The following is a 55,337-nucleotide window of genomic DNA, read 5'->3' as shown; positions in this document are numbered from 1 at the left end:
GCGGCCGCCTCCACATCAATCCCGAAAAAATCACGCTCTGCCGCCCGGACGCCCCGCCGAAGAGCGGCCTCGACATCGTCGGCACGGTTGTTCTCGCCATGGCCGAGGGGGACAAAATCCGGGTGGTGGTCAATATCGGGGTGTTGCTGGCGGCCCTCATGGATCGGGCCAGTTACCAGCAGTGCGCTCCGCAGATCGGGGCCACGGTGCGGGTGCGCTTTGCAGCCGACGCGATCACCCTACTCGACGCCGCTTGAGCGAGTCAAACCAACAAGCGAAAGCAAAGCCTGCACAACCAACGCCCTGCATTTCCTGCAGATGAACGGGCAAACGGCAACTACACGGCGCGCCCTGCCCGCTTCCCCGCCGCCCAGGCACAGCCGCCGCCCTTCAATCCAACAGCATCTCGCCTTCGCTGAAATAGCGGGCAACAACTGCTTGCAGTTCTTCGCGCAGCCGTCGGTCGTCTTGCCCTGAATAGGCGCGGTGCAACCCCTCTGCCAGGGCGACAAAGGCGTCCACAATCTCCGGATCAAAATGGGAACCGCTGCCCGCCTGAATAATCGCCATCGAGGCCTCGTAGGACAGCGGCGTTTTGTAAGGCCGCCTGGAGGTGAGCGCGTCAAAGACGTCGGCAACGGCAAAGATCCGGGCCGGCAACGGAATCGCCTTGCCGGCCAACCCCTCGGGGTAGCCGCTGCCGTCAAATTTTTCATGATGTGCCCCGACCACCAGGGCGGCGTCATTGAGCCACACCGACCCTTGGATGATGTCCAGTCCGTGCTGCACATGTTCCTGCATCAGGGAAAATTCTTCTGCGTCCAGCCCGCCGGCTTTGAGGAGAATATCGTCGCGAATCCCTATCTTGCCGACGTCATGGAGAAAGGCGCCTTTAATCAGGGTCTGCATCGCGCTGTCCGGCAGACGGAGCGCTTCAGCCAGCCGCGCCGCATACAGGGTGACGCGAAAATTGTGCAGGTCGGTGTCGCTGTCGCGCTTGGCAATGGCGCTGGCCAACAGGGAAAGGGTATCGAGATTGGCCGCCAGCAGATTGCGCGACAGGATGGTCAATTTGCCCACCAAGCGGAGAATAACCGGGTAGAGCAGGCCGCTGGTGGCAACCACAATCAAAAGCGCCAGCACCACGCCCCGCCGCAGTTTGTCCTGAAAGGCCAGCCGGGCCGCTTCGGAGGGCGCGAACACGGCCTGGGCGTAGCCTATGGTTCGCTCTAAGGGATCGGTTAACGGCGTGACCACAAACACATGCAGCCGGTCGCCCAGCATGACGACCTTGGCCGTTTCTCCGTTCTCTGGAGCCACCCGGGGTTGCGCGCGGGCAAACTGCACAACCGGATCGATCAGCGCATAGGCGTCGGCGACGCGTTCTTCGCTCTCCTGCGCGGCGGTCTCGTAAAAGCAGACGTAGACAAACTCGCCATCGCGCGGCTTCACCTGCACCGACAACCGTTCCTCCAGGGCGCGGTGAAAGGCCGCCCGATGTTCGCCACCCTGATCCTTGATGATCTGCAGGGTGCGCGCGATCAGCAGCTGAATCTCGGCGCGGGTCTCTTCGACCACCATGGACCTGAGGTTCTGCCGCTCGACGATATACACCGCCACACAGGTCAGCAGACCGATCACGACGGCCATCAAGGCCAGACGAAGCGTTAAGGTCCGATAGACAAAGGTCTGCAGGGAAACAGGGCGGGGTTGGGCCATGGTCGACTCCAAGGGGGTGTATCGTTTACTCTGGGTTGCCTGCAATGGCGCGGGAAGGCATAGGTTGACGCGGTTGCGGCTTGGGCGTTCCCGCGCGTTGCGTAAAATGGCGGAACAGGTTTTGGTTAGCCGACAAGCATCAGCACGCCCAAGGCCGCCAACAACCCATAGACAATCTGCAGATAGAGGCGGCGGTTGATCCGCCCGGTAATCCGCGACCCAAGCGCCGTGCCCGCCAACACAAACGGCAGGGTGACCGCAAAATAGCCCAGCGCGTCTTTGCCGATCATGCCGTTGCCGGCGTGCACGCTGGCGGTGAAATAGCCGTTGAGCATGAAAAATCCGGTGAGCGTGGCCTTGATCTCCTCTTTTTTCCAGTCGTGCAGGGTGGTGTAGATGATGGCCGGCGGCCCTCCGGCGGCCACGGTCGCGTTGATGGCCCCGGAAAGAAATCCGGCCGCGTAGCCCCAGCCAACCTTGGGATTGACCGGTCTGGGCTTGAACGCCAGATTAAAACCGCTGACGCCGATCAGGAGCAGGCCCAGCAGGGTTTTGATCAGCAGCGGATCAACCCCCTTGAGCAGCAGCGTGCCGACAACGCTCCCCGGCAGCGAGCCGAGCAGCAACGGCAGGATTTTACGATAATCGAGATAATGGCGCAGGTCATAGGCCATGGTGGTGGAGATGGCCAGGGTGCTGACAATGCACACGCTCACCGCCAGCTTGACGTCCATAATCAGGCAGAGCAGCGGAATCGCCAGCAGGCCGGCGCCAAAACCGGTCAAGCCCTGGACAACGCCGGCAACCAGAAAAATCAGGCCGGCAAGAAAAAAAGTGGTCATCGGCGGTTTCCGGCTCCAAGCGGGAAAGGTTGGGATCAAGGACGGCGGGAACGAGCAAGACGCTTGACATCGCATTGACATCGCTTATGCCCTAAAACCGCAAGAAAATCGCTGGAAAAATCCAGGCCGCGGCAAAAAACAGCCGACCGGCGAGGAGGGCTTCAGGTTTTGAATCGATTGAAGCGGCTCGAGGTAGCTCGAGGCGGCTAAACGCGCTCCGCTCCCTGCAGCCTGACTGGCCGAACCAATTGGCCGAACATCATAGCCGTCTTCATGAATTCTTCATCTTGATCTGCTACACTGTGGACGTATTACCGCAGCCAGTCGGGCTTGGTCCGCTTGCACCATCAACCCGCTTTCACCATCAACTTCAACGCACGCAGGGACGTTCCCTATGACCATTCAATCCATCCCCACCCGTGGCCGCACCCTGGATTACGCCGCTCCGGTCTATGATCTCCTCGAGCCGCTTTGCCTGTTGAACAAACAGGCCGAGTACGATCAAACCCTCATTCAAACCCTGACCCCCCAACCGGCCGACGCCATCCTCGACCTGGGCTGCGGCACCGGTCTGCTGTGCGAGAAAATCAGCCGCCTGCTGGACCCGGCCCTGGGCGGCTGCGTCACCGGCATCGACGCGGCCGGCAAGATGATTGAAGCCGCACGGGAAAAACGGGGCGCTCCCCATTGCCGGTTCGAGGCCATGGCCGCAGAACGCCTCGATTTTGCCGACGCCTCCTTTGACGCCGTGATCTCCAGCCTCTTCTACCATCACGTGCCTCTGGATCTGAAGCAGCAGAGCCTGCGGGAAGCCTTCCGGGTGCTCAAACCCGGCGGCAGGCTGGTGATTGCCGACATGCACAAACCGACCACCCTGCTGGGCGCGCTGGTTTCCCACGCCTCGCGCTGGCTCCTGATGCAGCCGCAGATCGGGGAAAACATCCGCGGCGTGCTGCCGGAATTGATGGTTGAGGCCGGGTTTCTGCCGCCGCAAAGCGTGGCCCACTATTTTGGCTACATTGCCTTGTTCTCTACCAGCAAGCCCCTGTGAACCATCCATTTGCCGTCATCGGCCACGCTGCGCGCGACATCGCCGCCCTGGAATCCGAACTTCGAACCGGGCTTGAACATTTCTGGCAGGCAGCCGCGGCCATCCTCGACGGCGGCCCGATTCAGCTGACGCCCCCGGATCAGGCGACCTTTTCCCTGTCGCGCAATTTTTTCTCGACCCTGTTCCTCTATTCCTACTACCGAATCGGCGTTCCGCCCGAGCGGCGCACGCTCTACGCCGCCGTCAATCAATGCCTGCGGGGCATGGTCACCGGTTGCGACAACCTGCTCGACGACGAATACAAGATCACCCTGGAAACCGATCTGCCGCCGAAGGCGCATCGTTTTCGCTCCGTGCTTGACATTATGGTGGCGGATCGAGTTTTGTTCGCGCTGGTGACCACCCATTGCCGCAACCACGACCTGCCGGTTGCCCTGGCGCTGCAGGCCAGCGCCGCGTCTCTGCAAGCCCTGACCCAAAGCGGGGCGCAGGAAGCTGCGGAAGAAGGCGGCATTGAAGGGCGGCTGGAGCCGGACGTGGTGTTGCAAAAAATCCATCACTTCAAAACCGGGGTGCTGTTTCAATCCACCTGGGCGATTCCAGCCCTGTTCGAGGACACGACCACGCCGGAGGCCCTCGCGGCGCAGGAGGCCTTGTACCAGATCGGCATCGGCTGCCAGATCCTGGACGACCTTGTCGATCTGTTCGTCGACGTCCGGGAGCGACGGCACAACTATGTGGCCTCGGTGCTTGTTCACCGGGAGCCGCCGGCGCTGTGGCGCCAGGTGCAAGCCGAACTGGCAACGGCGCAAACCCCCGACCGCTTCTACGCGGCTTGGCCGGAATTTGCCTCCCGGATGCAAGCCGAGGCCATGGCGTCCCTGGAGAACGGCCTGCGCATGCTGTTTTTCGACAAACACCAGGGGCTGGTCCGCCCGGCAGCCCTTTTTATTGCCGACCGAATCGGCGTTGCCCTCAAGTAAAACAAGGCCTCAAGTAAAACCAAGAACTTCGGCAAAACCAAGGACATTGCGGCGCCATGCGGCTCACCTTTCTGTGCAACATTGCCGGGCTTATGCTCTGGCGCTCCTGGCGGACCACGGCGGTGCTCTCGTTCATGGTCGTTTCAGCGGTGGCGGCCCTGGTCTTTCTCTCGGCCCTGGCGGTTGGCACCAACGACGCCATGATTCGCAATTCCACCGGGTTGTTCTCCGGCCATATCGCCGGCAGCGGCATTCGCGAAGCCGACGCGCCGCTGCCTCAGTTGCCCGGAGTCAAGCAGGTGCTGGTCCGGCGGCAGCAGCAGGCGCTGCTCAGCGCAAATGGGCGCCTTGAGCCGGTTCTGCTGATGGGCGTTGACCCGGCGCAGGAACAAGCGACAACCGCCTACTGGAAAAAAACCGTGGCCGGCGCCTTTCCTACCGCCCATGAGGAGGCGCTTTTTCTCAGCCAGGAAACGGCCAAACGGTTGCAGCTGAGCGTAGGCAGCCGGGTCACTCTCGTCAATCCCCAGGGCGCAGCCGTCAAACCGCTGACCGTGGCAGGCGTCTATAAAACCGGAATCACCCAACTGGATCAGGGCTTGGCCTTTTGCCCGGTGGGGGTTTTGCCCACGGGCCCGACCGAGCTCTCGATCGCCGTCTTTTTACAGGCCGATGCGCCGCTTGAGGCCATCGCCGCCCAATACCGGCGCCTGCTGCCCTCGGCCGTCTTCACTCCCTGGACCGAGTTCATGCCCGACCTGAAGCAGTTGATCGATCTGGACTCCATCTGCATGGCGATTGTCGTCACCCTGGTGTTTGCCATTGTTTCCGTGGGCATCTCCTGCGCCTTTCTCATTTTCACCCTGAAAAATCTCCGCGAACACGGGATCATGAAGGCCATGGGCCTCCTCTCCGGCGACACCGCCCTGCTCCTGGTCGCCCAGATCGGCATGCTGACGGTTGCCGCCGCCGTTGTCGGGACCCTGGTTGGCGCGGCGACAGTCGCCGTCTTTGCCCAGATCGGCATCGACATCAGCGCCTTCACCTCCCACAACCAGTATTTTTCGGTGTCCGGCGTGCTCTATCCACGCCTCACTGCACTGGCGCTGTTCACCCCGCCGCTTGCCGCCGTGGTCTTTGGCCTGGCGGCCGCGATCTGGCCGATTGCCGCGATAGTCCGCAAAAATCCGGCGGACATCCTCAGGAGCGTCTGAGCCATGCTCGAAATTCAGGCGCTCTCCAAGCACTTCGTTTCCGGACGCGGCCACATCTCGGCCTTGACCGACATCTCTTTTTCAGTGGAACAGGGAAAGGGCGTCATTCTGGCGGGGCGTTCGGGTTCTGGAAAAACAACCCTGCTCAACTGCATTGGCGCCCTGGAAGTCCCGGACAGCGGGGCCGTGGTCTACAACGGCGTCAACATCTGCACCCTCAGCCCCCGGCAACGGACCCTGTTTCGGCGTTGTGAGGTCGGCTTTGTCTTCCAGGCCGGCAACCTCCTGCCCTGGCTGACGGTTGCTGAAAATCTGCAGTTTCCGCTCGAACTCAACGATATTCGCGGCACAGCGCAACAACGACGCATTGAAGAATTGCTGGCGACTTTCAGCCTCGCCGGTTATGAGCAGGCCTTGCCGGCGGAACTGTCCGGCGGCGAATCGCAACGGATCGCCTTTGCCCGGGCCATTGCCCACCAACCGGCCCTGTTGCTGGCCGACGAACCCACCGCCAGCCTAGATTCGAGCAACGGCAGACAGCTGATGGAGCTGATGTTTTCCCTCTGCCGCACCCAGGGAACGATCCTGGTCATTGCCACCCATGATCAGGAATTGATGGCCATGACCGACACGGTGATGGCGTTAAAAGACGGAAGAATGGAGAAAAAACCATGATGAAAAAACGAGTGCTGACCCTGCTGCTGCTGGCGGTTGTCGCAACCTCCGCCGGCTGCGCCTATCGCCGCTATCTGGGCATGCACGGCCCCTCAACCAAAAACTATCCGGATATTCACTTCGATTCGATCAAGGAAGACAGCGAGTGCCTTGATTGCCATTCGCCGAAAAACACCTCCGGCGAGGCCCCCACAACCTCGCACCCCACCTTCAAGGGCTGCCTCAAATGCCATAACGACCCGGTAACATAAGACATTGCGCCGGCGGCAAGCCGATGCAGCGGAACCCGGGGGCGCACGCATGAAATAATCCCGCAGCGGTTCTTTGCTTGACTTTTTGCACCCCGCAGGTTCTATCTTCGCCCGTTCAGGTGTTCGCAAGAACTTTATAGGGAACCCCGTGCAAATCGGGGACGGGCCCGCCGCTGTGACCGGGGACGACCGCTGCACCATGTCACTGACCAAAAGGTCGGGAAGACGCAGCCAGTAGGGAGAACCGGGAGTCAGAAGACCTGCCTGGACGTTGAGGCAACGACTGCGAGGACGGCGGCGTACCCAGTAGAGTGTTTCTGTGGATAAATTAGGGCTATCCCGGATCGATTTATTTCGATCCGGGATTTTTTTTGTCCATGGATTCCCCCTCGTCTCCTTCTTTTTGGCGTCATCCCCAGCCGGCCAGGCCCTCCCAATGGCCTCGGCGCCTCTTCTGGAATGTTGATCGCAGAGAACAGCAACGGCCGCGCGGCAGCTTGCCAACCGCCGTTTTGTTGTCGATCAATTCGCACAATCCATCAACCCAGGAGAAGACAATGAAGACAGGCAAAAACAATCGTTACCGGGGAGAAACAGCACGACGGGTCGGGCTTTGGGCAACGGCAGGGATGCTTGTGCTGGCGCCTCGGGCCGGCATGGCCGATCAATCCGAGGAGGCGCCCCACGTGTTGGAGGAGATGGTCGTCACATCCACCAGCAAGAGCAAACTGGTGGATACGCCGGCCAGCATCTCGGTGATCACCGCCGAGGACCTGGAACAGATGGGGGCAAAGAACATCACCGAGGCACTGGAGCGCATCCCCGGCGTCTACAACACCTCGGCCAACGGTTCGTCGTTGTCGATTCGCGGCACGCGCAGCTCCATGGCCGGCGGCCCGGTGATCCTGATCGACGGCGTGGCCCAGAATTACGGCAACTACCGCCGCGAGGAACTGGACATCATTCCGGTCTCGCAGATTGAACGCGTCGAGGTGCTGCGCTCAGCCGGAATTGCCTATGGGCCGGGCGCGGCGCGCGGCGTCATCAACGTGATCACCAAAAAGGGGCAGGACGACAAGCCGGCCAATGGACACCTCTCGACCAGTTACGGTTCCTGGGGAACCTCCAACCTCTCCGGCGGCGTCGACGGCAGGCTCAATCAGTGGGATTATCTTGCCGACCTCAATTTTTTTCACACCGACGGCTACGAAGAAGAGGCAACCGAGCGCGCCGCTGGATTATTGAAATTGGGGTACAATCTGTCGGAACAAACCCGCATCGGGGTGCGCGGCAACTGGGTGAGTCTGGACAGCGACACGGCCTACGATTTAGCCAAATATCAGTGGCAATTGGACAATTACCGCAGAGACGGTCATTTCCCCAAATCGGAAACCGACCCCAGACTGGTCTGGCACAACACCAAGGAGCAGGATTCCGGGGTGTACGCGCTTGATTTTGCGCACAACGGGCCGCAACTGTTCATGGACGGCACGCTGGCCTACACCCACTACAACGAGGTCTACTTCGACAACCAGGATCTCTACACCTCCACCTCCAAGGCCCGTGGCGACTGGGACGACCGCGTCCAAAACACCTACACCGCATCGCTTGCGGGCGGCTATCGGCTCGATTTCGGCGCGCTGGATTACACGCCCTCCGTGGGCGTGAACGTGGAGGAGGTGGATTTTACCCAGCGAAAATTCTATCCCTACGATCCGCGGCTCACTGCGGCGAGCAACAGAAGCGCCAAGGCCAAAGCCGACGTTGACCTGGCGGAAACCACCACCGGGCTGTATTGGGACAACGACTTGCTGCTCAATGATCATTGGGGCCTGAAGATCGGCAACCGGGTGGATCAGGTGGACATGACCTTTGAAACCAAGGAACCAATTCGGCTGGACATCGAAGACACCATGTGGAGTTGGACCGTGGCCCCTTCCTATCATTTGACGGCCGACGCCAATCTCTATTTTTCGGTGGGCCGCAACTACTGGTTTCCCTCGCCCCAATACTATTACTGGGCGGCCAGTTACGGCAGCCCCAACAACCTTCCGGAAGATTTGCAACCGGAAGAATCCCTGACCTATGAGGTGGGGTACAAGCATCATCTGGGACGGTCGCTCAACATCGCCCTGACCACCTATTTTGCCGAAACGGCGGACAAATTCGGCGGCTATTATGAAGACGGCGAATACATGGGACAGAAAAACACCGGCGACGCCGAAACCTACGGGGTGGAGGCGGAGCTTGACGGCCGGCCCCTGGATTGGTTGGGCTATCGCCTCTCCGGCGCCTATATCCAGGCCGAGTGGACCTCGGGCACGGCCCGGATTAAGGAGCACCCGTCCAACGCCACGGTCAGCGCCGATCTCGACGGCTATCAGGTCAACGGCATCCCCGAGTGGACCGGCCGCATCGGGCTCGATTTCTATCCCTGGGCCGGGTGGAAGGCCAGCCTGGACACGGTTGTCTGCGGCGAATACTACCTCGATTACACCAACCGCCTGACCTATCCGTCGAAAACCACCTTCGACGCCTCGGTTTCCTACTCCTGGGACAAATACAAGGTCTGGATTCTCGGCAAAAACATCCTGGACGAGGACGTGGAGCGGGCCATCAACAGCGACGGCGAATTGACCGGGGTCAACGGTTCCCCCAAAACCGCCTACTATGTGTTGGACGGGGTGTATGTTGAAGCCGGCCTCAGCGTGAAATTTTAAACCGGATCAATGGCGCATTCCGGTTGCAATGGCTGGCCTGCGGCATGCCGCACCACCCCGCAGGCCGTTTTTTTGCGCAATCGGCAAGGCGGCGCCCTGGACGCGGGGAGCGAACCCATTGCGTCGTTTCTCTTGACAATTTTTACGCCATCGGTTCTATGTCGGACAGTTCAGGTGTTCGCAAGAACTTCAAAGGGAACCTCGTGCAAATCGGGGACGGGCCCGCCGCTGTAACCGGGGACGAGCGCTGCACATAATGTCACTGACCAAAAAGTCGGGAAGACGCAGCCAGTAGAATGAACCGGGAGTCAGAAGACCTGCCTGAATGTCAGGAGACGACTGCGAGGACGGCGGCGTACCCGGTTTATAGTATTTCTGCGGATAAAAGGGCTATCCCGGATCGATTTTTTCGATCCGGGATTTTTTTTGCCCGACCGCACCTAACCCGGCCATCCTTTGTTTTCGCCTCCCCCACTCCATTGGTGCGAGGAACTCATGCAAAGGAACCAAGATACATTCCCCCTCCTGCAGTGCATCGGGTTGCCGATTGACGGCGGCCGAGTCTCTTCCAGCGACCTGGAGCCGACAACAACGCGGCCATCGGGTCCAGCCGTTTCCCCAGCCTTCCTTTTCCCCTTCGCGCCTGAAGAACAGGGCGCGGTTGACGGCGCCCACAGCGCGGCAACAGGCCTGCGAGACCAGAGCAAGGCCGCTCGTTATTCGCTGCTGCTCCATGCTGTGGTTGTCCTGGCCGCCTTTCTCTTCAGCCACTATGCCGACCAGACGCAACCGCCGCCGGCGCTGGATTGTTCGATCATCATGACTGGATCAACAACAGCCCTGGCCGGAGATGCGGTCGATGGCGGGGATTCGGCCGATGGCGCCGATACCGCCGATGCCGCACAACAGTCCCCGCCTGTGACCACGGTCCCCAAAAAGACGGTTGTCGCCGCAAAAAAAGCGATCACCCAACCAGCGCCTCACCAGCGAAAAATCGTCCCCAAATTCAAAGAACCTTCGCCGCCAGCGGATGCCAAGCAACCAATCCCCTCTGCAATCACCGAGCAGGTTCAGGAGGTTGAGCGCTCCCCCCTCGTTGCCAAGGATCAACACCCGGAATCGACGGCAGCCAGTGCGTCGTTATCGCCAGGTTCGCCAGGTTCGGCAGGTTCGGCAAACAGCGCGGCAAACAACGCAAACGCTGCAGGTGCAAACGCAGACGCACAGTCAGACGCAGAGGCCGGAGCCCATCCCGGCGCAACGGCGAAATCCGGCCAGGGGCAAGCCGCCGCCAAGCATCAAGGGGCAAACGGCGGCGGATTGTTCACCGCCGGCCAGCTCGACGGCCCGCTGACCGCCTTGACCAAAACCCCGCCGGTCTATCCCCGTGCCGCCAAGCAACGCAACACCGAAGGATGGATCAAGGTCAAATTTGTGGTCAACGAACAGGGCCATGTGGATCAGGTCACGATCCTGGACGCCGAGCCCAAGGATGTTTTTGAACAGAGCGTCCTGCGCTGCATGCACGAATGGCGCTTCAAACCTGGAACCGTCGGCGGCCGGGCGGTCAAGGCCCTGGTCGAGCAGACGATTTCCTTCAAACTGCAATAACGGCGCAAACCGCCTCGGCTTGCCCATGGATTGCCCATAGATTGCCGATACCCAATACCGCTTCGTCGTTGAGAGCGTTCAAAACCAAGCACAAGGAGAGAACAAACCGTGAACACCGCAAGCCGCATCCGCCTGAACCCTATGCTGTTCGCCCTGGCGCTGGCGCCGCTGGCGGCCCCGCCTGCCGGAGCCGAGGACGAGCTGGCCGCGCAACTCGCTGAGGAGATGGTGGTCACGGCCAGCCGCACCGAGGAGCGTCCCATCGACGTGCCGGTCTCCACCCAGGTGATTACCAGCGACCAGATCGAGATGTCCGGCGCCGCCGACGTCAGCGATTTGATCGCCAAATACGTGCCCGCCCATCTCCACAAGTACAGCGGCATGGACAGCGCCATCGGCCTGCGGGGCTTTCGCACCGACACCCTGGGCATGGACCTCAACGGTTCGGTCCTGATCCTGATTGACGGCCATCGCGTCGGCACCGGCAACGCGGCCAAGCTCAATCTCGACCGGATCGAGCGGGTTGAGGTTATCAAGGGCCCGTCCTCCGCGCTCTATGGCTCGTCGGCCATGGGCGGGGTCGTCAATCTGATCACCAAAAAGGGCGACGGCAAACTGGGCGGGTCCGTCGGCGCCGAGGTCGGCAACTTTGAGAGCTACAAGGGATTGGTCAGCGCCGGCGGCGAGGTTAACGAAAAATTCCGCTTCTTTGCCGCAACCAGCGCCGAGGGCAGCGACGATTATTCCGACCCGACCTTTGGCCAGGTGTTTAATTCGGGCGAGACCAAAAAAAATGTCGGCGGCAATTTCATCTACACCTTCAACGACAACCACGAACTGCGCCTGGGCGGCAACTATGCCGACCTGAACGGGGAAAATCCAGCCTGGGACGGGTATGCCACCTATTCCTCCTACGACCAATCAACCAGCCAGGACAGCGACAAAAGCACGGGCTACACCGACCTGGAATACAACGGCGATTATCTGGGCGGCACACTCCACTGGAAGGGGATGGCCTACTTTCTCTGGGATAAAAACCAATGGAACTGGGGAGCGGTTGATCCTGATTCGGATCAAACCAAATATGTCGATGAAACCCTGGGAACCGATCAGCAGCTCAGCTGGAAGATGAACGCCTGGAACACCCTGCTGCTTGGTTTCACCCTGGAAAGTCTGGAGAGAAAGACCTCCGCCTATGCCAATTATTCGCCGGAAACGCCCTCCTCGCCCGGCCTTGATTTTGACAACCAAGCTGTTTTCGTGCAGGACTCGCTCGACCTCCTGAACAACCGGGTCAACCTGATTGCCGCCGCCCGGTACGACCGTTTTGAGGTCGGCACGCATCAGGGAGAGACCGGCGCTTTCACCGATTTTGACGAAAAATCGGAAGACTACACCCATCTTTCACCAAAAATCGGCGCTGGGGTTAAATTTTTCGACGAGTTGCTTCGGATCCGGGCCAATCTGGGCGAAGGATTCAAGTCGCCCACCGCGGATCAGTTGGCCGCCGATTACGTGCACGCAGGCAGCCGCTTTGTCGGCAATCCAAACCTGGAGCCGGAAACCAGCAGGACTTACGACCTCGGTTTCGACATTTTCCATGATCCGCTGACCCTGAAGGCGGGCTATTTTCACACCGATTACCAGGACAGGATCGAGCGCTACTACTCCGACGCGCTCGGGGCCTACACCTATGACAACCTCGCCGGCGACGCCAAAATAGCCGGGTACGAAATCGGGGTCGAATGGGCGGCGGGCAAAACCTTGCATCTGCCCTTTGCCGCCTCGCTGTGGTCGAACATGACGTTCAACGCCGTCAAGGAAGACGACGACGGCGCCGACCTCAAGTACATCTCGGATTACGAGCTGAAATCCGGCTTGGATCTGAACTATCAGGGATTCGGGACCCAACTCAGCCACACCCTGGCAGGGCCGCAGACCATTGACAATTGGGACACGTATCCCTCGTCTGTTGAGGAAAAAAGCAGCTTCGATTACTGGGATCTGACCCTACGCTATCGCTTTGCCGAGCGCTGGGAAGTCAAGGGAAGCGTCCTCAACCTCTTTGACCAGGAGGTGGAATGGGTGCGCGGCTACCTCATGCCCGAGCGCAACTACCGCGTCGGTCTCACCTACCGTTTCTGACGACGCCCTGGTGGGACGAATGTTTTTCCCATCGATTAGCGGCAGATCTGCGCGACGATCTCCCCGTCCGGAGCAACCAATTCCACCACCAGCGGCATGGCGCCCACAGCGTGGGTGGAACAGGCCAGGCAGGGATCAAAGGCGCGAATGACGGCCTCAATCCGGTTGAGCAACCCTTCGTGCAAGCGGCCGCCGGTGAGGTAGTGCTGAGCGGCCTGGAGGATGCCTTTGTTCATGGCCAGATTGTTGTGGCCGGTGGCAATGATCAGATTGGCCCACTCAATCAAGCCGTCCTCGTCAACCTTGTAATGATGGATCAGGACGCCGCGCGGGGCCTCGGTCATGCCGACCCCTTCCCGGTTGTTGAGCCCGGCCTCGGCCCGGACATGGGGATCAAGGATGGTGGGGTCGGTCAACAGCAGTTCAATCATTTCCACCGCGTGCAGCATTTCGATCAGCCGGGCGTAATGGTAATGAAAGGAACTGCTCACCGGCCCTGCATCCAGGCTGCGGAAGGCGGTCAGTTCCCGGTCGGCCAGTTCAGTGCCGCAGGCGGCGGCGATGTTCAGCCGGGCCAGCGGTCCCACCCGGTACATGCCGCCGGGGTAGCCGAGCGGTTTGTAATAGGGGAATTTGAGAAAGGTCCACGGCTCCACCGCCTCGCCGATGTAGGTTTGATAGTCTCCAGCAGCGAGGCCGTCGGCAACCGCAGCGCCCTGGGCGTCGATAATCCGCACCCCGCCGTCGTAATATTCAAGCCGGCCGGCCTTGTCGGTCAGGCCGAGAAAGAGACTGGGAAAGCGGGCAAAAATGCGGATGTATTCCTCGTACTGTTCCAGGGATTGTTTCAATCGAACCAGGTGGTTGGCCGCCAGCGCCTTGATTTCTGGGATCTCGCTGAGAATGGCGTCCCGCGCTGTTTGCTGCAGGGGCGCATTCACCCCTCCGGGGACCACCCAAGTGGGATGAATCCGTCGTCCGGCAAGCCGCTCAATGACCTGCTGACCGAATTGGCGCAACCTGATGCCGTCGCGGGCAAACTGAGGCTCGATTTTGGCGATGTTAAAGAAATTTCGCGTCTCCGGCGGATGATCCATCCCGAGCAGCAGATCCGGGGCGGCAAGGTAGAAAAAGCTGAGGGCGTGAGATTGAATGATTTGGCCAAAATTCAAGATCCGCCGCAGGTTTTTCGCGGTGGGGGGAATGGCGACCGCCAGCAACTGATCGCAGGCCTTGGCCGAGGCCAGTGCGTGGCTGACCGGGCAAATGCCGCAGGTGCGCGCCGTCAGCGCCGGCATTTCAAAAAAGGGTCGCCCGACGATGAATTGTTCAAACCCCCGCACCTGGGTGACCTGGAAATGGGCGTCATGGACCGCGCCGTTGCAATCAAGCAGCAGACTGATCCGGGCGTGGCCTTCAATGCGGGTGATCGGCTCGATAACGATGCGCTGTTCCATGGCAGATTCCTAGGCGCCAAATCGGGTGAGTGCAGGCAGATCGACGGCGCGGCCTGCAACCAGCGCGCCGAGCGCGGCAAAGAGGGTGTCGGCGGAGGGCGGGCATCCGGGGATAAAAAAATCCACCGGAACAAACCGGTGCAGCGGCAGGGCGTGTTCGTTCAATGCCGGCAGATGGCTTGCAGGGATTTGGGCGTTGAGGTGTTCCCGTTCGAGGTAGACGCCCTGCAGAATTTTTTGGCCGCCCAAGACGTTGCGCATCGCCGGAATGTTGCCGGTGACAGCGCAGTCGCCAAGCGCAATCAGCAGGCCGGTTCGCCGCCGCACCATGCGCAGCTTTTCCTCATCCTCGGCGGAACTGACCGCGCCTTCAACACAGGCGACGTCCACCCCCTCGGGGAAGATCTTCACATCAACCAGCGGGCTGTAGACAAAATCGACCATGTCGGCCAGATCGAGCAGGCGTTGGTCCAGGTCGAGCAACGACATGTGGCAGCCGGAGCAGCCGTCGAGCCAGAGGGTTGCAAACCGCAATTTTTTCATCTTTGCTCCGTGGCGCGATTAGCAACCAGCGTGGGCAACGCCGGTCGTTGTTTCCGCATTTCGGCTACAGCCAGGCCCTTTTCAAACAAGGCTCCGGTCGGGCAGACATGGACGCACTTGCCGCATCCGGTGCAGGTTTCCGAGTCGCCCCAGGGCGCGTCGAAATCCGCCATAATCAGGCTGCGGATGCCGCGATTTTTCACATCCCAGGTGTGCGCGCCTTCAATCTCGGCGCACACCCGGACGCAGCGGGTGCAGAGGATGCAGCGGTTGTGGTCCAGGACAAAGCGGCGGTGCGAGGCGTCAACGGCCAGAGTCGGATAGCGGCAGGGAAAACTGATGTGGTCGACCCCGAGCTCGCTGGCCAGATCTTGCAGTTCGCAATGGCCGCTCGCCACACAGACCGCGCAGACGTGGTTGCGCTCGGAAAAGAGCAGCTCGATTATGTTGCGGCGATAATCGCGCAGCCGCTCGGTCTCTGTGGTCACCTCCATGCCTTCCTGGATGCGGGTGACGCAGGCGGGATGCAGTTTCGCGCTGCCGGCGATTTCCACCATGCACAGCCGACAGGAACCTTGAGCGGAAAGCCCTTCGAGAAAGCAGAGCGTCGGGATGAAAATGTCGTTTGCTCGCGCCGCCTCAAGGATGGTCTCCCCGGCTTGGGCGCTAACCTGGCGGCCGTTGATGGTCAGGTTGAGCGTCTGTGCGGTCTCCGGGGGATGGGGAGGTATGGGCGTCATAGCTGGCCCTCCTGGTGCGGACCGCTGGGATCCGCCATCCGGTCGAGGTATTCCTGACGAAAATATTTAAGGGTGCTGAGAACCGGATTGGGCGCCGATTGGCCAAGACCGCAGAGGCTGGTGGTCTTGACCAGATCGCAGAGCGTCTCCAGAGCGGCAAGATCGTCGGCAGAGGCCTGGCGATCACAGAATTTCTGCAGCAGGCTGTGGATCTGCGCCGTGCCCACCCGGCAGGGAACGCATTTGCCGCAGGACTCTTCCATGCAAAATTCCATGAAATATTTGACAATGTCGACCATGTTCGAGGTGTCGTCCATCACGATCATCCCCCCTGAGCCCATGATTGATCCCAAGGCGCTCAAACTTTCGTAACTGATCGGCGCGTCCAGGTGTTCCGCCGGGATGCAGCCCCCCGAGGGGCCGCCGGTCTGCACCGCCTTGAAGGCGTGTCCGTCGGGGATGCCGCCGCCGATCTCAAAGACGATTTCACGCAGCGTCATGCCCATGGGAACTTCGACCAGACCGGCATGTTTGATCCTTCCGGTCAGGGCAAACACCTTGGTCCCTTTGCTCTGTTCTGTGCCTTGGGCGGCAAACCAGGCCGCGCCGCGTGCAATGATCAACGGGATGTTGGCGTAGGTTTCGACATTGTTGATCAAGGTGGGGCTGCCCCAGAGTCCGTTTTCCGCGGGATAGGGCGGCTTGGGCCGAGGCGTGCCGCGCCGGCCTTCGATGGATTCGATCAGGGCGGTTTCCTCGCCGCAGACAAAGGCCCCGGCGCCCAGCCGGAGCTGCACGGTAAAATCAAAGGAGGTCCCGCAGACGCCCTGGCCCAGCAGGCGATTTCGTTCGGCTTCGCGGATGGCCAGTTGCAGCCGTTTCACCGCCAGCGGATATTCGGCCCGCACATAGATAAACCCCGTATGCGCGCCCACTGCGTAGGCGGCGATCAGCATCCCTTCCAGCACCGCGTGGGGGGTGCTTTCAAGCACCGAGCGATCCATGAACGCGCCGGGATCGCCCTCGTCGGCGTTGCAAATCAGATACTTCCTCTCGCCTGCGGCCTGGGCCACCGTCGCCCATTTCAGGCCGGTGGGATACCCGGCGCCGCCGCGCCCCCGCAGTCCGCTTTCCCCAACAATGCGAAGGATCTCCGGCGGGCTCATCGCCGTAATCGCGTTCACGGCCGAGGCGTAGCCGCCCGCCGCCAGGTAATCGTCGATGTTTTCCGGATCGATGCGGCCGGAAAGGGCCAGCACCTTTTTTTGCTGTTTGCTGAAAAAAGGAAGATCTGCAGGCAACAGCAACCGTTGCACCGGCTCTTTGCCCAGCGCGGCGACAATTTCGCCTGCGTCCTGCGGGGTGACGGTCTGGTAATACACCGCATCAGGCAGAACCAGGACCAGCGGTCCCAGGGCGCAAAGGCCCATGCAGCCCGCCTTTCTCACCAGGATCTGTTGTTCCAATCCTTGCGCGGCGATTTCCTTTCGCAGCGCCTTGATGATTTCGTCATTGTGCAGGCAGCCCAGGCCGGCGCACACCAGCAGGTGATGGGAAAAAGCGTCCAGAACCTGCTGCCGTTGTTCCGCCTGCTGTTGCAATGCTTCACGCTGCGTCATTCAGCCACTCCCTGATCATTGCGGTGGATTCCGCCAAGCTCTTTTTGGCGATAATGCTGCCGTCGGCAATGACGACCGGGGCCAACGCGCAGGCGCCGACACAGCGCACCTCAAGCAGGGAAATCCGGTTGTCGGTCGTGGTGTCGCCGGGTTTGAGTTGGTAGTGCTCCTCCATCCAGGCGAGCACCCGGTCGTTGCCCTTGACGTGACAGGCAGTGCCGGTGCAAACAACCAGGGTGTGTTCGCCTTTGGGTTTGGTTTTGAAATGGTTGTAAAAGGTGACAACGCCGTACACCTTGCTGGGCGGCGTTTTGAGGCGGGCGGCGATGTGCCTGAGGGTGTCGGCGTCCAGGTAGCCAAAGGCGTCCTGGGCCGCGTGCAGGGTTTCGATCAGGGCGTCCTGCCGGAAATCATGGCGTCGCATGACCCTGTCGATGGTTTCCCAGCGTTTGTCTTGGAGATGAAGGTCGGAAGGCGGGGTGGGCATGCGTTGTCTCCTTTCAAAAAAGGACGTGTGACCGCACTGGCAAGATACCCTGTTCAACAACAGAAGGCCCGATTTTTTGTTGCAGGCTACTCCTCCTTCTTCTCCCCGCCGCCACCGCCGCCAAAGCCCGGCAGCTCCAGGGGGCTGACCGCCGGTTTTTTGGGGCTGCCGGTGATGTCGGAGACGCGGCGCACGGCGCGATTGGCGATCCGTTTGCCCTTGGCGCTGACGCCCTTGATCAGGCAGTCGTCCAGGTCAAGTTCCACAGCATTGTATTTGGCGCGCGCCGACGGAGCCAGACTGGCCCGCACCCGCACCCCTTCCTTGCCCAGCAGCAGCAGGAGAATGGTGGAGCGCTTGTCCGCCTCGAACAACCGGTATTCGCGGTTGAGGATGAATTTCGGGGTGGCGAAGCGTTTGATGTAGGCGAGGTTTTCCGGGCCGTGGCGGTAGATCAGGTTAAACACCAGATCGTTTTTCACCAGTCCCATCCAGTACAACTCCGGGCCGACAAAGAGCTTGTCCGGGACCGGAACCACCTTGTACAGGCCGTCTTTGAAGATCAACAACAGCCGGTCGTATTCGGAGCAGCAGAGTTCGATGTCGGCGCTCGCCTCCTCGGCCTTGATTTTGTGGCCGACAAAGCCGGTCTCGCGGTGATAGCCGACCGTCAGGTTGGACAGGGCCGCCGCCCGGGCGTCGACCTCGTCAAAGGAGCGCAACTCGCTCTTGCGGGGAAACATCGGCCCGTACTTGGCGTTCAAATCCTCAATGTAGCCGATGGTGAAGCCGATCATGTCGGTCAGATGCTTTTTGATCTGGGCAATCGCCTTCTCGATCTCGCGCAGCTCCTTCTGCTGGCGGTTGATGTCAAAGCGCGAGATGCGGCGGATTTTGATCTCCAGCAGCCGCTCGACGTCCTCGCCGGTGAGCTTGCGCTTCAACTCCCCGGCAAAGGGCTCCAGGCCCAGGCGCACGGTGGCCAGCACCTCCTTGTAGTTGGTCTTCTCCTCGATCTGCTTGTAGAGCCGCTCCTCAATGAAAATCTGCTCGAGCTTGCGGGCGTGCCATTTTTCCTCAAGCCGGTCCAGCTCGATGCGCAGCTCGCGTTCCAGATTCACCACCAGCCGGTCAGTGTTGCGCCTGAGCACCTCCTCGACCTCGAGCTGCCGGGGCATGTTCTCTTCAATGGATATCAGGCTGGGCGAGACGCTCAGTTCGCAATCGGTGAAGGCGTACAGGGCGTCGATGGTTTCTTCCGCCAGCACGCCGCGCGCCAGCTTGATTTCCACTTCGACCTTCTCGGCGGTGTAGTCGTTGATCGAGGCGATTTTCAGTTTGTTGGCCTTGGCCGCCTTTTCAATCGATTCGATCAGCGATTGGGTGGTGATGTTGTAGGGCAGCTCGGTGATGACAATGGTTTTCGAATCTGGCTGCTCCAGCTTCACCCGGCAGAGCAGGCGGCCGTTGCCGTGATTGTAGTCGGCGACGTCGATGATCCCGCCCCGGAGGAAGTCGGGATAGAGGATGAATTCCTTGCCGCGCAGGTAGTCAATCTGGGCCTGGAGCAGTTCGGAAAAGTTGTGCGACATGATCTTGGTGGCCATGCCCACGGCAATGCCCTCGGCCCCCAGCAGCAGCAACAGCGGAATCTTGGCCGGCAACCGCACCGGCTCCTGCATGCGGCCGTCGTAGGAGTCGATGAATTCGGTCAGTTCCTTGTTGAACAGGGTCTCGCGCGCCAGCGGCGACAAACGGCACTCGATGTACCGGGGGGCCGAGGCCTGATCGCCGGTGAAGATGTTGCCGAAGTTGCCCTGCCGATCCACCAGATAGCCCTTGTTGGCCAGGTTGACCAGGGCGTCGAAGATCGACTGGTCGCCGTGGGGATGCAGCTTCATGGTCTCGCCGACCACGTTGGCCACCTTATGGAAGCGGCCGTCGTCCATGTTGTGCAGGGTCTGCAGCAGCCGCCGCTGCACCGGCTTGAGGCCGTCGTCGACGTCCGGGATGGCCCGCTCGCGGATGACGTAGGAGGTGTAGTCGAGGAAATTGGTGTCGAACAGTTGGTGCAGTTTGCCGCGCTGCGGCTCAACGGTCTCGCTCATACCGGCCTCACGATCAGGTGGTCCATGATGTACTGTTTCCGTTCCGGGGTGTTCTTGCCCATGTAAAATTTCAGCACCCGGCTGACCTCGCTCAAGGAGTCAATCCGCACCTGTTTGATGCGCATGTCCGCGCCGATAAACTGCTTGAATTCGGGCGGCGAGATCTCGCCCAGCCCCTTGAAACGGGTCATTTCAATCGAGCGGTCGGCCTTGCTCTTGGCCTTGAGGGTCTGGATGGCCGCCTCCATGTCCTGGTCGGAATAGCAGTAGATGGTCTTTTCCTTGTTGCGCACCCGGAAGATCGGCGTCTCCAGGATGTAGACCCGCTCATGTTTGACCAGCAGCTCGAAATAATGAAGGAAAAAGGTGAGCATCAGGTTGCGGATGTGGAGCCCGTCCACATCCGCGTCGGTGGCCAGGATGACCTTGTCGAAGCGGAGGTCGTTGATCGATTCCTCAATGTTGAGCGCCTGCATCAACGAGTACATCTCCTCGTTTTTGTAGAGCACGTCCAGCCGCTGGCCGAGCACGTTGAGCGGCTTGCCCTTGAGGCTGAACACCGCCTGGGTCATGGGATCGCGGGCGCTGACGATCGAGCCCGCGGCGGACTGGCCCTCGGTGATGAACAGCATGTTCTCGCGGCCCGCCTTGGAGGCGTTGCCGCGCGAGGGATGGTATTTGCAGTCCTTGAGCTGGGGGATCTTGAAGGCGATTTTTTTTGCTTTGGCCTTGGCGTCGCGGCGCACCGACTGCAGTTCGCGCCGCACCCGCTCGTTGCGCTGCACCTTGTCGACAAAGACCTCGGCGGTCTCCGGGTACTTGTACAGATGGGTGGCCACCGCGTCCTTGACCGTGTTGACGATGCCGGTGCGGATGTCGGTGTTGCCGAGCTTGTTCTTAGTCTGCGACTCGAACACCGGTTCCTGCACCTTGACCGCCAGGATGCCGACAATGCCGTCGCGGACGTCGAGGCCGTTGAATTTCTTGCCGGTAAACTCGTTGATGCCCTTGAGGATGCCCTCGCGAAAGGCGGAAAGATGGGTGCCGCCCTCACTGGTGTAGGTGCCGTTGACAAACGAAAAATAGGACTCGCCGTAGTCGTCGGTGTGGGTGAAGGCGAATTCCAGGGCCTTGTCGGCAAAATGGACCGGCGGGTAGATGCGCTCGCTGCTGACCTCGCGATCAAGCAGATCAAGCAGCCCGTTTTTGGAAAAAAACAGGGTTCCGTCCAGGTAGAGGCTGAGGCCGGCGTTGAGGTAGGCGTAGCGCCACAGCCGCTGCTCCACGTATTGCGGGTCGTAGCGGTACTGGGCAAAGCTCTCGCCGTCGGGGAGGAACTCCACCAGGGTGCCGTTCTTTTCCTTGGTCTCGCCTTCTTCCTCGCTCTGGAGCACGCCCTGGGCAAAGACCGCCGTCTTGTAGCAGCCGTCGCGGAAGGCGGTGACCGTAAACCGGGCTGAGAGGGCGTTGACCGCCTTGGTGCCGACGCCGTTGAGGCCGACCGAGAATTGAAAAACATCGGTGTTGTACTTGGCGCCGGTGTTGATCACCGAAACGCATTCCACCACCTTGCCCAGCGGGATACCGCGGCCGTAATCGCGCACCCGGCAGAGGCCGTCGTCGCCGACATGGATGTCGACCCGCTTGCCGTGGCCCATGATGAACTCGTCAACCGCATTGTCCAGGATCTCTTTGAGGAGGATGTAGATGCCGTCGTCCGGATGCGAACCGTCGCCCAGACGGCCGATGTACATGCCCGGCCGTTTGCGGATGTGCTCCAGCGAACTGAGGGTTTTGATCTTGGATTCGTCGTATTGGTGCTCGGTCATGGTTGCGTCAGGTGGATGGGGGGTTGGACTGTTGCTCAAAAAATGCAGAAACAGGGATAAACATCGGCAGCGCCGCACTGTACTGACCTCGTTCCGTCAAGTCAAAGAAAAGCGCGCTGTGGCCCTATTCTAGGTGGCCTGACCAAGAGGGTTTCGGAAGCATTCCGCCAATTTTTTCGCCGTCATCGACCTTCGGGAGAGATCTCCGAGAAATGATGCGTCGAGATTTCTCCCAACGGTCGAGATGACCAACAACCACGCGCTGCTTTAAAAATGGAAACGGAATATAACTCCTGTCCCATTTCACCGTCTTCGCCGTCTCTGCGGCCTGGCCGCTGCCGGCTGCAAAGCGATTTTTGTTTGCAAACAAACCGATTATGGTAGAAGGGGGCTTTTGCTTGCCCCTTTTTCTCTACCGGAACGGATATGGAAACGGTTTTTTTTCGCCAGATGTTCTCGCCGCGCATGCTGGTGTCTTTTCTGATGGGGTTCGCCTGCGGGGCGCCGTTGCTGCTGACCTCCTCGGTGCTCCAGGCCTGGATGACCGAACAGGGCGTGGACCTGTCGGTGATCGGTCTGTATTCCCTGGTGGGCCTGCCCTACACCCTGAAATTCCTCTGGGCCCCGGTGTTTGACCGCTACACCTTGCCGTTTCTGGGTCGGCGTCGCGGCTGGATGCTGATCACCCAATTCGCCCTGATTCTAGCCCTGGTCGCCTTGGGCTTGACCAATCCGGCGCAAACCCCCTGGCTGGTGGCGGTTGCGGCCTGCGTCGTCACCTTTTTTTCCGCCTCCCAGGACATCGTCATCGACGCCTACCGGCGAGAGGATTTAAGCGACAACCAACTCGGGCTGGGCAGTTCGCTCTACGTCAACGGCTACCGGCTTGGCATGCTCCTGGCCGGCAGCGGTGGCCTGATTCTGGCCGATCACGTCTCCTTTGCCCAGGTTTATGTGCTGATGGCGGGCTCGCTGCTGGTCGGCGTGGTTACCACCCTGCTGTGCCGGGAACCGCCGTTAGTCAAGGGCACGCCCCGAACCTTCCGCGAAGCGATCATCAACCCCTTTGTCGACTATTTCAGCCGGGATCGGGCCTTGCTGCTGTTGCTGTTCATCCTGCTGTACAAGCTGGGCGACCAGATGGCCTCGACCCTCACCACCCCGTTTTACCTGTCGCTGGGATTCAGCAAAACTGAAATCGGCGCGGTGGCCAAACTGTTTGGTTTTTGGTCGGCCATTGCCGGCGGCCTGGTCGGCGGCGCGATCCTGCTGCGCATCGGCATCATCCGCAGCCTGTGGATATTTGGCTTTCTCCAGGCCGCCGCCATCCTTAGCTTTTCGGTGCTGGCGCTGATGGGCCACTCGCTGGTCGGGCTGGCGGTCGCCATTGTTTTGGAACAACTCACCAGCGGCATGGGCACCAGCGCCTATGTGGCCTACATGGCCTCGTTGACCAACAAAAGATTCACCGCAACCCAGTATGCGCTGCTTTCCAGCTGCATGGGCATTCCCCGGGTGATCATCGCGGCGCCGGCCGGGTGGCTGGCCGAATCCCTGGGCTGGCCGCTGTTTTTTGTCGGATGCGCCGTGGTCGCCGTGCCCGGTTTGCTGCTCCTGCCGATGGTGGCGGCGCAATACCGTCAGGATGCGCAATAACATTGTGCGACCCGGTGCTGTTGTAGTACATTAGCGCTTTAATCCGACACCCTTAACCTCACGTTTCACTCTATCGGAAAACCAGATGGCGATAAAAATCTACAACACCCTGACTCGCAAGAAGGAGCCCTTGCGCCCCATCGAAGAGGGCCACGTCAAACTCTACGTCTGCGGCATCACCAGCTACGATTATTGTCATATCGGCCACGCCCGCTCCGCCCTGGTGTTTGACATGGTGGTGCGTTACCTGCGCCATTGCGGCTACAAGGTCACTTTTGTTCGTAATTTTACCGATATTGACGACAAAATCATCAACCGGGCCAACGAGCAGGGCATTGACAGCGCCACTCTGGCCCTGCGGTTCATCAACGAGTTTTACACCGACATGGACGCCCTCGGCGCCCTGCGTCCTGACCTTGAACCCAAGGCCACCGAGCACATCCCGGAAATGATCGGCCTGATTGAGGAGCTGATCGCCAAAGGCATGGCCTATCCTTCCGAGGGCGACGTCTATTTTCGGGTGGAGCGTTTTGACGGCTACGGACGCCTGTCCGGACGCGGTCTGGCGGATATGCAGGCCGGCGCGCGGGTGGAGGTCAGCGACAAAAAAGAGCATCCCATGGACTTTGTCCTCTGGAAAGGGGCCAAGCCAGGCGAGCCCAAATGGCCCAGCCCCTGGGGCGACGGGCGGCCGGGCTGGCATATCGAATGCTCGGCCATGAGCCGCAAGTATCTGGGCGAGACCTTCGACATCCACGGCGGCGGCAAGGATTTGGTGTTTCCCCACCACGAAAACGAGATTGCGCAGAGCTGCGGGGCCTCGGGCAAACCCTTTGCCAACCTGTGGATGCACCATGGATTCGTCACCATCAAAGACGAAAAGATGTCGAAATCGCTTGGCAATTTTCTCACCATCCGCGACGTGCTCAAGCAGTATGAGCCCGAGGTGCTGCGGTTGTTCATCTTTTCCACCCAGTACCGCAATCCGCTGGATTTCACCGAGACGGCCCTGCAGGATGCCCGCTCCGGGCTGGAGCGCATGTACGAATGCCTCGCCCAGATCGACGGCCTTCCTGCGGGCGATCCGGCTGGCGCCGCGGTTGTCGGCGACAAGGACCGCGCCCATCTGCACGCCCTGGTTGATCGTTTTCAGGCGGCCATGGACAACGACTTCAACACCGCCCAGGCTTTGGCCCATCTTTTCGACGCGGTCAAGCTGCTCAATAAAATTTTGCGAACCCTGCCGGCGCAACCGGCAACCGAGGATCTCCAACTGCTGCACGACACTGCAACCGTGTTTCGCGATCTGGCCGGCGTGCTCGGTCTGGTGCAACGCAATCCAGCGGAGGTGGCGGCAGGCGCCAAGGCCAAGGCAATGGACGGCGTCGATCTCGGCGAGGATGAAATCAACGGTTTAATCGTCAAACGCAACCAGGCCCGTGCCGCCAAGGACTGGGCAACCTCCGACGAGGTGCGCGATTACCTTCTGGCGCATCGCATTGTGCTCAAAGACAGCCCCGAGGGGACCACCTGGGAAGTGAAAAAGTAAACTCGACTCCGCTCTGGAGTCGCGAAATCAGGGAGAATCAATGATGCGCGCGCCAGTTGTTGCTGATCGTTTTTATCCCGGACATCCCGAGCAGTTGCAAGCCGCCCTGGATGTCCTTGTTCCGGTGGTGGCCGAGCAGAAGAAAAAAAAGGCCCTGGCGGTGATCATGCCCCACGCCGGCTACGTCTACTCCGGGGCGACCGCCGGCTTGACCATCGCCCAAGTGCAGGTTCCGCAAACGGTGCTGATCATGGGCCCAAATCACCACGGCCGAGGACCGGCCTTGGCGTTGAGCGGTGAGGATTGGCGCATGCCCTTGGGCGCAGCCCCGATTGACCGGGGGCTTGCGGCAAGCATCCTGCAGCATTCCGCGGTCTTCGTCGAAGACCAGGAGGCGCATCTGTTCGAGCATTCGATTGAGGTGCAGATCCCCTTTCTCCAGCAGGTGCAAAAGCAGCTCAAGATTGTGCCGGTGGTTGTTTCGCATATCGCCTACAGCCTCTGTGAGACAGCGGCCCACGAACTGGCCGCCGCCATCAGCAAGCAGCCGCAGCCGGTGCTGATGGTCGCCTCAAGCGACATGAGCCATTACGAGTCGCGTCAGCAGGCGACCAAGAAGGACAGGATGGCCATTGACCGCATCCTGGCCCTGGACCCGCAAGGATTGTACGACACGGTGCACGGCAAGCGCATTTCCATGTGCGGCGTTGTTCCCGCCGTCATCGCCCTGCTGGCGGCTCTAGAATTGGACGCAACCCGGGCCGAGTTGATCCGATACACCGATTCCGGCGAGGCCAGCGGCGACACCAGCCAAGTGGTCGGGTACGCCGGATTGGTCATCTCCTGATTGTAGCGCCATTCTCGTCGTCAGGCCCTCGACCGTCGTCTCGGGCTTGGATTTTTGCTTGACAACCGGCGTAAATTCTTCTATTTTCTGCCCACTTTCCCGCCTGCTGGGGGATGGTCTAACGGCAAGACAGCGGACTCTGACTCCGCTTATCGGGGTTCGAATCCCTGTCCCCCAGCCAAGTACATTCAAGCGCTTATCGAGCAATCGGTAAGCGCTTTTTTTGTTTTCCCCTAAAGCAGGGCACCTTGCTGCATTTTTTGTCGATTCCTATCAATGCAGAAGCAGAAGACCACACTTACGACGCACCCTCCTCGACAAGATGTTGCTGTGTGAAGCACGCCGATTTGTCGACGAACACAGTGAGGAGAATTCTCGTTATGGCTCGAGATTTCTCACTTCGTTTGCAATGACAGACCTTTGTCGACGATGTTTTGCGCAGTGCATCATGCTTCGCTTGATTTGGAAATGGAATAAACTGTTTTAAAGGGAAAGCCCGGAAATGATTTTTGCAGGTGTGCCGAACACCATTCGCTGCGCGGCCTCCGCGCCGACGATTTCGGCGGCCGCTTTAACGCCGCCGGAAAGTTGAGGCTTGCGATGAGTGCTGGAATGGGCGTCTGTGGCTATCACGTCCACTACCCCGGAACGCAGCAGGTGCTGCCCGCATTGTTGGGCATCCTTGCCGAATTCGCCTGTCAGGCTGCCGGCTGTTATTTGCACATAGCGGTTTTCTCCCATGAGATCCAATAATAATTGGGGATTGGACATGATGGAGGGATTGCGCTCCGGGTGGGTGATCACAGGTTTGTAGCCGCTGGCCACAAATTGCGCCAGGATGTCATTGGCATTCCTGGGCAAGTGGGTATGGGGAAATTCGATCAGGATATATTCTGTGTCGTTAATGGTAAATCCTTGCACCTGTGCAGGGCTAAACAGCACTGAAACGTCGGCGCCGGGCATGATGGAGACCGGGAGATCTTCCGTGCGCAACAGATGGTTCAGCCAGGAAACCCGGCGGCTGATTTCAACCGGATCGTACAGCCTGTCGTTGAGGTGAGGAGTTGCCACAATGGCGGCAATGCCGTCGGCGGCCGCCAATCTGACCATGGCCATCGACTCGTCAAAATTCTTGGGGCCATCATCGATGTCCGGTAAAATATGGCAATGTAAATCTATCATAGGAATTGTGGCGCTTGATATCCGAGCAAAGCCGCTGCTGCTGCTTTCCTGCACATTGTTGTGTTGGCCGATTTCCCCACTGCCTATTGCAGGGATGGGCAGGGGGGGAGAGCCGCCAGTTCGTTTCTCTGCCTGCGCATACACGCCGAGTCCGGCTTTGAGCAGGGAGTATTCCAAGAGCAGTTTATCAGTTTTTTCGCGTTCATGACGAAGCAGTGTGGTTAATTCAATCACCAACCTGTCGGTTGCTTGGTGCTCACCCTGAGCAATATTTTCATTTTGCCGGTCTATTTGCTGCTGCAAGTCGGCAATTTTTTCTTCCAATCTCTGGAGCCGCAGCATTTGGCTGTTATCGTGTTGTTCTAACTCGGCGAGAGCGTCAGCGCCATTGCCTTGTTCATTTGAGATAAGGCCAAATCCTTCCTTGTCGCGAATGACTTGCGACACAACGTCAATGTTGATTCGCTGCAGCGATTCCGCATAGCCATACACAAGTGCAGTATCACACAACAGGTTGATAATGCGCGGAATGCCTCCTGAGGCCTGATAAATAAGATCAAAGGTGTCGTGCTCAAATATATCCAAAGCCCCGCCCACTTTTTCCAGGCGAAAGGCTATATATTCTGCAAGTTCATCACGCTCCAACGCGCCAAGATGGTAATACACCGCTATGCGTTGGGAAAGTTGGGTCAGCTCAGCCGACTGTAATTTTTTTCTGAGATCAGGCTGGCCCACCAGCATAATCTGCAGCAGCATGTGTTCGTCTGTCTGCAGGTTAGAGAGCATCCGCACTTCTTCAAGGGATTTTATCGAAAGATTTTGTGCCTCATCAATAACCAGCAGCACCCGCTTGCCTTGCGAATACTTGGTGATCAGATAATGAAAAATTGCTTCTAACGACTTGGCTTTATTGTCAAACGATCCTTCCACCCCAAATTCATGCAGGACAAGGCTGATTAATTCGTCAGAATCGACATTGGTGTTGGAGATAACGCCAACATCAATATCGTCTTCAATCCTGTTGAGGATATGGCGGATGATTGTGGTCTTTCCTGCTCCAATGTCGCCGGTAAGAAGAATAAACCCTGAGCCTTCTGAAAGACCGTATTCAAGATAGGTCAGCGCATTTTGATGTTTTTTGCTGAGATATAAGAATTGAGGATTGGGCGTAAGATGGAAAGGCTTTTCTTTGAGACCATAGAATTTCTTATACATTGTCTGTAAACGTGACCACTCAAAGGGATGGATTGCAAATCATCCAGGAGAAAAACTGCAACGTGCAGGCGACCAAACAATGGCATATGCGCAGGAAAACCAATTGTTGTCTGGCCTGAATCAGAACTCAGGATTGGAAAATGCAGAAAATGTCCTCGGCAAGAGGCTCACATGGATGTCTTTTTTTGACGATTCAAAACAAAACCCAATAATTTTTCCTGCGGGAACAGGTCCATCGCCTTCTTGATCTCTTTTATAGAATTGCGGCCAACTTGGGTCACCATGACGATGCCGTCGACAAACGGAGCAAAGGTGATGGCATCAGCCCCGTCTAAAATACTGGGAAGATCAAAAATGACATAGCGATCCGGGTAGCGCGCCTTCATCTCGGCGACAAGATTTTTCATCTGCGGAGAACCCAACAATTCCGTGGTGTAATCGATGGTTTGCCCCCCGGAGATGAGCGTCATCTTTTCTATCCCCGGCCAACTGATAATTTCATCCAACGAGCATTCGCTCAGCAGATAATTGCCCAAGCCTTTGTCCGATTCGTATCCGAAACGCTTATGGACATCCTGTTTTCTTAAATCGCAGTCCACAAGCAAAACCGTCTGGTTAAACTCTTTGGCAAGGGTGATGGCGAGGTTGATGGACGTGAGCGTTTTCCCCTCACCGGGTTTGGTGCTGGTCACCATCAGGGTGTTCCATCCTTTCCCTTTGGTTTTCTGCATAATCTGGGCGCGAAGCACCTTGTAGGTGTCGATCTCGGGCGCGTTGGAGGTGATGCAGACGCATTTGTTTTCAATAAGCGCACCTTGATCAAACGCCACAGGAGCGGATTTCGTGTACACAGGGGCTTGCCAGCTCGCCTCGTTGTGATGTTTTTTTGTTGAAGCCACATCGCCCAAGCAGTCGGACGACTCGCTCAACACGGCTTCCTGACGTTCTTTCTGGGCCTTGTCAAGCGCTTTGCGTAAATTCATTGCAACAACTCCTATCCGTTAAATCGATCAAAGAGTAGAGACCGGTTCTTTTCCGTTTGCGACATCAGCCCACTGATCGTAGCGCGACAAGCGCAATCACGGCCATGACAAAAAGGACAAACAGCCCAATCACCTGGAAGATCACTGATTTTTTGGCCCAACGTCTTTCCCGTTCACTCTGAATTTCCGGGATGACGCTCAACACGGGAAAAGACGTCGCCTGGGCAAGTGCTTCGGCGCTCCGCACCGATTGATCGCTGAATTCGAGAAGCGCAACCGTGCCGACTCCGGCGCCAACGCCTAACACAATACCGATCAGCACAATCGCCATTCGATTGGGTTTGATCGGTTTCTCCGGCAACAAGGCTGGTTCCACCACGGTGAAGCGTTCGCCGTATTGATCCTTTTCCAGTCCTTGGGAAACCTGGGCTTCCATGTGCTTTTGCATCAGCTCGTTGTATTTCCGCAGCTGATTTTCCCGCTCATTGATCAGCGTTTTATAAGTTTCCTCAACCCGCGGCGTGGCCTCAATTAAGCCACGATATTTTGCCTGCTTCTGATCATTTTCCGTTATCTGCCGGGCCAATGAAGCCCTTTCCGACTGGGTGCTTGCCAGCTGCGCGGCCAGGGTGACATAGGCCGGATTATCGTTTTTTCCCGCCTTGGTCACCCCACCTTCGGAGGAAAGCTTCGCGATTTCAGCCTTTACCGCAATGACGTCAGGATATTGATCGGAAAAACGGGTTTTCAGGTTTGCCAACTGCAACCGCAACTCCTCCAACCGATTGCTCTGCATGGCCTGTTTGGGAATGCTCGCCAGTTGGGCTTCCAAGAAACTCTCTCGTTCCCGCAGTGTGCGGATCTGCTCGGAAAGCCGATCATTGTTGGCTTCTATATTCTGCAGGCTTTGCATATTCACTTGCAGCAGTTCCGGCAACTCGTTGAAATGTTTTTCCTTAAAGGCCGCTATGTTGGCATCGGACTCAGCCATGGCCTCTTTGACCCGATTGACCTCGTCGAGCAGAAAATTCGAGGCTGATCCCGCTTTTTTGGCGCGATCTTTGAGGTTTTCCTCAAGAAAAAACGAGGTGAGCGCAGAGGTGACCTTTTGGGTCTGTTCGGGGTTTTTACCCTGATAGGCAAGGGTAAAGGCAATGGTCGCCGTGGAGGGGCGGCCAGTTTTGGGGTCGACAATATCCGCCTTCACAAAGTCAAGAATAACGTCTTTCTTCATCTTTGCGGCTATCTCATCGGGATTCACCTTGGTTTGCAACTCCGGATACAACGTGAATTTCTTGATGATTTCCAGGAGGTTTTGCGTGCTGACAATGCGTTGATAAATATTTTGCAACCGTTGCTCGGCATAGCTGGTGACGGTTGTCTGCACCAGGTTGGTGGGTATTTCCTGTTCCTCGATCAGGATGGTGGCCTGCGAGCGATAGATCGACGGCAACACGAAGGCGGCGGCCACAGCTATCCAGAAAATAGCGCACATGGGGAGAATCAGCCCCCATCGTCGCCGCAACAGCATGGCTTTCAAGTCGTTTAAGCTCAGGGTGTATTCTTCCATATCCTTCTTTCAGTTCGCGTTCAAATTGATGTTCATTCCGATTTACGTTTAATCCGCCACTTATTTTTGCTTTGTCATGGAGCCTCGCTTGCGTTGGAAATATCAACTCAGCATTTGAGGTTGCGCGAAACATACACCGCAACGTGACAATTTAATGCGAATAATAATCTGCATGTTGTACGCCGTTCCGGCAGTACAGCCCAACGCGCCGACCCTGGACGGTTCTGGCCTGACGTCGTTGCGGCCAAGGAAAAATTGCTCTTTCCAAGGTGGCATTCCATTTCCAAATCAAACGAGGCCTGCTCCACACATCAACATCTCGTCGAGGACGGGTGCGTCATATCAACCCGTAGCCTGGATGCAGTGCAACGGAATCCGGGAACACCTCACCTCAAACCCCGGATTCCACAAGCTGCATCCAGGCTACGGTCCGCCGGCCAGCTCTCGTTCTCTGGTGGCCAAGCGCCCCATGGAAACGTTTCGTGGGGCCAGCCAAAACGCTGCATCATCTCGACGAGCACAGGCCCACTTGCCTGCTATTCGAACAACGGATATTTAAATCCCAGCCGGAGCATGACGAGGTTTCGATCTGTATCGGTATCGGCAACGTTGTCGTGGATCAGCGCATAGTTGTAGGAACCCTCAAGCGTGATCTCGTCGGTGAGGGCAAACGTTATTTTTGGCTGCAGCCATAAGGACTTTTCATCGGTAAGGTCTGCGCTCTGCGTGTCGTCTGTCGATTTATTGATCGCATATCCGGCGGAAAACGTCGCGCGGGATTTCTCCGTCAATCTTCGCCCCGCGCTTGCCTGCACCGCCGTCCGTTCAACGGTCCCGTTTCTGCCGCTTGCCGCCTGCACATCGTGGGAGAACGACAACCTGCCGTCATTCAACTCGTCCTGGTAGGAAACACCGGCTCGCCCGGTCACGCCCGAGCCTTGCGTCTCCTCCTCGTAGGGAACCAACAAATACATCGACGGGATTGCAGTCGGAACCAGACGCATGGCGTCAAAGGTTGATTCGGTGTAATGCATCCCGAAGTCGACAAAGTAGGAGTACAATTCGTTCAGTTTACGCTCTGCGCCAATGGTGCCGGTGTAGTTGGTCACCTGTGAATCTTCGGTTTCATATTCCGTCACGCCGAAGTTCAGCCGGCCAACCGTGTTGGCGAGATAGGCGGAGAGATCCCTGCTGATCGTCCAGGTCACGTCGTGGGACTGGTAGTCGACGTATTCCCCGCTTTGATACGCGTCTTCGGCATAGGCGTATTGCAACTGCATGCCCACAATTTCGGACAAGGCGTAATCGCCGCCGAATTGAGCCCGGTACTGATCTCGGGTGGAGGCGTTGGTCACCAACCCGGTTTCAGTGAAATCGCGATCCACCCGCGAATCGCGGCGATAACCGGCCGAGGAAAAGAGATTGGCCAGGGGCGACACGGCATAGCGCAGCGAACCGGAATAATCCTGATCAATGCTGTCGAGGTCGCTGTTGTCAGCGTAGGAGACGCTGTCCAATCGTAATTTCAGTCCGGTTTTCCATCGCTCTGTATTGTTCAACATTTCCAGCCCCGGCGAGACCGTGCTAATGAAATCGCTTTCCTGATCATCATCGGTAAAAAACAGGTTGTCGGAGTATTCCTGCTTCAGCGCGATCACCGGGGTCACCTTGCGCTCGTCCGCGTCCGCAGACGCCGGCAGCAAGGGGGGCAACAACAGCAACAGGGCAGAACAATACAACATTTGCGGCATGGCTGATTCCGTGGTGAGAGGACAGAAGCGGCTCACGGCACCACAACCACATCGCCGCGTTTCAGTTGTATGTTCTGCGCCAGGGCGTTTTCCTCGGTCACAGCGTCATAGTCGAAGGAAAATTCTTTTTTGCCGTCCTTGTCCGTTCGCAGCACCTTGATTTGGGTCCGCTTGGCAAAGGGATTGAGGCCGCCTGCCATGGCCAGGGCCTGCAGAACATCGATGTTGCCGTTATAGGTAAAATTGCCGGGACGGTTGACCTTGCCGATGACGTACACCACCAAACTGTGGGTTTGCTGCACTTCAACCGAGATCTGCGGTTCCGGCGAGTAGGGTTCGATTTTCTCGCGCAAGACCTTGGTCAACTGCCCCACGGTCATCTCGCTGACCGATAGTTCGCCAATCAGGGGGAACGAGATTTTTCCGTCCGGGAGCACAGGGACAACACGGGTGAGGTCAGCGTTTTTCCACACGGAAATGGAAAGAACATCTCCCGGCCCGATGCGATAGCCCTCTATGGGCCCTGTCGCAACGCTCTCTGTTGTAGCGCCGGCGTCCTTGTCTGCTGCGTCGGCGATATGGTTACACGCCAACAGCGCCATTATCGCCATAACCCACACACCCGTTATCAGTTGCCATTGTTTTCCGCGCATTTCGTGCTCCTTGTTTGTCTTGCTAGGTGTTGAATACAAAGGATTTGTTTTGTCTTGTGTGTTTTTGCTGACACGCAGCTTTCAACGTTGCAAAATCAAGCAATGCATGCAGCTAACAGCAAAACCTTGTCCACGAAGGGATGTCATCTCGACCGCAGGGAGAGATCTCAGGACTTTGCGAAATTTCTCCGCGCTGTGCTCGCAGAAATGACCAGTACGATTGTTCCCACGCTCCAGCGTGGGAACAAAGATTGGACGCTCCAGCATCCTTCCTGCCATTTCTCAATCAAGCAACGCATGCAGCTTACAGCAAAACCTTGTCGACGAAGGGATGTCATCTCGACCGCAGGGAGAGATCTCAGCGCTTTACGAGATTTCTCCTCGCTGTGCTCGTCGATGACCAGTACGATTTGTTCCCACGCTCCAGCGTGGGTACAAAACAAAGCTTGGACGCTCCAGCGTCCTTTCTGCCATTTCAAAATCAAGCAACGCATGCAGCTTACAGCAAAACCTTGCCGACGAAGGTGTGTCATCTCGACCGTAGGGAGAGATCTCAAGGCTTTGCGAGATTTCTCCTCGCTGTACTCGTCGAAATTGACCAGTAGGCACGCTTACGATTGTACCCACGCTCCAGCGTGGGTACAAAACAAAGCTTGGACGCTCCAGCGTCCTTTCTGCCATTTCTCAATCAAGCAACGCATGCTTACAGCAAAACCTTGTCCACGAAGGTCTGTCATCTCGACCGTAGGGAGAGATCTCAGCGCTTTGCGAGATTTCTCCTCGCTGTGCTCGTAGAAATGACCAGTAGGCACGCTTCATTTCTAAAAAAATAAAATTAACCAACAGCATCAGGCCACATTGTTCATCTCACAACGCCATTTCTTTCAACATCTTCTCGGCCTCGCCCCGCTCGCTGAAATTGCCGGGGCTGCGCGCAACTTTTTCAAACAAGACCTTAGCCTCTTCCTTTTTGCCTTCCTTCAACAGCACCATGGCCAGGTGGTGGCTGAACACGGGATTATTCGAATTGCCGGCCATCGCCATGGTCAATGCGGCCCGAGCCGGGGCCATTTTCCCCATCTTATAGGAAAGCCAACCCAGGGTGTCCAGCACCGCCATATTGCCCGGCGCCAGCGCTTGCGCTTTTTTAGCCAACATTTCAGCCTTGCTCAGATCCTGTTCCGTGGGATTCTGCCCGTCAGCCAGATAATAGGCAAGATTATTGAGGATAAACCAGTTGTCCGGAAATTTTTCCACCGCGCGTTCATACACCCCAAGGGTCTGCTCGCTCTTGCCGGTTTGTTTGTACAACTCCGCCAACAAAACATACTGCGACAAGGTCGGCGAATCGGCCCCCACAAGTTGCGCAGCTTCGCCAATCGCCGGTTCGGCTTTGCCTGCAAGAACGAGGGTGCGAGCCAGGCGGACCGCTATTTCCGGAGACTCGCCATTCAGCGCCATGGCCTTGCGATAGGCGCGCTCTGCGGCGGCAAAGTCATTGTTCGCCGCATAAATTTCGCCTTGCAGCATCAATGCAAAACCATCGTCGGCATGGCGACGAATCCGCTGATCCGTCAGTTCCAAGGCCTGGTCGCTTTTCCCCATTTGCAGCAACAGGCGAACGCCATGCTCCAGCAGGCCGTTATTCTCGGGATTGGCGGCAATGCCGGCCGTTACGGTTGCGACGGCTTCGCTTGTCTGCTTTTCCATCGCATACAGACTACTAAGCTTCATAGTAGCCAGGGGATTTTCCGGCACCTTGGCAGAAACCGTTTTATACAGCTGTATCGCCTTGGTCCGGCCATCGTTGGCGGCGTAGAAATCGGCAAGGGCCATCTTGGCGGCAAGATCATCGGGACGCAGTTCAACCAATTTTTGCAATTGGGCCTCAGCGTCTTTCGAATTTTTTTCCAGAACATACAATCGCGCCAGGGCCAAATGCACCTCCGCCGCGTCCGGAGCAATCTGCAAACCCTGCTTCAGGGTGTCGAGCGCCAGGTTGTTCTGCCGGTTGCGCACCAGGGCGTCCGCCATCTTGGGATAAAGGCTTATATCCTTGGGCCGAGCCTGCAACACGGTGCGAAATTCCGCTATCGCTTGCTCCAACTCCCCCTGCACCAATAAAATCGAGCCATTCAACTGATGGCCGTCCATATCATTGGGACTCTTCTTTAAAACTGCGGCCACTAATTTTTCTGCTGCTTCAATATTGCCCGCCCGGTACAGCAACTCGGCCAAACCGCGCTGGGCCGCGACAAAGGCGGGATCTTCCTGATCAAGGCTTAAACACTCCTGGGCAACAGCAAGCGCCTTGGCAAAGTCGCCTCCGGCCAAGTACACGTCCTTGAGCATAAATCGCAGACGAAAACTTTTAGGATACTGCCGCAAACCGTCGAGCAGCACCTGGGTGCCCTTTTCCAGTTCCTTCCTAGTCAAATAAAAGGCGGCGACTCCGGCCCAACGTTGCTCATCGCTGGCTTGAGCCAACAGGCCTTGTTCCAATGCCTCGGCGTCGGCTTTGCGCCCCTCGTGCCAGAAATAGGCGGCCAGCCGTTCCACATGCTCGGCCTTTTCTGGCTCCAGCGCCATAATTTTACGGAGAATTTCTTCGACCTTCGCGGCTTGCTTCTGTTCCAGATACAGGTTGGCCAGGGTCACCAGCAGGGGGATGGAAGTGGGGTTTGCGGTGACGCCCTTGGTGAGAACGGATTCGGCAGCAGCCTTATCGTCCAGCTGGTTGTAGGCGGTGGCCAACAACAGGTAGAGGTCAATTTCCTGGTTGCCGCTCGACAGCAGTTTTTCCAGCAGCGCTTTGGCCTCCGGGGCTTTGCGCTCGGCAAGCAGCAATCCTCCCTGCAGCAACAGGGCTTGTTGATTTTCCGGCTCTTTGCGCAGCACCGTTTCCACCCGTTCGTGAGATTTAGCAAATTCTCTCGCGCCCAGGAGCAGTTTGCCCAACTGGATGTTGGCGCCGCTATGGTCGGCCTGCTTTTCCACAGTCTTCATGAAAAAGGCATAGGCCTCCTGCAGCTTGCCTTGTTTGAGTTCGGCCTGCCCCGCCAGATAATAGGCCTCTGCGCGTCCGGGATCGATGGTGATGGCGTTGCGGTATTCCAGCACCGCCTTGACATAGTCCCCCTTTTGATACAGGGCGTTGCCCTTGTCCATGAATTTCTGCACTTTCTCTTCGGAAGTGCTGCATCCGGAAAGCGTCATGAGCGATATCAAGAGGCAGACAACCAAGGTGCTGAAACGTTTTTTCATTTTGAAAGCCCTACATGGAAGAAATAATCTTTGGCGTTAAGCCGGTTGCAAAATGAACGCATTCATGCCGCGTCATTTCAACCAACGGGAGAAATCTCTTGTTGCACAGGGCAAGATCTGTACGCTTGCCCCTCTGTCATTCCGAACGTAGGCGAGGAATCTCAAGACGCCACCGTGTTGACGTAGCGGCCCCTCACCATACTGTTTCTCCGTCAACTCGGTGACGCTGGAGCGTGGGAGCGAGCAAGTAAATCGAATCTTGCGAGCCCCCGTAGCCTGGATGGAGCGCAGCGTAATCCGGGGAATGTTGGATTGCCTAATCCTTGCCCCTGGATTCCGCAAGCTGCACGGGCTAAGGCTGCAGCGCTCCCCGTGTTGTCATTCCGAACGCATGTGAGGAATCTCAAAACGTCCCCCGTACTGTTAATTCTGATTGTTCCCACGGCTCTCCAGCGTTGGAACAACCAAAATCAGCCTATCAACCTAATACAACCCGCGCAAAGCAAAAGCAAAGAGCGACAAGGCCATCACCCGCGCGGCCCCTTTATACTCTCCACGTTTTTCCGACAACAACACTTCAAAGCTGACGATCAAAATGATGGACTTCAATCCCACCAGGCCCAAACGCTGGTTGTGGTAACTTAAACCAGCCATGTTCGGCAAGATAATCAGCAGCAGCAGGATTAAAAAATCAAGCGGCGTGCTCCAGATGCCTTTTTGTCGGGTGGAGAAAAAAGAAACCACGATGCTGGTCAAAAACAGGAGAATAAAGAAGCCGGTGAACAAACGCTCGCCCACGTGATTCATGAACGCGCACAGCGTTTGATCGCCCCAATAGACAGCCATGGGGATGCTCAGGAAAAATACGGCGCGGATCAATCCTCTCAACGCCTGGGGACGAAAACGTTGCGTCAGCAGAATGGCAAGGCCCAGCGCCAGAAAGCAAAACGCTGGAGTGGTCTGTGGCGGTGGGGGCAACAGGCTGCTGAGAAATATGCACAGATAGAGCAGGAACCTGAAGAGAGGAAAGGCCATTGCTAGAACCCGCCGCTTGCCGCGAACAGCTTTGAACCAGTCCTTGATCTGGTCGAGCGCCGGCCAGCGTTTCTGTCGCCAGCCGACCTTCCGGGCGTAGTGAAAAAAGGTCAAGACGGTGACGGCAAACGCACAATACACGGAAAGCAACAGCCAACCCGATTGAAAGCGCAGGAAAAACGTCAGCCCCACTAAAAGCGCCTGCAGCAAGTAAATAACAACCACAGCCTCCGCATGGCCAAAGCCGATTTCCAGCAACCTGTGGTGAAAATGCCGTCGATCCGGTGCAAACGGTGAAAAGCCGCGCATGATGCGGGTTGTCATCACGGTGAGGGTGTCCAGGACCGGGAGGCCGAAAAGCAGCAGCGGCAGCAGAGGGCTGATCGCTGCCGACTGCTGGGTCAGGAGCAAGGCAAACGTCACTGCGGAAAAGCCCAGCAACTGGCTGCCCGAATCGCCCATAAATATCGAGGCGGGATGGGTGTTGAAACGAAGAAACCCAAAAATGGCCCCGGCTATCGCCAAAGACGCCACGGCAATGGTCGTGTTGCCGGTAACCACAGCCAGGTAGCCGACAAAACAGATGGTCAGCAGGCTGATGCCCCCGGCCAGGCCGTCGAGGCCGTCGGCGAGATTGACCGCATTAGTCACTCCGACCAGAACGAACAGGGTCAGCGGCACAGAGAGGCCAAGCGGCAGCAGTGCTCCTTCCGGCAGCAACACGCCGAGGGATTCAATCCGCACTCCGCCCCAGGCAATGACAATAACGGCCGCCACAATCTGGCCAAAAAATTTCCATCTCGGCCGCAAACCAAAAAAATCGTCCGCTATGCCAAAAAAAACAATGCAACTCGCCGCCGCCAGAAAGGAGACGATAAAAGGATCGTCGGCAAACCAATAGGCCATGGGCGTCAATGCCCCAAACGCCATGGCCAGGCCGCCGCATCGGGGCACCGGCGTGGTGTGCGTTTTGCGCGCGTCGGGCGCGTCCACCATCTGGAAATGCAGTGCCACCCTGATCAACGGCGGGATGGTGACAATCGTCAACAGCAGCGAAATGAACAGGGTGGAAAAAAAGGCCATGTCAACGGCCCGGGAGGAAAGAGTTGAGTTGCGGGCCAGCCTCGCGCGCAAACGCCTGCAAACGCGCGTCGGCCTCTGCCGGTTGCTCGCCTGGTTGCACGGTGGTGATCAACCGCACCAAGGCGCCGTCGGTTCGTTGCCGGGTCAGCGCATCCCAAAAGGTGAACCATTTCAGCTGGTAGAGATTGGTCAACACCCGGCCACGCTGGGGAAACCAGTAGTAGGCCAGCAAGCGTTCGCCGTTTTTCTCCATGAACGCCCGTTTAACCATTGCCTGCCCGTTGCCCGGCCCTACAGGGAGTTCTGTGGTTCCGGATTCTTTAAAAATCCAGCCGCTGCCGGGCAGACAGGTTGCCGGGGAATGGCTGGAAGCCCCTTTGCGCTGACTGGCGTTGTAAGCGACATAGAGGCTGACCGTCTTCCCTTGGGCATTGGCATAATCGGCCAGCAGGTAATCGCTGAGTTTTAATTGAGCCAGATAGATTTGTTCAAGATTCGATTGCCGACCGCGCCAATCCTCAATCTGCATGGGAAAATCGGCAAAGGGCTTGGCCAACGGCACTTGCTCGCGGAAATTGATGCTGCGGGTGGCGATTGCCGTTGAAGCAAGCATAAGCACCGCCGCCACCGCCATCGGCCAAACTGGCCTTGGCCGCAATCCGGCCTGTGGCCCATCTGCCGTTTTTTTGCGTTCAAAAGACGATGCCCCCGGAGGCTCTGGCGCAAACCTGAGCAACAACCACCTCGCGCCTAACATCCCCCCAACACTGACCATAAAGAGCGACCAGCCGATAAAATCGTGCCAGAAACCATCCACCACCCCGGCGCCTAAAACCGGATACAACCAGGCGATGCAGGTGATCCGCAGGCTGTTGATCAGGATGCTGAACGGCACAGCGGACAGCACCAGCAAAGCCCGCTGCCACAACCGGGCGCGATGCTGGGCGGCCAGGAGGATGCCGACGATTATCAGCGGGAAGAGATACCGCAGGCCGCTGCAGGCCTCGACCACCTCCAGCTTGGTGAACCCAAGGTCTATGATGTTGCCGTCTTGAAAAACGGACACGCCTATGAGTTGAAGCAGCAGCACCCCAATTTTTGAGGAAACCAACTTCAGGTTCAAGGAAAGCGCATTGTTGATCACATTGGGGAAGGGGAACATGGCCAACAGAAAGCAGACCGGAAAGGCAATGGCGCGAAGTTTGCGCCAGCCAAAATGCAACCAGAGCAGCCCAACCAGCATAACCCAGGAGGAAGAATAGATGCTGTAAAACTCACCCCCTAACTCGCCCAGTAGATAGAGAAAAATTCCCAGGCCAACGAATGCAAGCCCCGCCCGCGAAGGCACGGAGGGCAATCGCAATTGTGCACGCCGTTCCCACAGAAGGTAGCCGGCAATCAACGGCACGAAAGCGCAATAGTTGTAATCGCTGTTGTTCCACCAAGTCACCATCACCTGGAAGTTGGAGAAAAACAGCAGGGTGAAGAGCGCTGCATAAAACAGGAGAAAAACAGCCGGAGAAATTTTGGAAAAAATAGGGCCTGTCATGTAATTACCGCCAAACTCCCCGCGTATCAATCAGCACCTTTTCCTTCAATAGCTCTCGGTCAATCTCCTTGAATTCGTCGTGATCCACTAACACCAGCAGGATATCCGCCTCCCGAAGCACTTCCTGCAACTCGTGGAGCGGGAATTCGTCAAATCCGTTGTGCACATTCGGTTCACAGGCCATGACCTTGCCCACATCCGACCCGATCAGCTCCCGCGTAATCGCCATGGCCGGGGATTCGCGCAGGTCGTCGATGTTGGCCTTGAACGCCAGCCCAAGGCAGCCGATAACAGGGTTTTTGAAGCGGTTTGCCTTGGCTTTGACCCGGTTCAATACCCAATGCGGCTTGTAATCGTTCACCTCGCGAGCAATGCGGATCAACCTAGTCATCTCCGGCTCGGCAGCCACAATGAACCAGGGGTCTACGGCGATGCAATGCCCCCCCACCCCCGGTCCGGGTTGTAGAATGTTTACGCGCGGATGTTTATTGGCCAGTTCTATCAGTTCCCAGACGTTGATCCCCAGACGATCGCAGACCATGGACAGTTCATTGGCAAAGGCGATATTCACGTCACGAAAGGAATTCTCCACCAGTTTGGCCAGTTCAGCGGTCTTGCTGTCGGTCAGAAAAATACTGCCGTTACAGAAGGTCTTATACAGGTCGCGAGCCTTCTGGGCCGAGGCCTTGTCGATGCCGCCGATGATCCGGTCGTTGTCAACCAGTTCACGGATGATGTGGCCGGGCAGCACCCGCTCCGGGCAGTGTGCGATGTGAATACAAGAGCCGGAAGTTTGAGAATGGGGACTGGAAAGATCGGGGCGGAGTTCGGCAATGATCTCGGCGACCCGTTCGGTCGTTCCCACCGGCGAGGTGGATTCGAGGATGATCAGGTTACCCACCTGCAAAAAAGGGGCAATCGCTCTGGTTGCCGCCTCGACGTAGCTGATGTCCGGGGATTTGGGGTTTGACTCGGTTTCCTCGAACGGTGTCGGCACAGCTAGAATGAAAGTATCCGCCTCTTCCGGGGTAACCGACGCATTCAGGTTGCCGCTGTTCACAGCGGAACGGACCAGAATATCGAGGTCGGGCTCCACGATGTGGATCCTGCCGGAGTTGATGGTGTTAACTGCAGACTCGTTCACATCTACACCCAGCACCTGATGCCCCTTGGTGGCCAGCATGGAGGCGGTCGGCAAACCGATATAGCCCAACCCCATCACAACAACTTTCTGTTTATTTTTGAACATTTAAGGATTCCCCCAGCTACACGCTGGCTGTTTATAACCACCAATACCCCTCGGGATATTGTACAAAAATTAGAGCAAAGGATATTACTGGCTTTATAAAAGTGTGGGCCCTAAAATCGATTCACAACACGGGTGGCCTTCATACTCAACCACTGTTTGAGGATCCGCAGGGCAAAAAGAGGCAAAACCTTTTGCCGCTTGACCCTCTTGGGCTCTTTAGTCAACCGGTACAACCATTCCAGATTATGTCGGCACCAAAACTCTGGCGCACGCCGCACGTTGCCGCCGATAGTGTCCAAAGTGCCGCCAACACCCTGCACCACGCGAACCGTGGACAGCATGCCCCTGTGAGCGGCAAACCATTTTTCCTGGCGCGGAGAGCCCAAGGCAAGAAAGAGGATTGCCGCTTTGGATTCATTGATCCTCTCGATCAATAGAGCCATCTCTTCGTCTGGCACGTAGCCGTTGGCCCGGCCGGCAATGCGCAACCCTGGGTAGTGCCGCTGCAGCTGCGCCACCGAGCGACTGTTAACCTCCTCCTTGGCCCCGAAAACAAAGATGGCATGCCCCTCGGCCTCGGCCAGCTGGCAGATGTCGAAGAGAAATTCCGATCCGGGCAGCCGGTGCAGCCGAACCCCGTGCAGCAACCGGGCAGCCAGGACAACGCCAATGCCGTCGGGCAGGAGCAGGGCTGCATCCCGGTAGCACTGATACAACTCGGGATCGGCGGGGACGGAAAATTCTTTTTCCGGATTGGCGGCAAAAATGGCATGCGGCCGATCGCCGTGTTTCAGGAAGTCGCGAACCCGTTGCAGGGCTTCCTCGCGGCTTACCGGATCGACCCAAATGTCAAGAATGGGCAAACGGTCATTCATAGGGTGCTCGCATACTCTTGAAGCCTTTCTCTGTTCGGCACTCCCGAAAAAATGATCGCGACCGTGAAGATGACCGCATCGGGTGAACCGGTTTTTCGGCGTTGCAGCACGCTGGTTTTCTGCTTGACCCCATAGGCGGGAGAGTACCAGCCAAGTATGGGTGTTTCCTGACCGAATACATGAATCAAGTTTTCTTCTTCAAGCAGACAAAGAGCGAGCCAGGCATCGCCCCTGCAAACCTGCCACCAACCATCCCGTTCCATAACGGTTGCCTCGGGATGGAGATGCAAGTTCAACTCAAAGGCATGCTCTCCCCTGCCGCTGAACATATCCTTGACAATTATCCAGCCTTCTTCTGCATATAACAAGTGACGCCGATGTTCGACCGGTTGGGGCAACCGTGTATAGCCATTGTGCGTGGCCTCCAGATGCATACCCCATTCTGTCTCGCGGCAACTGACGAGTTGCGCCGAATAGGGTTTGTCCCAGATGAATCCTGTCACCTGGACCGCCTGGTCGAGGTCGTCGATGGTGACCGTGTTGTGCGCCGTTGTGCCCTTGAAATACCGGCGCCACTCGGGCACCCCGTTGTAGCGGTAAGTTCCGGAGTCAACCAGCATCTGTTTGCCTTTGACCGACAAGGTCAGGGCAAGGGCATCGGCATGGCCATGGTTGTACAGAGGCGCCATGCCCAGCGGGCCGTGGTCGAGGGTCAACAGCGCATAGCTATCGTGGCGAAGGACGGTATATCCTGATTGAGGAAAGGTTTGCACCCTCTTCGAGGGCAAAACATGGAACGGCGTACCGCGCAACGGGGCCAGGCCAGGTGCCAAGGCCCTACCGTCATCGCTGTCGCCAATGTTTGGCAAGCTTTCCTGGCAGTCAGCCAGCGCATTCAGAAAATCCTCTCCTTGAACAAGACGGGGTTTCCAGTGGGAGCAGTCATGCAACATGTTGCGCTCCAGAAAATCGGCCACGAACCAGTACAGATCGAGAACAAAGCGATGATACGACAGGGATTGCTCGGCTGGCCCACCGTCTTTAAGGATTTGGTGCGGCAACTCCTGTTCGAGCAACAGCAGCCCCCGGCGGAACCATTCTCTTCCTTGGCCACTTTGGGCGAAAAGGGTTCCCGCCAAAACCAAGCCAACACATTCCGCGACAGTGTGGTTGCCCAAGGACGAATACAAGGAAAGGCGACGGCGAATGAGCCAGCCATGCTCAAAAATAGCCTGATGCAGTTGTAAGCGCTGCCGGTCACTGAGTTCAAGGATCTTTAGAGCCAGGAAAAAAACAGGAATCCGCAAACCACACTCCATTACCGACAAAAAATGGGGGCTAGAAAGGAAAGGATTATCCCGCAACCACTGGAAAAGAGCTGTTTCCGCCACACGAAAAGCATGGGAAGCCGGTTCCCCCTCCTGCGCCTTCGCCTGGGCCAGATAGAACAAACGAGTTATCTGCTGAAGACGGGCCGATTCCCAGAGGGCACGAATGTCCGTCTCGGCAGTGCCTGAGTCCTCTGTTGGGGCTGACTTTTCCTCGCAATGCAGCGAAGAAGAGCATGCCGACAGATTGTCTTGACATATCTGCGGAAAACAAAGAGATAAAATGGACTCGGATGAAATCTCGGGAATTTCAACCAGCCAATGGAAAAATTGCGGACATTTTGCCAGGATTTTCCAGGTGAGTTGTTCAATCCCCCTGTGGACCAATTCGTGCGGCGAGGCATGCCGCAGACGAGTGAAGAGAAAGCTAGGCATTTCCGCTTGCATGGCTCAGTGTTCCTGTCGCGGCTCAAGGCCGAAGTGCCGATAGACCTCTTCTAGCTTACTCTGGACTTGTTCAGCGGAAAACCGCTGGGTGACAGTTTCCCGCGCCTTGGCTGCAATGGCAAGACGCTGTTCCGGACTGGTCAGCAAGGTAATCAGCCGAGTCGCCAAGCCGTCAATATCTCCCGGTTGCACCAAAAAACCATTCACGCCGTCCTCGATCAAATCGGGAATGCCGCCTACCGGAGTCGTTACTACGACCAGTTCTGCAGCCATGGCTTCCAGCAGACTCATGGGCAGCCCTTCGTCGTAACTCGGCAGAACAAAGATATCGACCACGGCCAAGAGGTGTTGAAGTTCATCAGCCTCAACCCAGCCTGGGACATCCACCTGTTGTGATAACCCCAAGGCTTCCACCCGCTGTCTGCATTCGAAAACCTGACCATCGCCACAACAGGCAAGATGGGCGGCGGGCACTTGTTTGCTCACACGGGAAAAGGCTTCCACCAGATCAAAAACGCCCTTTCTCTGGCCCAAACGTCCAGTAAAGAGGAGAGAAAATCCGTTTCGCGTTCCGGGGCGAACCCCGGCAAAACGGATGGGGTTGGGCACGACATAACGTGGCGCTGGGGTGGAAAAGGGTCGAACCGCTTCAGCCCATGTCGTTGACAGCACCAAAACAGCTCCGGCATGGCTAAAAACCGAATGCACTAATCGCTTGCCTAGCCAAGAGCATTCGGTTCGGTAAAAGGTCATAAATTCACTCCCGTGCAGGTGAACGAGGTAAGGAATTCGAAAAAAACGGCACAAAACGAAGAAAAGACTTTTTCGAAAAAAACTCCTTCGCGAAGAGGTGTGTACATGCACCAAACGGATATCTTGCGAGAGGATCACACGAAGAAATCGAAGCAGTGACCATGCTAGGATACTTATTTTTTTCAAGAAACTGCCATCCGTGTGTGTTGGGATATAATAAGCTCCCCACTTGGCAAACAGTCCAAGTTGGTGGTAGTTCTCAACCACGGAAGCAATGCCCCCTTTTGCATCGGGCGAGGGGCTCAACATGATCATCTGAAAACGCATGGGAATAATAGGGCGATCCTCGTTACCTGAAAATTTCGATAGGTTTGCTGCACATAATTTGACAAAATTTATAACTACATCCCGTTCAAAGCTGGAAAATCATGCACCATGACGCGCACCGATTCCATGCAAATCAATCATCTTTATAGCAAAGGCTGCAAAACACCAATAAACAAGCGGAAGAAAATTGCTCAACAAAGCATAACAATATGTCAAACCCATCATAATTACAACAAAAGTAGCCACATTTAGCCCCATTGCAAAAGCCTTCCAGTAACCATCAGTGCTTATGTTATAAAGTCGATTTGCCAGAAAAAAAACACGAATGGGCATGATGAAATAGGCAAGTGTTCCCAGGAGGCCTATTTGAAACATGGTATAAACAAATTCGGTGCGTCCATAACCGAGTTGTGCGGAAAGATGATCGGCTGATTGCTGATTAAAGCGGGAGCGAACGAGCTCACCAGGCCCATACCCAAGAAAAAAACTTCCTGATCCTCCATCAATGGCCAATTCGAGAGATTTGATTGTTGCGGCCCAGCGTCCGTGGCTCACCCCCCCCACCTCGTTCATGTTGTAATTATAGGCATATTCGAGCACGCCTTCATACCCAGCCTCGCGCTTGCCAACATATCGACCGATCTCATCCGGGTTGAGGGTAACAACGAAAGTTGTCGCCGCAATGAAGGCTCCTGCAGCCAGCGCGAAGAGCAACGCAATATCCCGACTCTGAAAACGAACCCTCCAGCGAACCATACACATGAAAAGCCAATACAGTAAAACTGGACCCAGGTAAAAAATAAAGCCTCTTTTGCCGCCGATGACACTAAAACCAACAAAGGCCGCAGCCATAACCACAGTCCAGTTGGTGCGTTTATATACCTGGTGAAAACAAAATAGAAAGGGTAGCGCCACCAGTGGCAATACGGTAGAGAGTGTTCCACCATGAATTCCCGCATATGTCCCCACAGCCATTTCACCCTGGCCGTATATCATGAATTTTACCGAAGCAACGGGGAGTTGCAGTAAAATCAGCCAGTAAATGATGCGAATCAGTCGCTGAATTTCGGATTCCACGAACTGGGTGTTAACAATGATCAAAAACAGCAATACATACCTGACCATGGGGCGAAGCATCAATATGGCGCCTGCAAAATTCGATTTATTAAGAATTGCAGACAAAACGACAATTATAAACAGCATAAACAGCTCGAAGACAAAATAGAGCCGAACAGACCTGTTTAACACCTGTACGATAATTGTCTTTACCAGGAGTATTACTATGGTGATTTCTATTAACCAATTGGCCTGATCCGGCAGTATCCCATAATCAGAAAGAAGATTGCCAAATGTTGACACAAATAAAATGACTACAATTCCCGCCGTTCTTGATCGAAAAAAGAAAAAGAGCACAATGGGCACATAGAACAACACCCCGGCTACGCTCACCAAGGTAATAATTTCCGGCGTTTTCCAAAGATCGGCAAGCATGGCGCTGTAGTTTCAACCCCGTCCGGCGGAAGGCAGGTTTTCAAGAAAAAGCGCGAGTCGGTCCGCCTGGCAGGCCCAAGTGTAACGCTGGCTGACAAAATCACGCGCGGCTAGGCCGAGGCCCGGCAAGGCGGATCTGGCGGTGATTGATGCAGTCATGGCCGCCGCTATTTCGGGTGGAGAACCATTGCCGGCCCAAAAAGCGAAAGGCATACCATCGAGGACGGCCCTATGGGCTGGAATATCGGTTACAATCACCGGTTTCCCACAGGCGAGGTACTCGAACAGCTTAATGGGAGAGCTGACGTTCCAGCCCTGCCAGTTTGGCAGCGGAATTATCCCCAGGTCACACGCAGCGATTGCCTCGGGAATCCTTTCATAGGGTATTGGCGGGTCAACACGGACATAGTCGTGTAGGCCGAGCGATTCGATAAGTTGCCTGATGTCCTCCGTCCCATCGCCAGACCCGAGGAATCGCAGCCGAACCAAACCCTGTGGCAACAACGCCAGAGCCTCCACAACCGTCCCAAGCCGGCGCTGGCAGGCAATAGTCCCGTGGTACAACACGGTCATTTCGGCATGCTCCACGGGACCACTTGTACTGATTTGGAAGATGTCAGGGTTTACGCCAGATGACCACGTCGTCGAGCAGTGATCTCCAAGTCCGTAGGCTGTCCGACAGTGTTCTTCCATCTCCTCGGTGATATAGGAAACGCCATCGAGAACACGGGTTGCCAGCTTGAGACAGAGGCCAAGCAATACATTTTCCACTAGTCGCGACGCCGCGCTTGTCCCCACCGGAAGGGTGCGGACATCGAAAATCACCCTTGCCCCCATTCTCCTGGCCCTTGCTGCGGCCAGCACAAGAAAAGGGTTGGTGCCGTTCAGAATCACGAAATCAGGGCGGTTGCGCCTCAGTTCCCCCATCAGAAGGGCAACAAGGTAGAAGTAACTAACCAAGCGGTTTACAATGGGAATCCTCGCCGAACGGTACCAGCCACAGCGGGTCGAGCGAAAAAGGGTATCAACCGGTTTGTTCCGATACCCCGTGAGCAAGACTGTCTGATAGCGTTTTTCCAGCTCACGAATCATTTCGACCCAGGTCGACGCATCGGTTGCCACATCAAACTGCTTCTCAACGGCCCAGAGGAGACGCTTCATGCAAACACCTCCGCCATGGCTCGCGACATGCCCTCAAGAGAGTGCCTGCGTGCCGCATAGGCCCGGGCGCGTTGACCACATTTTGAGCGTTCGGCCTCATCCCGTAGCAGCCGCTTGACATGAGCAACAAGATTGTCGAAATGACCGGCGCATACGCCAATGTCCTCTTGGGCCAACAGGCCATCGGGATCAACGCAGAGCGTTAAAACCGGGACTTCTCGCATCCAGGCCTCAATAAAGGTATTGGGGAAACCTTCAAGCTGACTGGTATTCACAAGGAGATGCGCACCGGCAAGGATGCTGGCCACGCGATCTTGTGGCAGCTCTCCCCAAACAGTCAAATTATGGCGCCCCTGTGCCTTTCGACAGAGGTCCTCGTACACAGAACCGGTACCTGTCCTCCCTATCATTGAGCACTGGACGCCGGCTTCCGCCCCAAGCCTTTCGGCCAAGGCGATGAAAATTTCCGGCTGTTTGACCGCCTTCCAGTTGCCTATCCACACCACATGCTTGCTATCTGTCGGCTTGGGAAAGGGTCCCGCCGGCAAAGGGTGCCCATTGGGAATGACAGCGCGACAGCTTCTGTCAAATTGTTGCCGCAGGGCTTCGGCTTGCGAGTGCGTCTGGCAGATGATTTCATCGGCCATTGTGATTCCCCGCCGCGCCAAGGTGCGTTCACGTCGGCGCAATGGGCGCAAGAAGGCCGGCCTTCCGGTCCGGTCTGTGGCAAAATCCATGTCCGATGCAGCGTGCCAGATAAATCGCCCGCCCTGCTTGCGAACAAAGGACGCGCAATAATTGGTCAGGGCGTAGGCGCCGCGCTGATAGATGATGTCAGGGTGAATGGCGCCAAGCGCTGTCTGGACTGCCAAGCAGTGGCCCACGGTCGCGCCCCCCAAGCGACGCAGCCAATGTCGTTTTGTCAGGGGATGCAAAATTACCCTTGTTTGTGGGGTAAACGATTTTCCGTTCGAGATGAAAATCTGGTGCACCTCATGTCCTTGTTGCAGGAGTTCCTTGGCCAGGAGGTAGGCCTGATATTCGGCCCCCCCCACACACTGCTCGTAAAAATCACCGCTGACGATGGCAATACGCTTAGCCAAGCATGGCCTCCTGCAAGCGCGCCGCAATGTTTTCCGGCCGATGATAGCTCTCGAAAACTTCCCGCGATTTTTGGCCAAATTGACTTCGCTCTTCGTCATTGCATAGCAGCCATGAAACCTTCTCGGTCAGTTCGGTGATCGACCCCGGAGTGAGCACAAATCCGCTTTCCCCATGGCGCACCAAGTCTGCCGCCGCCGCCACCTTTCGCGTGGCTACAATTGGAATACCCATTGATGCCGCCTCATTGATCACCAGCCCCCAACCTTCATTAGTCAGTGGCGTATTGGCGTGGGGATGGACAAAGACATCTGCGGCAGAAAAATAGATCGCCTTGTCGGCGGGAGCTACTTCGCCCATGAATTGGACATTAAGGCCGGCGGCCTGTGTCTTGCAATGAGCAGCGTAGGAATACGCTTCCCCATAATCAGCAAAATGTTGGTCCGCCCCGCCACAAACGAGAAGTGTAGTCCCCGGGAGTTGTTCAGAGATGATCCTGAAGGCCGATATCAGCAAATCAAGCCCCTTTTGGGGGGTGACACGGCTGAAATAGAGGACGACTTTCCGACCCTCCAACCCTAAACGTTTTTTTGCCTCGATGGCTGGAATGCTCCCCTCCGCCAAGTCATCGGAGAGAAAAGGGAGCACCGCAATCCGTTCTGCTTTGCATCCACGGGAAAGCGCGAATTGTGCCTGGTTTTGCCCATGCACAAAAACCCGGTCAGCCCTGCGCAACATCGCGTAGCCGATTTTACCGTAAAGACGACCCCAAACACCGCGCCCGGGCAGATCTTCCCACTGCTGCAGCACTAAAAATATTTTGCGTCGCAGCAGCCGGGCTGTGAAAAAGGCAACTTTGGAGTGAAGCGGGGCCTGGGTGGAAGAGAGGACTGCGTCACAGCGCAAAACAGCCGGCACCAGCAAGCGAACCAGTCGCTGCAAAGTGGCCAAGGTATAGTCGCCGACTCGGATATCTTTCGCCCCTACAACATGCGAGGCGCATTGAGCGAGAAAATTTAGGCCCGGCAGATCATCGGCCCGGTGTGGTCGCACCCAGATGACCTCTAATAAAACCTCGGGTATCTCCAAAATAGACTCAAAAAATGATCGGTTGTGCGTTCGATACTGAGGCCAAACGATCAGGAGGCGTTTATCGGTGGTATTGCTCATTGATCACCTTGTTCTTCAAAATGTTCCAAGCAAGCTGCCAGAAATGCCTCGAAGGATGCAAAGGTAGGCTGAGACGCGAGAAACTCGGGCATAAATGGCCCCACCTGCAGTTCGACTGGGATACGCCCAAAGCCGACGGAATTTCGCGGCAGAAAAAAATAGAAAAATTCTCTGAAATCATCGGGAACGGCCTTGCGGCCAGACCGAACAAGGGCGCGGGCCTGGATTGCAGCCTCGTGAAATTGGCGAGCCTCAAGGCGGTCGCCATACTCCTCGATCGAACAGGTAACCCGGCCGGGATTCCCCGCGACCACGCTTCGTTGCGGTACGCTTCGGGTGATCACAGAGCCGGCGGCCACAATGGTGTCGTCCCCGATTGATACCCCTTTGAGGATAAGGGCGTTCATGCCAATGAACACATTATTGCCAAAATCGACTTCGCCAGCAGAGCCATAAGCTCTCCGGCGTAGATTGCGCAGGACAAACCAATCGTACCCATGGGTGAGAATCGTGACGCCATGGGTGATACGCACATGAGAGCCGATGCGGATCAGATACGGCCTCGTCGGGTCGACAAAGGTTGTCCGAGGGCTGTGAAAGATGACATCCTCGCCAATAGGCACACCCGTTTTACGTAAATTCCTGATAAAAGACAAAGAATTCCTTGTTCGAAACAGGTGACGTATCTGGCCTACCACGGCCCTGATGAATGGCAATTTACCTTCTTTCATGAATGTCCAATATTGGAGTTGGCCTTAAAGAATCTATTTTCCGAATCAACTTAAAAAGAGGAGCCACGAAATAAATTTTGGACTGTGTGCGTCATTCTTTTGACCAAGGCTAAACATGATTTATTTGAAAAATCAAACTCATCGTTGAGATCAGCGCACCCCAATTACTTTTGCTGGAACTCCGGCAACAATCGAAAAAGGGGCTACATCCTTCGTCACCACAGCTCCAGCACCCACCACGGCCCCATGCCCGATGGTAACCTCAGGCAAGATCGTTACGTTTGCCCCTATCCAGACATCATCTTCAATAACGATTTTCCCAAAGTCTGCACCCTGGTCCATGATCGCCCGCGATCTGTCACGAAAAATGTGGTTATTGGTTGTAATATTGACTCTTGGTCCAATGCGGACCATGTTGCCAACAGTTACACCACCGCCACCCCACACATACCCCGATCTGTTCAAACTACACTTCTTGCCGAAGTGAATGTATCCCCCGAAGGTCCTTAATACACAGCCTTCATGGATCTCACAGTGATCGCCGATGACTATCGCCCTGTCGAAAGATTTTGTTGCAGGCAAGAACTCACAGTTTCTTTTAATGAGCACATCATTGCCGATCCATATTCGCTGGCGATTAATAAATTTTACCAATCCAGTCACCTGCAACCGGTTACAGGGCCCATTGAAAATGTGCCTGTACATGTGACTAACAACGGTCCGATATTGGTCCATCAACCACATAATTACTCCTGTTTAGCGGACATGATTGCAGAAAGCCCGAATGACTTAAAAAACAGTTGTATCTTTTTGTTCACGTTGGCGAGTTTACAAAGAGTATCCTGTTCCCATTGATTGAAGTGAATATGGCGCACGTGCAGTATAAACGCTGCGACGATCAGTACAGCGCCAGCAACAAGTCGAAGCAGGGCGTTAGTTGTCAGCAAGCCAAGAGCAGATCCAATTCCAATCACAACCAGCCAGCCGACAATTGACCTCGCAAAGAAAAGGCCCGTGCCGCTGAATCCCGCCTCATGTCGAACATAAAACCAGATAAACAAATTTCTGAATAAAACGGCACTTCCGGTGGCCAGCACCGCACCCCAGATACCCCAATAATGGATAAAAACCAGGTCGGCCAGCAGGTTGTACAAGGCGAAAATTTTACTGTACAAAATAACCTCGGCCCGTTCCCGCAGTTGAGCAACTAGTCCCACCGGCAATTGAAAGGCGTTGACCAAGTTGCAGCAGGCCACCGCAATAATAAGAGGGGAAAACTCAATGAATTTTCCTCCAAAAAAAACGGTTATGAGGTCTTTGCTTAAAAGCAAAAAGAACACGAAGAGAGGAAATTGAAACAAATAAGTTATCTTGAGAAGGAGTTGAAAGTTACGTTGTATTTCCGCAGATTGGCCGTCATGATTCCCGGCGATAAAGAGCGGGCGAACGACATCAAGCAGGTAGTTTACCGGGAGCATTCTACTGGCCATATTGTTGATGCGGTGACAAAAGGCATAGGCGCCAACGGCAATCGGATCAAGGAACATGGCAATAATGAAGGTATCAAAATTGGCATCCAGCATCCCCACGCCGACATCGTTGAAATTATAGTAAAACGCGTAACGAGCCAGGCGCCTTCTCTCTTCCTTGGAAAAGCGATCTTGAAGGCCTCCTTGGCGGGGAACTTTCACCCAATACACCCACTGTAAGAGGAGGAAGACGACAAGAGAGGCCAGCAGGTCGATGATCAAAACAGCCCATAGGTCCCACTGGAACAAAAGGGCTAGCCCGTAGCCAACGCCCTTAATCAGCACAAAAATAATAGAGAGGCCTTGGGAAAATTTTTGCAGAAAATACGAAGCGAGGCAGTTTTCAAGAATACCGCGCTGCATGTTCAGCAAAATAACAACGGAAAAGAGGACAAAATAATTTTTATAGGCAGTAACTTTTAGGAGTGGCGTGACCGTTTCCCAGAAATAAAATATCAATCCAAGCGTGATGATATTGGAGAGCAGGCGAATAGAGGATGCTCTCTGGTAGAGCCGGTTCGCCAGAACAAACTCTCCCCGGTTGTAATATTCTGGCATGTACCGTTGGAGGGTGTTCCCGATACCGAAGGAAAAGACCATTCCCAAGAGAGCAATCACTGCGTATAGAAGATTATAAACCCCATAATCACTCTCCGATAAAGCTCTCACCAGGAATATTGTTGTGGCCGCACCGACCAATTGAGCCGCAGAGCGGAATATCAAAGTATATTTTACCGCAGACAGCCCTTTTTTAAAAAGATTGTCGGCGGATGTGTTATTTGCTGGTTCGTTCACGCTCTATACGGATCAGAAAAATTATGGATTAGATCACTCATTATTTCTGCAAAGCCATGTCAACAATTTGAAGATTAATCAATCATTGGCAGAATAACCAAACGTGTGGCTCAATTCATTTTTCATAAGCAACACATCTTCACCTGAAATAAAGTCACCATGATATTTTTCAAAAGAAAAACAAGGGTGTTTACTTGACTTTTCCTCGTGCGATTCAATAAAATTTTGCAATTGACATAATTGTCTTGCCGGATTCCCAGCAACGACAGAATTTTCAGGAACATCCTTGGTGACAACCGAGCCAGCTCCGACAACGGCATTAGGACCTATGGAAACATTAGGCAATATAACAGAATTAGCTCCAATAAAAACATTGTCGTGAATAATAATTTTACCAATTCTTGTTTTTTTCAAAAAAATATTCATGGAAGCATCATGAGTTAATAGATGGCACAATGGAGCTATGGTTACATTATTTCCAATTTCAATTAAAAATGGCCTTGAATCGTCGATCACACAGCTATGTAATATTTTAACATTATCACCTATTTTCATCCCTCGATTTTTTAAGTTTTTTGTTCTGCAATAAAATTTTCCAGGGTTTTCCAGAAAAATTAAACAGCGATAAAATTTCATTATTTGATTTGAAATAATCCTAAAAAAATTCATACATATAGTGGCGCTATTTATCAATTTTTAAAAGAACAGGGCCTTCAATCAATCCTGATTTTTTGGGCACCCATGTTGGCACAATAGAGCATTTCAATGAGCCAAAATTATTTTGGCACTGTAACCCCAGGCCCTTTAATCAACCCTGGATTTTTCGCACCTAAATCAGGGGCGACTCCGTTGCCGGCTAAGCCAACAGGGTCGCCAATGTTCCATGAGATATCTTCATTTAAAAAGAGTGTATTTATTGAATAATCAATCTGAGCAATGCGTACAGGTCTATTTTGACCGACAACGATTAAATCGCCGCCACCCACACCGTATCCATCATAAAAGAAACGAGCATCTGTAACTTTGAGCGTCCTACCGCTGCCCTCTTGTTTAACCTGAGTTAAAGCACAACCAGCTCCAACAGCAGGGGAGGAGATTTTTAAATCGAAATTAAATTGCTGGTCACTGCCGTAAGGATTACTTTCAACCTGTTGAAATAGCCCCGTGGGGCCCGAAACAACAATGCTATGCTCATCCTTGCCATCTACCCCAGAAGAGAGCGATAAATATTGTCTCCAGTCATCAAGCTTAAAAGCCTGCCACCCAGCATTATCTAAATATTGAGCAAATCCTCTGAACAATTCAGGCCGGGACCAGTAATAACAGTTGTAATCTATTAGCCATTTGGGATTGTTCCAGCGCACGACAGCAAAGCCATTGTCACCAAGGATATTATTAATAATGACGACATTCTCGCCTGGCCCATAAAGGCCTGGAAATTCGGGTTTACCACTACAATTATCGGTAACGCAAAACTCTTGGCTTGGTCCATTAAATGTTCTTCGATTATTAAGAATTGTATTGTTATAAATGATATATCCATCCCAAACAACACTTCCTCCGTTACCATCATAAATCAGGTTATTTCTTAAAATTATATCTTTTGAATAACGACTTCCCCCTTTTCCGATGCTAGCTCCCCCTTGTGTATTATTGCATGGAGGATTAGTGCACCCTTCTTCTGTCCTGCTTTCAATGCCACCATCGTTATTTCCATAAGCCTGGAAAAGGATGTTATTTTCAATAACCCATTTTCCAGCGCCTTTTAGATCAATGCTGTTTTCAGCATTATTGAAAATTTTATTGTTTCTGACGACTACTCCTGCGGCTCCTATGCATTTTGGTTCAGTCGATTCATAACATGCATTAGATTGAATACCGTCTGATATCAAACTACCATGTATTTCATTCCCTTCTATCAACAATCCTAGTTCTTCTTCGTTACTATTTTCTATTCCAATATGAATACCATCATAAATAATATTGAATATTTTATTGTAGATAATTTTATTTTTAATCGGCCGAGGGAAACCGCCAATTAAAATTCCG

The 55,337-nt window shown here is 55.9% G+C and carries 41 protein-coding genes, 1 tRNA gene, 1 pseudogene and 2 riboswitches; of the genes and pseudogenes, 13 read left to right on the top strand and 30 right to left on the bottom strand.

Annotated elements, in window-relative coordinates; all coding sequences use genetic code 11:
• The coding region (locus RCH93_RS05590) for a TOBE domain-containing protein (protein WP_306547340.1) at positions 1–257 on the top strand (257 nt) is incomplete at its 5' end.
• 133 nt (positions 258–390) lie between these two features.
• Here the strand turns inward: RCH93_RS05590 and RCH93_RS05585 are convergent.
• Together RCH93_RS05585 and RCH93_RS05580 are read right to left on the bottom strand one after the other, a co-directional pair.
• Positions 391–1,719: an HD-GYP domain-containing protein gene (locus RCH93_RS05585; RefSeq protein ID WP_306547339.1), complete on the bottom strand. Its 1,329-nt coding sequence runs from the start codon at positions 1,717–1,719 to the stop codon at positions 391–393.
• Positions 1,720–1,844: 125 nt separating this feature from the next.
• A complete protein-coding gene (locus RCH93_RS05580; RefSeq protein ID WP_306547338.1) occupies positions 1,845–2,561 on the bottom strand; it encodes a sulfite exporter TauE/SafE family protein in 717 nt (238 codons plus the stop codon).
• A 394-nt stretch (positions 2,562–2,955) separates the two neighbouring features.
• Here RCH93_RS05580 and RCH93_RS05575 point away from each other — a divergent pair, with 394 nt between their 5' ends.
• The 8 genes from RCH93_RS05575 to RCH93_RS05540 all read left to right on the top strand — a co-directional run bounded on the left by RCH93_RS05575 (position 2,956) and on the right by RCH93_RS05540 (position 13,211).
• Complete coding sequence (locus tag RCH93_RS05575) at positions 2,956–3,612, top strand: class I SAM-dependent methyltransferase (RefSeq protein ID WP_306547337.1); 657 nt, start codon at positions 2,956–2,958, stop codon at positions 3,610–3,612.
• On the top strand, positions 3,609–4,595 hold the full coding sequence (locus tag RCH93_RS05570; RefSeq protein WP_306547336.1) for a class 1 isoprenoid biosynthesis enzyme: 987 nt from the start codon (positions 3,609–3,611) through the stop codon (positions 4,593–4,595). The genes RCH93_RS05575 and RCH93_RS05570 overlap by 4 nt, the downstream gene beginning before the upstream one ends.
• Before the next feature lie 56 nt (positions 4,596–4,651).
• Entirely contained in the window at positions 4,652–5,809 is a 1,158-nt protein-coding gene (locus RCH93_RS05565; protein WP_306547335.1) for an ABC transporter permease, read from the top strand.
• 3 nt (positions 5,810–5,812) lie between these two features.
• The gene (locus RCH93_RS05560) at positions 5,813–6,484 is read left to right on the top strand and encodes an ABC transporter ATP-binding protein (protein WP_306547334.1); all 672 of its coding nucleotides are present in this window, start codon (positions 5,813–5,815) and stop codon (positions 6,482–6,484) included.
• Entirely contained in the window at positions 6,481–6,735 is a 255-nt protein-coding gene (locus RCH93_RS05555; protein ID WP_306547333.1) for a cytochrome c3 family protein, read from the top strand. Before RCH93_RS05560 ends, RCH93_RS05555 begins: the two co-directional genes overlap by 4 nt.
• Positions 6,736–6,835: 100 nt before the next feature.
• Positions 6,836–7,018: riboswitch (cobalamin riboswitch) on the top strand.
• Between the two features lie 274 nt (positions 7,019–7,292).
• The gene (locus tag RCH93_RS05550; protein ID WP_306547332.1) at positions 7,293–9,455 is read left to right on the top strand and encodes a TonB-dependent receptor; all 2,163 of its coding nucleotides are present in this window, start codon (positions 7,293–7,295) and stop codon (positions 9,453–9,455) included.
• 155 nt (positions 9,456–9,610) lie between these two features.
• A riboswitch (cobalamin riboswitch) is annotated at positions 9,611–9,795 on the top strand.
• A 155-nt stretch (positions 9,796–9,950) separates the two neighbouring features.
• Positions 9,951–11,066 (top strand): energy transducer TonB, encoded by a 1,116-nt coding sequence (locus RCH93_RS05545; RefSeq protein ID WP_306547331.1) that lies wholly within the window; start codon positions 9,951–9,953, stop codon positions 11,064–11,066.
• Positions 11,067–11,174: 108 nt separating this feature from the next.
• Positions 11,175–13,211 (top strand): TonB-dependent siderophore receptor, encoded by a 2,037-nt coding sequence (locus tag RCH93_RS05540; RefSeq protein ID WP_306547330.1) that lies wholly within the window; start codon positions 11,175–11,177, stop codon positions 13,209–13,211.
• A 35-nt stretch (positions 13,212–13,246) separates the two neighbouring features.
• On the opposite strand, the gene RCH93_RS05535 is transcribed toward RCH93_RS05540, so the two are convergent.
• From RCH93_RS05535 to RCH93_RS05505, 7 genes are all read right to left on the bottom strand, one after another.
• The gene (locus tag RCH93_RS05535) at positions 13,247–14,668 is read right to left on the bottom strand and encodes a Ni/Fe hydrogenase subunit alpha (RefSeq protein ID WP_306547329.1); all 1,422 of its coding nucleotides are present in this window, start codon (positions 14,666–14,668) and stop codon (positions 13,247–13,249) included.
• Positions 14,669–14,677: 9 nt separating this feature from the next.
• Entirely contained in the window at positions 14,678–15,211 is a 534-nt protein-coding gene (locus RCH93_RS05530; RefSeq protein ID WP_306547328.1) for an NADP oxidoreductase, read from the bottom strand.
• Positions 15,208–15,951 (bottom strand): bidirectional hydrogenase complex protein HoxU, encoded by a 744-nt coding sequence (hoxU, locus tag RCH93_RS05525; RefSeq protein ID WP_306547327.1) that lies wholly within the window; start codon positions 15,949–15,951, stop codon positions 15,208–15,210. The genes RCH93_RS05530 and hoxU overlap by 4 nt, the downstream gene beginning before the upstream one ends.
• Positions 15,948–17,570: a NuoF family protein gene (locus RCH93_RS05520; protein WP_306547326.1), complete on the bottom strand. Its 1,623-nt coding sequence runs from the start codon at positions 17,568–17,570 to the stop codon at positions 15,948–15,950. Before RCH93_RS05520 ends, hoxU begins: the two co-directional genes overlap by 4 nt.
• The gene (locus RCH93_RS05515) at positions 17,557–18,057 is read right to left on the bottom strand and encodes an NAD(P)H-dependent oxidoreductase subunit E (protein ID WP_306547325.1); all 501 of its coding nucleotides are present in this window, start codon (positions 18,055–18,057) and stop codon (positions 17,557–17,559) included. The genes RCH93_RS05520 and RCH93_RS05515 overlap by 14 nt, the downstream gene beginning before the upstream one ends.
• Positions 18,058–18,143: 86 nt before the next feature.
• On the bottom strand, positions 18,144–20,165 hold the full coding sequence (locus tag RCH93_RS05510; protein ID WP_306547324.1) for a DNA topoisomerase IV subunit A: 2,022 nt from the start codon (positions 20,163–20,165) through the stop codon (positions 18,144–18,146).
• Positions 20,162–21,994, bottom strand: coding sequence for a DNA topoisomerase IV subunit B (locus RCH93_RS05505; protein WP_306547323.1), 1,833 nt, complete (start codon positions 21,992–21,994; stop codon positions 20,162–20,164). The genes RCH93_RS05510 and RCH93_RS05505 overlap by 4 nt, the downstream gene beginning before the upstream one ends.
• 426 nt (positions 21,995–22,420) lie before the next feature.
• On the opposite strand from RCH93_RS05505, the gene RCH93_RS05500 reads away from it, so the two are divergent.
• The 4 genes from RCH93_RS05500 (at position 22,421) to RCH93_RS05485 (ending at position 26,227) form a co-directional block, all read left to right on the top strand.
• On the top strand, positions 22,421–23,650 hold the full coding sequence (locus RCH93_RS05500) for an AmpG family muropeptide MFS transporter (RefSeq protein WP_306547322.1): 1,230 nt from the start codon (positions 22,421–22,423) through the stop codon (positions 23,648–23,650).
• Positions 23,651–23,735: 85 nt separating this feature from the next.
• Entirely contained in the window at positions 23,736–25,199 is a 1,464-nt protein-coding gene (gene cysS, locus RCH93_RS05495) for a cysteine--tRNA ligase (protein WP_306547321.1), read from the top strand.
• A gap of 40 nt (positions 25,200–25,239) precedes the next feature.
• Entirely contained in the window at positions 25,240–26,046 is an 807-nt protein-coding gene (gene amrB / locus RCH93_RS05490) for an AmmeMemoRadiSam system protein B (protein WP_306547320.1), read from the top strand.
• Between the two features lie 107 nt (positions 26,047–26,153).
• Positions 26,154–26,227, top strand: a tRNA-Gln gene (locus tag RCH93_RS05485).
• Positions 26,228–26,529: 302 nt separating this feature from the next.
• Here RCH93_RS05485 and RCH93_RS05480 read toward each other — a convergent pair.
• The 21 genes and pseudogenes from RCH93_RS05480 to RCH93_RS05380 all read right to left on the bottom strand — a co-directional run.
• Positions 26,530–28,443, bottom strand: coding sequence for an XrtA/PEP-CTERM system-associated ATPase (locus RCH93_RS05480; RefSeq protein WP_306547319.1), 1,914 nt, complete (start codon positions 28,441–28,443; stop codon positions 26,530–26,532).
• Between the two features lie 167 nt (positions 28,444–28,610).
• Positions 28,611–29,375: a CpsD/CapB family tyrosine-protein kinase gene (locus RCH93_RS05475; protein ID WP_373693263.1), complete on the bottom strand. Its 765-nt coding sequence runs from the start codon at positions 29,373–29,375 to the stop codon at positions 28,611–28,613.
• A gap of 115 nt (positions 29,376–29,490) precedes the next feature.
• Positions 29,491–30,996 carry a Wzz/FepE/Etk N-terminal domain-containing protein gene (locus RCH93_RS05470; RefSeq protein WP_306547317.1) on the bottom strand — a complete coding sequence of 502 codons (1,506 nt, stop codon included), beginning with the start codon at positions 30,994–30,996 and terminating at the stop codon, positions 29,491–29,493.
• 536 nt (positions 30,997–31,532) lie between these two features.
• Complete coding sequence (locus RCH93_RS05465) at positions 31,533–32,747, bottom strand: outer membrane beta-barrel protein (RefSeq protein ID WP_306547316.1); 1,215 nt, start codon at positions 32,745–32,747, stop codon at positions 31,533–31,535.
• A 32-nt stretch (positions 32,748–32,779) separates the two neighbouring features.
• Positions 32,780–33,400, bottom strand: a complete 621-nt coding sequence (locus tag RCH93_RS05460; RefSeq protein WP_306547315.1) for a polysaccharide biosynthesis/export family protein — start codon at positions 33,398–33,400, stop codon at positions 32,780–32,782.
• 867 nt (positions 33,401–34,267) lie between these two features.
• Positions 34,268–36,664, bottom strand: a complete 2,397-nt coding sequence (locus RCH93_RS05455; protein ID WP_306547314.1) for a tetratricopeptide repeat protein — start codon at positions 36,662–36,664, stop codon at positions 34,268–34,270.
• A 483-nt stretch (positions 36,665–37,147) separates the two neighbouring features.
• Complete coding sequence (locus tag RCH93_RS05450) at positions 37,148–38,782, bottom strand: glycosyltransferase family 4 protein (protein WP_306547313.1); 1,635 nt, start codon at positions 38,780–38,782, stop codon at positions 37,148–37,150.
• Between the two features lies 1 nt (position 38,783).
• The gene (gene xrtD / locus RCH93_RS05445) at positions 38,784–40,331 is read right to left on the bottom strand and encodes a VPLPA-CTERM-specific exosortase XrtD (protein ID WP_306547312.1); all 1,548 of its coding nucleotides are present in this window, start codon (positions 40,329–40,331) and stop codon (positions 38,784–38,786) included.
• Between the two features lie 4 nt (positions 40,332–40,335).
• The gene (wecC, locus tag RCH93_RS05440) at positions 40,336–41,580 is read right to left on the bottom strand and encodes a UDP-N-acetyl-D-mannosamine dehydrogenase (protein WP_306547311.1); all 1,245 of its coding nucleotides are present in this window, start codon (positions 41,578–41,580) and stop codon (positions 40,336–40,338) included.
• A gap of 110 nt (positions 41,581–41,690) precedes the next feature.
• Positions 41,691–42,455, bottom strand: a complete 765-nt coding sequence (locus RCH93_RS05435; protein ID WP_306547310.1) for a WecB/TagA/CpsF family glycosyltransferase — start codon at positions 42,453–42,455, stop codon at positions 41,691–41,693.
• Complete coding sequence (locus RCH93_RS05430) at positions 42,452–44,230, bottom strand: alginate lyase family protein (protein WP_306547309.1); 1,779 nt, start codon at positions 44,228–44,230, stop codon at positions 42,452–42,454. The genes RCH93_RS05435 and RCH93_RS05430 overlap by 4 nt, the downstream gene beginning before the upstream one ends.
• A gap of 3 nt (positions 44,231–44,233) precedes the next feature.
• Positions 44,234–45,298 carry a glycosyltransferase family 4 protein gene (locus RCH93_RS05425; protein WP_306547308.1) on the bottom strand — a complete coding sequence of 355 codons (1,065 nt, stop codon included), beginning with the start codon at positions 45,296–45,298 and terminating at the stop codon, positions 44,234–44,236.
• Positions 45,299–45,409: 111 nt separating this feature from the next.
• Positions 45,410–46,801 carry a hypothetical protein gene (locus tag RCH93_RS05420; RefSeq protein ID WP_306547307.1) on the bottom strand — a complete coding sequence of 464 codons (1,392 nt, stop codon included), beginning with the start codon at positions 46,799–46,801 and terminating at the stop codon, positions 45,410–45,412.
• A 12-nt stretch (positions 46,802–46,813) separates the two neighbouring features.
• Complete coding sequence (locus tag RCH93_RS05415; RefSeq protein WP_306547306.1) at positions 46,814–47,962, bottom strand: glycosyltransferase; 1,149 nt, start codon at positions 47,960–47,962, stop codon at positions 46,814–46,816.
• Positions 47,959–49,065 carry a glycosyltransferase family 4 protein gene (locus tag RCH93_RS05410; protein WP_306547305.1) on the bottom strand — a complete coding sequence of 369 codons (1,107 nt, stop codon included), beginning with the start codon at positions 49,063–49,065 and terminating at the stop codon, positions 47,959–47,961. The genes RCH93_RS05415 and RCH93_RS05410 overlap by 4 nt, the downstream gene beginning before the upstream one ends.
• Positions 49,058–50,233: a glycosyltransferase family 4 protein gene (locus tag RCH93_RS05405; protein ID WP_306547304.1), complete on the bottom strand. Its 1,176-nt coding sequence runs from the start codon at positions 50,231–50,233 to the stop codon at positions 49,058–49,060. Before RCH93_RS05405 ends, RCH93_RS05410 begins: the two co-directional genes overlap by 8 nt.
• On the bottom strand, positions 50,230–50,964 hold the full coding sequence (locus RCH93_RS05400; protein WP_306547303.1) for an acyltransferase: 735 nt from the start codon (positions 50,962–50,964) through the stop codon (positions 50,230–50,232). Before RCH93_RS05400 ends, RCH93_RS05405 begins: the two co-directional genes overlap by 4 nt.
• A gap of 153 nt (positions 50,965–51,117) precedes the next feature.
• Positions 51,118–51,270: pseudogene (locus RCH93_RS05395) on the bottom strand (DapH/DapD/GlmU-related protein); the annotation flags it as partial.
• 440 nt (positions 51,271–51,710) lie between these two features.
• On the bottom strand, positions 51,711–53,288 hold the full coding sequence (locus RCH93_RS05390) for a lipopolysaccharide biosynthesis protein (RefSeq protein ID WP_306547302.1): 1,578 nt from the start codon (positions 53,286–53,288) through the stop codon (positions 51,711–51,713).
• A 78-nt stretch (positions 53,289–53,366) separates the two neighbouring features.
• On the bottom strand, positions 53,367–53,924 hold the full coding sequence (locus RCH93_RS05385) for a DapH/DapD/GlmU-related protein (RefSeq protein WP_306547301.1): 558 nt from the start codon (positions 53,922–53,924) through the stop codon (positions 53,367–53,369).
• A 140-nt stretch (positions 53,925–54,064) separates the two neighbouring features.
• Positions 54,065–55,337: right-handed parallel beta-helix repeat-containing protein (locus tag RCH93_RS05380; RefSeq protein ID WP_306547300.1), on the bottom strand; the 1,273-nt coding region annotated here is incomplete at its 5' end.

This window comes from Desulfobulbus sp. (assembly GCF_030824455.1).
GTDB lineage: Bacteria > Desulfobacterota > Desulfobulbia > Desulfobulbales > Desulfobulbaceae > Desulfobulbus.
The sequence above is the reverse complement of the archived record's forward strand: the minus strand, read 5'-3'. Positions and strand labels throughout refer to the sequence as shown.

Excerpts from the sequence above, each read along its gene's own strand:
- RCH93_RS05585 (WP_306547339.1), bottom strand. The coding sequence starts at position 1,719 with ATGGCCCAACCCCGCCCTGTTTCCCTGCAGACCTTTGTCTATCGGACC.
- RCH93_RS05580 (WP_306547338.1), bottom strand. The coding sequence starts at position 2,561 with ATGACCACTTTTTTTCTTGCCGGCCTGATTTTTCTGGTTGCCGGCGTT.
- RCH93_RS05575 (WP_306547337.1), top strand. The coding sequence starts at position 2,956 with ATGACCATTCAATCCATCCCCACCCGTGGCCGCACCCTGGATTACGCC.
- RCH93_RS05565 (WP_306547335.1), top strand. The coding sequence starts at position 4,652 with ATGCGGCTCACCTTTCTGTGCAACATTGCCGGGCTTATGCTCTGGCGC.
- RCH93_RS05560 (WP_306547334.1), top strand. The coding sequence starts at position 5,813 with ATGCTCGAAATTCAGGCGCTCTCCAAGCACTTCGTTTCCGGACGCGGC.
- RCH93_RS05555 (WP_306547333.1), top strand. The coding sequence starts at position 6,481 with ATGATGAAAAAACGAGTGCTGACCCTGCTGCTGCTGGCGGTTGTCGCA.
- RCH93_RS05550 (WP_306547332.1), top strand. The coding sequence starts at position 7,293 with ATGAAGACAGGCAAAAACAATCGTTACCGGGGAGAAACAGCACGACGG.
- RCH93_RS05545 (WP_306547331.1), top strand. The coding sequence starts at position 9,951 with ATGCAAAGGAACCAAGATACATTCCCCCTCCTGCAGTGCATCGGGTTG.
- RCH93_RS05535 (WP_306547329.1), bottom strand. The coding sequence starts at position 14,668 with ATGGAACAGCGCATCGTTATCGAGCCGATCACCCGCATTGAAGGCCAC.
- RCH93_RS05530 (WP_306547328.1), bottom strand. The coding sequence starts at position 15,211 with ATGAAAAAATTGCGGTTTGCAACCCTCTGGCTCGACGGCTGCTCCGGC.
- hoxU (WP_306547327.1), bottom strand. The coding sequence starts at position 15,951 with ATGACGCCCATACCTCCCCATCCCCCGGAGACCGCACAGACGCTCAAC.
- RCH93_RS05520 (WP_306547326.1), bottom strand. The coding sequence starts at position 17,570 with ATGACGCAGCGTGAAGCATTGCAACAGCAGGCGGAACAACGGCAGCAG.
- RCH93_RS05515 (WP_306547325.1), bottom strand. The coding sequence starts at position 18,057 with ATGCCCACCCCGCCTTCCGACCTTCATCTCCAAGACAAACGCTGGGAA.
- RCH93_RS05510 (WP_306547324.1), bottom strand. The coding sequence starts at position 20,165 with ATGAGCGAGACCGTTGAGCCGCAGCGCGGCAAACTGCACCAACTGTTC.
- RCH93_RS05505 (WP_306547323.1), bottom strand. The coding sequence starts at position 21,994 with ATGACCGAGCACCAATACGACGAATCCAAGATCAAAACCCTCAGTTCG.
- RCH93_RS05500 (WP_306547322.1), top strand. The coding sequence starts at position 22,421 with ATGGAAACGGTTTTTTTTCGCCAGATGTTCTCGCCGCGCATGCTGGTG.
- cysS (WP_306547321.1), top strand. The coding sequence starts at position 23,736 with ATGGCGATAAAAATCTACAACACCCTGACTCGCAAGAAGGAGCCCTTG.
- amrB (WP_306547320.1), top strand. The coding sequence starts at position 25,240 with ATGATGCGCGCGCCAGTTGTTGCTGATCGTTTTTATCCCGGACATCCC.
- RCH93_RS05480 (WP_306547319.1), bottom strand. The coding sequence starts at position 28,443 with ATGTATAAGAAATTCTATGGTCTCAAAGAAAAGCCTTTCCATCTTACG.
- RCH93_RS05470 (WP_306547317.1), bottom strand. The coding sequence starts at position 30,996 with ATGGAAGAATACACCCTGAGCTTAAACGACTTGAAAGCCATGCTGTTG.
- RCH93_RS05465 (WP_306547316.1), bottom strand. The coding sequence starts at position 32,747 with ATGCCGCAAATGTTGTATTGTTCTGCCCTGTTGCTGTTGTTGCCCCCC.
- RCH93_RS05460 (WP_306547315.1), bottom strand. The coding sequence starts at position 33,400 with ATGCGCGGAAAACAATGGCAACTGATAACGGGTGTGTGGGTTATGGCG.
- RCH93_RS05455 (WP_306547314.1), bottom strand. The coding sequence starts at position 36,664 with ATGAAAAAACGTTTCAGCACCTTGGTTGTCTGCCTCTTGATATCGCTC.
- RCH93_RS05450 (WP_306547313.1), bottom strand. The coding sequence starts at position 38,782 with ATGGCCTTTTTTTCCACCCTGTTCATTTCGCTGCTGTTGACGATTGTC.
- xrtD (WP_306547312.1), bottom strand. The coding sequence starts at position 40,331 with ATGACAGGCCCTATTTTTTCCAAAATTTCTCCGGCTGTTTTTCTCCTG.
- wecC (WP_306547311.1), bottom strand. The coding sequence starts at position 41,580 with ATGTTCAAAAATAAACAGAAAGTTGTTGTGATGGGGTTGGGCTATATC.
- RCH93_RS05435 (WP_306547310.1), bottom strand. The coding sequence starts at position 42,455 with ATGAATGACCGTTTGCCCATTCTTGACATTTGGGTCGATCCGGTAAGC.
- RCH93_RS05430 (WP_306547309.1), bottom strand. The coding sequence starts at position 44,230 with ATGCAAGCGGAAATGCCTAGCTTTCTCTTCACTCGTCTGCGGCATGCC.
- RCH93_RS05425 (WP_306547308.1), bottom strand. The coding sequence starts at position 45,298 with ATGATCATGTTGAGCCCCTCGCCCGATGCAAAAGGGGGCATTGCTTCC.
- RCH93_RS05420 (WP_306547307.1), bottom strand. The coding sequence starts at position 46,801 with ATGCTTGCCGATCTTTGGAAAACGCCGGAAATTATTACCTTGGTGAGC.
- RCH93_RS05415 (WP_306547306.1), bottom strand. The coding sequence starts at position 47,962 with ATGAAGCGTCTCCTCTGGGCCGTTGAGAAGCAGTTTGATGTGGCAACC.
- RCH93_RS05405 (WP_306547304.1), bottom strand. The coding sequence starts at position 50,233 with ATGAGCAATACCACCGATAAACGCCTCCTGATCGTTTGGCCTCAGTAT.
- RCH93_RS05400 (WP_306547303.1), bottom strand. The coding sequence starts at position 50,964 with ATGAAAGAAGGTAAATTGCCATTCATCAGGGCCGTGGTAGGCCAGATA.
- RCH93_RS05385 (WP_306547301.1), bottom strand. The coding sequence starts at position 53,924 with ATGAAATTTTATCGCTGTTTAATTTTTCTGGAAAACCCTGGAAAATTT.